The sequence below is a fragment of the Pseudomonas sp. AU12215 genome, from assembly GCF_001675465.2.
Classification (GTDB): domain Bacteria; phylum Pseudomonadota; class Gammaproteobacteria; order Pseudomonadales; family Pseudomonadaceae; genus Pseudomonas; species Pseudomonas nitroreducens.
Genome location: NZ_MACM02000184.1, coordinates 1 through 56980 on the forward strand (window position 1 = coordinate 1; position 56980 = coordinate 56980).

Here is a 56980-nt window from a genome sequence, read left to right on the forward strand (position 1 = left end):
CGATCTGGATCGTGACGCGCTCTGTGGCGCTGAGTTCGTGATAGGACATGGGGCAACACCTTACCGAAATGGTCGGGTGTTGCACTCAGTTTTTGCGGCCGCCTTCTATAAGCCAAAAAAGTTTTTCCGGGAATATATTGCTTGGAAGGCGCCAACCCCAGCGCACATGCAGCAAAAAAAACCAGACTAACAACCCCCATTACAGCTTGCCGCTTTTGCCCGGTTTGCAGCCCCTCAAGAAACATCCATGCAGCGCCAACAATCAAGACAGGCAGGAATGCGAGAACTGCAAGCCCCGCCATCTTGCCCTTGGTTGCCAGCAACATCTTCCACATGGGGATAGTTTTTATCATTCACAAACCTTTTATTGTTGATATCGAAGCGCGTAATGAAGGGATTACTTTAAAACCACTCGCTGCTCGATGCTACTTGATGTTATGAATTGGCGCCGCTTGATAATCCCTCCCTCCGCCACCACCTAGCTCCCCACAGCCTCTGGAGCCCCACCATGTCCGATTCCCTGATCATCCCCTGCCCGAACTGCAACGGCCTCAATCGCGTGCCTGCCGCGCGCCTGGCTGACTCGCCCAGCTGCGGGCGCTGCCAGTCGCCGATCGTGCTGGATACGCCGTTCGACCTTGATGAAGCCGGTTTCACCGCCCAGGCCAAGGGCGATCTGCCGTTGCTGGTGGACGTGTGGGCCGACTGGTGCGGGCCGTGCAAGGGCTTTGCGCCGGTGTTCGAACAAGCGGCGGCGCGCTTGTCGGGCAAGGTGCGTCTGGCCAAGCTGGACAGCGACGCCAACCCGAACCTCTCCACGCACCTGGGGATTCGCTCGATTCCCAGCCTGATCCTGCTGCGCAATGGCCAGGAAGTGGCGCGCCAGAGCGGTGCGATGCCGTTGCCGCAGTTGCTCGACTGGCTGTCGCGCCAGGGCATCTGACGGCGAGCGTTTCGGTCAATCGGTGCGGTCATTGCCAGACCGCACACGCGGGCTAGGCTTGGGCAAAAAACGGAGCACGCCCATGCCTTCCTACCCCGAAGACTTCATCCGCCAGCTCACCGAAGAGCACATCGCCTTCGTCAAGCGCACCGGCCTCAAGGCCGAAGTGCTGGAGCCTGGCCACGTGCGCCTGCGCATGCCGCTCAAGGGCAATGAGAACCACATCCAGAACATGTACGCCGGCGCGCTGTTCACCGTGGCCGAATTGCCCGGTGGCGTACTGATGCTCACCAGCTTCGATGCGCGGCGCTTCTACCCCATCGTCAAGGAAGCCGGGCTGCGCTTCCTGCGCCCCGCCGCCAGTGACGTGACCGTCGATGCGCAGCTCACTGAAGCCGAAATCCAGCGTATCGGCGAAGAGGCGACGCACCAAGGCAAGGCGGAGTTCGTCCTCGACCTGCAGTTGAAGGACGAAGAAGGCAATGTCGTCGCCGAAAGCCATGCCATCTATCAGTTGCGCAGTCGCTGAATCGAGCCATTGCCCTGCATCAAGGTGAAATTTCCTATGTGGCGCGACAGTGGAAGCGCCATAGAGGGAACCCACCATGTACAGGAACCTGCTCGTCGCCCATGACCTCAGTGTCGAGGCGGACATCGCGGTGCGGCGCGCTGCAAAACTGGCGCGCCAGCACGGGGCCAGCGTCACGCTGCTGCACGTCATCGAGGAATTCTTCCCCGACCGCATGATGGATACCGTCCGCGAAGCGGCTGAAGTGGCATTGCGCGATGCAGCCCGCGCCAGTGACATCGCCGACTACCAACTGGTGATACGCCAGGGGCGCGCCGCCAATACCGTCACCCAGGCGGTGCAGGAGCTGGGCGCCGACCTGCTGGTGATCGGTGCGCACCATCAGCAACTGCTCGAGCGTTTCGACGGCACCACACTGGAGCGCATCGCCCGGCATTGCCGCGCGCCGATCCTGCTCGCCGTGGAAGAGTCCGCCGCGCCTTACACCAAGGCCTTGGCTGGGCTGGACCTGTCGCACTGCTCCTGCCAGGCCTGGCGCGCCGGCTACCGCCTGCTGGAACCCGCCGCCGAGCTGCTGGCGCTCAACGCCTACCAGCCGGGCAAGAAGGCCGGCCGCGCCGACAGCCACCTGGAGACGCAGCGCGAACTGCTGCGCCAGGCGCTGCAGGATGAGCGCAAGCACGTACCGAGCACGGGGCCGCAGCTACTCTGCGCGGTGCAACAGGGCACAGCCCAGCAGGCGCTGGAAACGGCGCTGCGGGAGTGGTCGCCCGACCTGCTGATACTCGGCAGCCGCAGCCGCGGCGCCATCGAGCAAGCCATGCTGGGCAGCTCGACGCGTTACTTCCTGCGCCGGCCACCCTGCGATGTGCTGATCAGCCAATAACCGCTCAGGCTTCCAGCAGGTTGTGCAGTTCGACGAACTGCTGGGTCAGCTTGTGCCGGGGCTCGAGGAAGATCAGCGGGGTGCACGCCTGGTGCGACTCGCGCATTTTCACCGAACTCATCAGGTAGACCGGCAGCACCGGCAGCTCCTCTTCCACCAGCTCATCCAGCAGTTGCTGCGGCAGCGTGGCGCGCGGCTGGAACTGGTTGACCACGATGCCTTCGACTTCCAGGTCTTCGTTGTGGTCCTCCTTCAGCTCTTCGATCTCCTGCAGCAGGCCATACAGCGCCTGGCGGGAGAAGCTATCGCAATCGAAGGGAATCAGGCAGCGATCGGCGGCGATCAGTGCAGAAACCGTGTAGAAGTTCAGCGCCGGCGGAGTATCCAGGTAGATCCTGTCGTAGTCTTCGCCGAGCTCGTCCAGCAGTTTGCGCAGCTTGTTGATCTTGTGCTTCTGCTCGAGCTTGGGCTGCAGGTCGGCCAGCTCGGGACTGGCGGTGACGATATGCAGGTTATCGAACGGCGTCTCATAGATGTCGACCTTGCCTTTGCGGCTGAAAGGTCCGGACGAAAGCGTCTGCTTGAAGAAATCGGCAATGCCCACCGGGAGATCTTCGCCGGTCAGACCGGTGAGGTAGTGGGTGGAGTTGGCCTGGGCATCGAGGTCCACCAGCAAGGTGCGGTGGCCCTCCGCTGCGCTCACTGCCGCCAGGTTGCAGGCGATGCTGGACTTGCCGACCCCGCCCTTCTGATTGAACACCACACGCCGCATGAGCCGTCCCTCCAGGAACCAATCGAGTGCCGGTGGATTCTATGCAAAGCCCATGACAAGGGCGAGCGCAGCAGCCCGGTATATTTGCCCCTGCTCAGCGCGCGCCGTGCTGAGCCTTCACTTCCTCGGTCACCAGGTCGAAGAACGACTGCGCCAGGCGTGACGTCTCGTTGCGCCGCCGCACCAGCCATACCGAGCTGGTAGCGCCCGGATCGCTCAGGGTGCGATAGACCACGCCGTCCACCCGCGTACGGCGGAACGACGCCGGCAACATCGACACCCCCAGCCCCGCCGCCACCAGACCGATAATGGTCATCGCCTCTCCCGCTTCCTGGGCGATGCGCGGGCTGAAGCCGGCCTGTCGTGAGAGCGCCATCAGTTGGCTGTAGAGCCCCGTGCCATAGCTGCGCGGGAAGAATACGAAAGGCTCGTCTGCCAGTTCGGCGAACTCCAGGCCCTCCTGGCTGGCCTGCGCCAGCGGATGATCGGCGCGCAGCACAGCCACCAGCGGTTCGCTGAACAGCTCCACGGCCTCCAGGGTTTCCGGCAGCGGGATCGGACGAATCAGTCCCACCTGTACGCGCTCCTCCAGCAATGCCTGCACCGCCTGCCCGCTGCTCAGCTCCTGCAGGTCCAGATGCACGTCCGGATAGGCCTGGCGGAACGCCAGAATCGCGCGCGGGATGCTGGAGGTGAACGGCGCCGACGCGGTGAAGCCGACCTTCAGTTCACCGATCTCGCCCTGATGCGCGCGCCGGGCCAGTAGCACGGCGCGGTCCACCTGCTGCAGTACCTGCCGCGCCTCATCGAGAAACAGCTTGCCGGCCTCGGTGAGCGCCACACGGCGGTTGGTGCGCTCCAGCAGGCGCGCGCCGATCTCTTCCTCCAGCGCCTGGATCTGCTGACTCAGCGGCGGCTGGGAAATCCCCAGTTGCTCGGCCGCGCGGCCGAAGTGCAGCTCTTCCGCCACGGCGATGAAATAACGCAGGTGTCGCAGTTCCATTCCGCCTCCGCATAAGTGATTCGTAAAACGAATCAAACGTGTCGATTAATATATTGGAAATAATAAAGCCCGCTCCTTATCCTTTCCACACAAGCCCAATAACGACTACCAACCTGCTCCCTGCCTGGCCGCGCGGAACCCTGCCGTCATTCCAGGCCCTCTGCTGTCATCTACTTGAGGTGTGTCGTGAGTCAACCTGCCCTGCGGGCTTTGCGGGAAGAACATCCCATGGCGGCCGAACCGACCGTCGTACAAGAACCGGTAGCCGCCAACGATCCGGCGGAGGTGCTGGCGAATCTGCGCGAGAGCGCGCGTGAAGCCAACGGCGACGTGGTACGCGTCGTCGAGGAAATCGAAACCTACATAGAGAAAGGCACCCCGGCCTTCATGCGCACTTCGCTGGCGCTGTTCTCCGGTGGCTTCGCCACCTTCGCCCTGCTCTACTGCGTGCAGCCGATGATGCCGGTGCTGTCCAAGGCCTTTGGCCTGACCGCCGCGCAGAGCAGCCTGGTACTGTCGATCTCCACCGTCACCATGGCCTTCGGCCTGCTCGTCACCGGGCCGATCTCCGACGCCATCGGACGCAAGCCGATCATGGTTGCTTCGCTGGTCCTCGCCGCCCTGTTTACCATTGGCAGCTCGCTGATGCCGACCTGGCACGGCGTGCTGGCCATGCGCGCGCTGCTCGGCCTGTCCCTCAGCGGCCTGGCGGCGGTGGGCATGACCTACCTTTCCGAGGAAATCCACCCGCAACACATCGGGCTGTCCATGGGGCTGTACATCGGCGGCAACGCCATCGGCGGCATGAGCGGCCGCTTGATCAGCGGCGTGCTGGTGGACTACGTGAACTGGCACGTGGCGCTAGCCACCCTGGGTGTGCTCGCCCTGGCCGCGGCGCTGCTGTTCTGGCGCATCCTTCCCGAATCGAAGAACTTCCGTCCGGCACCGCTCAAGCCACGCCGGCTCATCGAGGGATTCACCGGACATTTCCGCGATGCCGGCCTGCCCTGGCTGTTTCTCGAAGCCTTCCTGCTGATGGGTGCCTTCGTCACCCTGTTCAACTACATCGGCTATCGCCTGCTGGCTGAGCCTTATCACCTGAGCCAGGCCATCGTCGGCGTGCTCTCGCTGGTCTACCTCTCGGGCATCTACAGCTCGGCGTGGGTCGGGTCGCTGGCCGACAAGCTGGGCCGGCGCAAAGTGCTCTGGGCGATGATCGCGCTGATGCTCGGCGGCGTGCTGATCACCCTGCTGCAACCGCTGGCCGTGGTCCTGGTCGGTCTGCTGATCTTCACCTTCGGCTTCTTCGGCGCGCATTCGGTGGCCAGCAGCTGGATCGGCCGCCGCGCTCTGAAGGCCAAAGGCCAGGCCTCCTCTCTGTACCTGTTCAGCTACTACGTCGGCTCCAGCGTCGCCGGCACCGCTGGCGGGCTGTTCTGGCACCAGTACGGTTGGAACGGCGTGGGCCTGTTCATCGCCAGCCTGCTGGGCATCGGCCTGCTGGTGGCCCTGCACCTGGCACGCCTGCCAGTGTTACCGCGCGACCTTCCTGCACTCAACAAAGCTGGGTAGTTTCTACACACACGACATCGTGCATTCCTGAAAACGACATGGAACTGTCGTGCAAAGACATTAATCTCATATCCGATAACGCCTGCCAGGCGGGCGTTGTAGGATAAATTCCCAACCTACGACTTAAGTCGTAACAAAGTGTGGCGCGATCCTTGCGTTCACAATGTCGAACGACTTGTTGGAATCCTGAAACGGACCTCGACTCCCGCAGTACGCAATTCCCTCCGTAGTTGTAGGTAAAGCATGAGCAGCACCCCAACCTCCGGGCTCTCCCAGGGCCTGCAAAATCGTCACGTCACGATGCTTTCGATCGCCGGCGCCATCGGCGCAGGCCTGTTCGTAGGCTCCGGCCACGCCATCGCCGAAGCCGGCCCGGCCGTCATGATTTCCTATCTGGTCGCCGGCCTGCTGGTGGTCCTGGTGATGCGCATGCTGGCCGAAATGGCCGTCGCGCAGCCGGACAGCGGCTCCTTCTCCACCTACGCCGACCGTGCCATCGGGCACTGGGCCGGTTTCACCATCGGCTGGTTGTACTGGTGGTTCTGGGTCCTGGTGATCCCGCTGGAGGCCAACGCCGCCGCGGCCATCATCCACGCGTGGTTCCCCGGCGCGCCGATCTGGGTGCTGGCCTTCCTGATCACCTCCGCGCTGACCGTGACCAACCTGTTCAGCGTGAAGAACTACGGTGAGTTCGAGTTCTGGCTGGCGCTGATCAAGGTCGTCTCGATCATCGCCTTCCTGGTGCTGGGCTGCGCGGCCATCTTCGGCTTCTCGCCCAACAGCGAAGTCTCCGGCATCGGCCACCTGACCAGCGAAGGCTTCCTGCCCAAGGGCTGGGGCGCCGTGCTCGCTGCGCTGCTGACCACCATGTTCTCCTTCATGGGCTCGGAAATCGTCACCATCGCCGCCACCGAGTCCAAGGACCCGGAGCAGCAGATCACCCGTGCCACCAACTCGGTAATCTGGCGTATCGCGCTGTTCTACCTGCTGTCGATCCTGATCGTGGTCTGCCTGGTGCCGTGGAACGACCCGCGCCTGGTGAGCATGGGTTCCTACCAGACCGTGCTGGAACACCTGCACATCCCGTACGCCAAGCTGATCGTCGACATCATCGTCCTCGTCTCGGTAACCAGCTGCCTGAACTCGGCGCTCTACACCGCTTCGCGCATGATGTACTCGCTGAGCAAGCGCGGCGATGCACCGAAGATCGCCCAGGTAACCAGCGTCAGCCGTACTCCGGTGTATGCCGTGCTGCTGTCCACCGCCATGGCCTTCCTCTGCACCTTCGCCAACTACCTCGCCCCGGCCGAAGTGTTCAACTTCCTGCTGGCCAGCTCCGGCGCCATCGCCCTGCTGGTGTACCTGGTGATCGCCCTGTCGCAGCTGCGCATGCGCAAGAAGCTGCTCGCCCAGGGCCACCAGCTGAAGCTGAAGATGTGGCTGTTCCCCTGGCTGACCTGGGCGGTGATTCTGTTCATCGTCGGCGCCCTGGTGATCATGCTGATCCGTCCGGATCACCGCATGGAAGTGGTCGCCACTACCCTGCTGACCGTCGTAGTGGTCTGCTCCGGCCTGCTGGTGTCCAACCGTCGCAAGGCCCAGCGCGCCGCCGGCCTGGTGGGCGATGCCGCGTGACGCGCTCTGATGGGGCCTGATGCTCCATGAGGGAACGAAAAGCCCCGCTGTGAAGCGGGGCTTTTTTGTTGTCGGGGAAAGCCTCTGCTGTTCGGGCCGATCACGGACGGAGTACGCTCCCACACGCGGATTGGCTTTTGCCGGTGCGAGGTTGGTTCGCGATACGCCGGAAGGCCCGGTGCCGGGTCGCGAACCCCGGAGCCAGAAACGAAAAAGCCCCGCATCCGCGGGGCTTTTCAGTTCGGCATCAGGCTCAGTGGTACTGTGCCGACAGCTCGTGCACGGCCTCGAAGAAGGCACCGGCATGGGCCGGGTCGACTTCCGGGGTGATGCCGTGGCCGAGGTTGAACACGTGGCCGGTGCCATTGCCGAAAGCGCCGAGGATGCGCGCCACTTCGGCACGGATGGCTTCGGGCTTGGCATAGAGCACCGCCGGGTCCATGTTGCCCTGCAGGGCGACCTTGTCACCGACGCGGGCGCGGGCGCTGCCGATGTCGCAGGTCCAGTCCAGACCCAGGGCTTCGGCGCCGGTATTGGCCATGGACTCCAGCCACAGGCCGCCGCCCTTGGTGAAGAGGATCACCGGCACGCGGCGCCCTTCGTGTTCGCGGATCAGGCCGTCGACGATCTTCTGCATGTAGGCCAGGGAGAACTCCTGGTAGGCCGCCGCCGACAGCGCGCCGCCCCAGGAATCGAAGATCTGCACCGCCTGTGCACCGGCGAGGATCTGGCCATTGAGGTAACTGGTGACCGACTGGGCCAGCTTGTCCAGCAGCGCGTGCAGGGCCTGCGGGTTGTCGTAGAGCATCGCCTTGGTCTTGCGGAAGTCACGACTGGAGCCGCCTTCGACCATGTAGGTGGCCAGGGTCCAGGGGCTGCCGGAGAAGCCGATCAGCGGGACGCGGCCATTCAGCTCGCGGCGGATGGTGCGCACGGCGTCCATCACGTAGCCCAGGTCCTTCTCCGGATCGGGGATCGGCAGGGCGTCGATGTCGGCCTGGGTGCTGACGACCTTCTTGAAGCGCGGGCCTTCGCCGGTCTCGAAGTACAAACCCTGGCCCATGGCGTCGGGAATGGTGAGGATGTCGGAGAAGAGGATCGCGGCGTCCAGCTGCGGGTAGCGGTCCAGCGGCTGCAGGGTCACTTCGCAGGCCATCTGCGGGTTCATGCACAGGCTCATGAAGTCACCGGCCTTGGCGCGCGTGGCGCGGTACTCCGGCAGGTAGCGGCCGGCCTGGCGCATCATCCAGACAGGGGTGACATCGACGGGCTGCTTGAGCAGGGCGCGGAGGAAGCGATCGTTCTTCAAGGCAGTCATAACGGCATCCGGCAAAAAAGTGCGGGTATTTTCGCAAAGCGCAAACGAAAAGGCACGGCGGGTGCCGTGCCTTTCGTCCATCGCGACAGTTTGTCGCTGCGCCATTCTCGTAGGGCGGATAAGGCATTCTGCCTCGCCCTACAGGGAACGCACTCAGACGCCCAGGTAGTCGAGGATACCTTCGGCTGCCGTGCGGCCTTCGAATATCGCCGTCACGACCAGGTCGGAACCACGGACCATGTCGCCGCCAGCGAAGATCTTCGGGTTGCTGGTCTGGTGCTTGAACTGCGCGGCGGCCGGGGCGATGACACGGCCCTGGCTGTCGATTTCCACCTGGTGCTGGTCGAACCACGGCGCCGGGCTCGGGCGGAAGCCGAAGGCGATCAGCACGGCTTCGGCCGGGATGATTTCCTCGGAGCCCGGGATCGGCTCGGGGCTGCGACGGCCACGGGCGTCCGGTTCACCGAGACGGGTCTCGACCACCTTCACGCCTTCCACCTTGTCCTCGCCGACGATGGCGATGGGCTGGCGGTTGAAGAGGAACTTCACGCCTTCTTCCTTGGCGTTCTTCACCTCTTTGCGCGAGCCGGGCATGTTCTCTTCGTCACGACGGTAGGCGCAGGTCACGCTCTTGGCGCCCTGGCGAATCGAGGTGCGGTTGCAGTCCATCGCGGTGTCGCCACCGCCCAGTACCACGACGCGCTTGCCCTTCATGTCGACGAAGTCTTCCGGCGACTTCTCGAAGCCCAGGTTGCGGTTCACGTTGGCGATCAGGAAGTCCAGCGCGTCGTGCACGCCGGGCAGGTCCTCGCCGGGGAAGCCGCCTTTCATGTAGGTGTAGGTGCCCATGCCCATGAACACGGCATCGTACTCATCGAGCAGTTGCGACAGGGTCACGTCCTTGCCGATCTCGGTGTTCAGGCGGAACTCGATGCCCATGCCGGTGAAGACTTCGCGACGGCGCGACAGCACCTGCTTCTCCAGCTTGAACTCGGGGATGCCGAAGGTCAGCAGGCCGCCGATTTCCGGGTTCTTGTCGAACACCACCGGAGTCACGCCGTTACGCACCAGCACGTCGGCGCAGCCCAGGCCCGCCGGGCCCGCACCGATCACGGCGACGCGCTTTCCGGTGGGCTTGACCTTGGACATGTCCGGGCGCCAGCCCATGGCGAAGGCGGTATCGGTGATGTACTTCTCCACCGAGCCGATAGTGACCGCGCCGAAGCCGTCGTTCAGGGTGCAGGCGCCTTCGCACAGGCGATCCTGCGGGCACACCCGGCCGCAGACTTCCGGCAGGGTGTTGGTCTGATGGGACAGTTCGGCGGCGGCGAGGATGTTGCCTTCGGAGACCAGCTTCAACCAGTTGGGGATGAAGTTGTGCACCGGGCACTTCCACTCGCAGTAGGGGTTGCCGCAGCCCAGGCAACGGTGGGCCTGGTCAGCCGCCTGTTGCGGCTTGAACAGGTCGTAGATTTCCACGAACTCGCGCTTGCGCTGGCGAAGAAGCTTCTTCTTCGGATCCTTGCGCCCGACTTCGATGAACTGGAAGTCGTTATTCAGGCGATCAGAACTCAGACGTTCAGACATTTAGAGACCTCATCAAACTTCAGGCGCTTATTGCGGGTTGGCACGGGTGCTGGTCAGCAGGGAACCGAGGCTGGCGGCCTTCGGTTTCACCAGCCAGAACCGACGCAGGTAGTCGTCGAGGTTCTCCAGCAGATGCGCGCCCCACTCGCTCGCGGTTTCCGCCACATACTCGACCAGCACCTTGCGCAGGTGGCTGCGCTGGGCTTCCATCGCCTCGCCGCTGATCCGCTGGATCTCCACCAGCTCATGGTTCACGCGGTCAACGAAGGTGTTGTCCAGGTCGAGGACATAAGCAAAGCCACCGGTCATACCGGAGCCGAAGTTGTAGCCGGTCTTGCCCAGAACACAGATGAAACCGCCGGTCATGTACTCGCAGCAGTGGTCACCGGTGCCTTCCACGACGGCATGGGCGCCGGAGTTACGCACGCCGAAACGCTCGCCCGCGGTACCGGCGGCGAACAGCTTGCCGCCAGTGGCGCCGTACAGGCAGGTGTTGCCGACGATGGCCGACTCCTGCGACTTGAACGGGCTGCCCTTGGGCGGGGTGACGACCAGCTTGCCGCCGGTCATGCCCTTGCCCACGTAGTCGTTGGCGTCACCTTCCAGATACAGGTGCAGGCCGCCGGCGTTCCATACGCCGAAGCTCTGGCCCGCAGTGCCCTTGAAGCGGAAGGTGATCGGCGCCTTGACCATGCCCTGGTTGCCATGGACCTTGGCGATCTCGCCGGAAATCCGCGCGCCGATGGAACGGTCGCAGTTGCAGATATCCAGTTCGTACTCGCCGCCCTTGGCACCTTCGATGGCGCCACGGGCCAGGTCGACCATCTTCTCGGCCAGCAGGCCCTGGTCGAACGGCGGGTTCTTCTCGACTTCGCAGAACTGCGGCTTCTCGGCCGGGATCAGGTCGCTGCCCAGCAGCGGCGTGAGGTCGAGGTTGCCCTGCTTGGGCGTCTCGCCCGGGAGGATTTCCAGCAGGTCGGTGCGGCCGATCAGCTCTTCCAGGCTGCGCACGCCGAGCTTGGCCAGCCACTCGCGGGTCTCGCTGGCGATGAAGGTGAAGAAGTTCACCACCATGTCCACGGTGCCAATGAAGTGGTCCTTGCGCAGCTTGTCATTCTGGGTGGCAACGCCGGTGGCGCAGTTGTTCAGGTGGCAGATGCGCAGGTACTTGCAGCCCAGGGCGATCATCGGCGCGGTACCGAAGCCGAAGCTCTCGGCGCCGAGGATGGCCGCCTTGATGACGTCCAGGCCGGTCTTCAGGCCGCCGTCGGTCTGCACGCGGACCTTACCGCGCAGGTCGTTGCCGCGCAGGGTCTGGTGCGCCTCGGCGAGGCCCAGCTCCCACGGCGAACCCGCGTACTTGATGGAGGTGATCGGCGAAGCGCCGGTACCGCCGTCGTAGCCGGAGATGGTGATCAGGTCGGCGTAGGCCTTGGCCACGCCGGCGGCAATGGTGCCCACGCCCGGTTCGGACACCAGCTTCACCGAGACCAGCGCCTGCGGGTTGACCTGTTTGAGGTCGAAGATCAGTTGGGCGAGGTCTTCGATGGAGTAGATGTCGTGGTGCGGCGGCGGCGAGATCAGGGTCACGCCGGGAACTGCGTAGCGCAGGCGGGCGATCAGACCGTTGACCTTGCCGCCCGGCAGTTGGCCGCCTTCGCCGGGCTTGGCGCCCTGGGCCACCTTGATCTGCAGGACTTCAGCGTTGACCAGGTACTCCGGGGTCACGCCAAAGCGGCCGGTGGCCACCTGCTTGATCTTCGAGCTCTTCAGCGTGCCGTAGCGCGCCGGGTCCTCACCGCCTTCACCGGAGTTGGAGCGGCCGCCGAGGCGGTTCATCGCTTCGGCCAGCGCCTCGTGGGCCTCCGGCGACAGCGCGCCGAGGGAAATGCCGGCGGCGTCGAAGCGCTTGAAGATGGCTTCCAGCGGCTCGATCTCGTCCAGGCTCAGCGGCTGCTCGGCAGGTTTCACCTTGAGCAGGTCGCGCAGCATGGACACCGGGCGGCTGTCCACCAGCGCGGTGTATTCCTTGAATTTGGCGTAGTCGCCCTGCTGCACGGCGGCCTGCAGGGTGTTCACCACGTCCGGGTTGTAGGCGTGGTACTCGCCGCCGTAGACGAACTTCAGCAGGCCGCCCTGCTGGATCGCCTTGCGGTTGTTCCAGGCTTCATTGGCCAGCAGCTTCTGCTCGTTCTCGATGTCGAGGAAGCGCGCGCCCTGGATACGGCTCGGGGTACCCGGGAAGCACAGGCCGGTGACTTCGTCGGCCAGGCCGATGGCTTCGAACAGCTGGGCGCCACGGTAGGAGGCGATGGTGGAGATGCCCATCTTCGAGAGGATCTTCAGCATCCCCTTGGAGATGCCCTTGCGGTAGTACTTGAAGACCTCGTAGAGGTCGCCCAGCACTTCGCCGGTGCGGATCAGGTCGGCCAGCACTTCGTAGGCGAGGTACGGGTAGACCGCGGACGCACCGAAGCCCACCAGCACCGCGAAGTGGTGCGGGTCACGGGCGGTGGCGGTTTCCACCAGGATGTTGGAGTCGCAGCGCAGGCCGGTCTGCACCAGACGGTGGTGCACGGCGCCGACGGCCAGGGCCGCGTGCACCGGCAGCTTGCCGGGGGCGATCTGACGGTCGGATAGCACCAGCAGCACCTTGCCGGCGCGTACGGCTTCCTCGGCCTGGTCGGCGATGTTGCGCACGGCCGCTTCGAGGCCGACGGATTCGTCGTAGTTCAGGTCGATGTGGTGCAGGTCGAAGCCCGGGCGCTCCAGATTCATCAGGGTCCGCCACTTGGCCGGGGAAATCACCGGGGTGGTCAGGATCGCCTGGTTGGCGTGGTGCGGGGACTCTTCGAAGATGTTCTGCTCAATGCCCAGACAGGTTTCCAGGGACATCACGATCGCTTCGCGCAGCGGGTCGATCGGCGGGTTGGTGACCTGCGCGAAGACCTGGCGGAAGTAGTCGTACGGCGAGCGGATGCGCTTGGACAGCACCGCCATCGGCGTGTCATCGCCCATCGAGCCGACCGCTTCCTGACCCTGCTCGGCGAGCGGGCGCAGCACCTGGTCACGCTCCTCGAAGGTGACCTGGAACATCTTCATGTACTGCTTGAGCTGGTCGCCGTCGTAGCTGGCCACGCCCTGGTCATCGTCCAGAGTCGCCTGGATACGCAGCGCGCTCTGGCGCAGCCACTGCTTGTACGGGTGGCGCGACTTCAGGCGGTTGTCGATGTCCTCGGTCTGCAGCAGCTGGCCAGTCTCGGTGTCCACCGCGAGGATCTGCCCCGGGCCGACACGGCCCTTGGCGATGACATCCTCGGGCTTGTAGTCCCACACGCCGATTTCCGAGGCGAGGGTGATGTAGCCGTTCTTGGTGGTGACCCAGCGCGACGGGCGCAGGCCGTTGCGGTCGAGCAGGCAGACGGCGTAGCGGCCGTCGGTCAGCACGACGCCGGCGGGACCGTCCCACGGCTCCATGTGCAGCGAGTTGAATTCGTAGAACGCGCGCAGATCGGCGTCCATGGTCTCGACGTTCTGCCAGGCCGGCGGAATGATCATGCGCAGGCCACGGAACATGTCCATGCCGCCGGTGACCATCAGCTCGAGCATGTTGTCCATGCTGGAGGAGTCCGAACCCACGCGGTTGACCAGCGGGCCGAGCTCGTCCAGGTCCGGCATCCACTCGTTGGCGAACTTGGCACGACGGGCCTGGGCCCAGTTGCGGTTGCCGGTGATGGTGTTGATCTCGCCGTTGTGCGCCAGCAGGCGGAACGGCTGGGCCAGCGGCCATTTCGGCAGGGTGTTGGTGGAGAAGCGCTGGTGGAAGACGCAGATGGCGGTCTTCAGGCGCTCGTCGGAGAGGTCCGGATAGAAGGCGGCGAGGTCCGCCGGCATCATCAGGCCCTTATAGATGATGGTCTTGTGCGAGAAGCTGCAGACGTAGTGGTCGGCGTCCTCCGCGTTGGCCACGGAGGAACGGCGACGGGAGCTGAACAGCTTGACCGCGAATTCCTGGTCGGACAGGCCTTCGCCGCCGATGAACACCTGCTCGATCTGCGGCAGGCGCTCCAGCGCCAGGCGACCCAGCACGCTGGTGTCGATCGGCACCTTGCGCCAGCCGACCAGCGTAAGGCCCGCACGCTCGATCTCGCGGTTCATGTTCGCGCGGGCGGCTTCGGCTTTCACCGGGTCCTGGTTGAAGAAGACCATGCCCACGGCGTACTGGGCGGGCAGCTCGGCGTTGAAGGATTCCTTGGCCACGGCGCGCAGGAACTGGTCGGGCTTCTGGATCAGCAGCCCACAACCGTCCCCGGTTTTTCCGTCCGCGTTGATCCCACCTCGGTGGGTCATGCAGGTCAGTGCTTCGATGGCGGTTTGCAGAAGTTCGTGGCTTGCCTCGCCCGTCATATGGGCGATCAGACCGAATCCGCAGTTATCCTTGAACGTCTCAGGATGGTACAGACCTGCTTTCATAGGGAACTCTCACCGGCAAAACTTTTATAAATTCCAGGGTCTGCTGACGTTTCGCCATCGCCCTGTTTCGCCGTGCAGGCTCGTTTCCCGCGCACCCTAAAGGCTCGGGCCGCCTCTATCGTGCAGCGCCGTTGTAGCCCCTGGTTCACCTGGAATGACCGTTCCGCGCGAGTTGCCACGTCTTACCCAACGCGGCGGCGGTTCCGGCCCTGGCCATGACGAAACGTCAGCAGACCCTCTTCAAGCACTTCGCCTGTCTACCCGCTCAAGCGGCGAGTTTCCGATAGGCAAAGGGAGGTCATTGTACACACGGGGAAAGCGACGTCACTTAATTTTTTTGACGCACTACTGACACCCGATGTCGCATTTTTATAAGAATGCGACAAAAGAAACAAGCCAATAAAAAAGCCGAGACCCAGGGTATGGGGCTCGGCTTTTTCAGTATTGCGACAGTGCAACCTTTCAGCGCGCCCCGGCGATGTCCTGCTGGATGCTGGAGAAGGGTCGGGCCCAGGGCTTGGAGGCCTGGATCTTCGCCGGCAGCTTCTTGATCGCAGCCTGGGCGGCATTACGGTCAGCGAAGTTGCCGTAGGTCACCACATAGAACGGCTTGCCCTGCAGGTTCTTGCGGAAGTAGCGGTACTCGCCGCCGCCCTGCTGGCTGATGAAGGCCTTGGCACTGGCTTCGGAACCGGTGCCCAGCACCTGCACGGAGTAGCGCGACCCGGCCTGGGACTGATACCAGCTGCTGCCGCCGGCACTGCCGACGGCTGCGACGGGCTTGCTGGCGGCGGTCGCCGGCTTGGCGCTGGCAACGGTGGTGGCAGGTTTGGACGCTGCCGGCTTGGCAGTCTGGACAGGCTTGGCCGGTGCGGTAGCGGCCGGCTTGACCGGCTCCGGGCGCGGCGTAGCCGCCGGAGTCGGCGTGGGCTGGATAGCGGCCTGCTGTTGGGCGGGGGCCGGCGGAACCGGGTTCAGCGGTTTAGGGCCGTTATTGGCCAGCGGAGTCACCGGCGGCGCGGTCGTGGTCACGGTCGGCGGAATGGCCGCGGACGGCATGGCGCCTTCGTCGGCATCCTCCTGGCCGCCGGCCTGGGCCATCGGCTCGCGGATCACCGGCTGGCTTTCGCCTACCAGCGGCAGCGGCAGCGGCTGGTTGGAACCGGCGAACTCCACCGACGGGCCATTACCCTGGGCATCAGGCTGCGGCTGAGCGTTCGGCTGCGGTGCAGCGCCATTCAGCGGCAGTTGCGACGAAGTCTGCGCAGCGGTGCTGCTCGCTGTCTCCGGCTTGGTGGTCTTGCCCTGCATGAACCAGGCAGCGATGACGCCAATCGCGACCACGCCCAGGATGGCCAGATGTTTCTTCGGCAGCTTGAAGCCGGCACCGGCCGCTTTGCGCTCGCCGCTACGATCCGCCAGCATCGCCTCGATCATCGCGTCGCGGGCGGTCTGGTTGATAGTGCCCGGCCAACCACCGGATTGTTCGTGAATGTCGGCCAGCAGGTCGGCGGAGATCAGCTCGATGCCCTGCCCCGCGCCTTCCAGGCGCTGCGCTAGGTACTCGCGGGTCTCTTCCTCGCTGTAGGGTTGCAGTTCGATGGCATGGAAGCGCTCCTCGCCTTCGGACAGCACTTCCAGGCGCGACAGCAACTCGGGCTCGCCGAACAGGAAGACGTGCAGGCGCGCTTCGGAGTTGCCGGCAGCCAGCAGCAGCAGGACTTCGAGGGCGTCGTCGCGCAGTTGCTCGGCGTCGTCCACCAGCAGATAAACGTCCTGCCCGGTGATCGCCAACTGGGCGACCTTGGCGAGGATCGCCTCGATGCTGGTCTGGGTGATACCCAGGCCTTGCGCGAGCTGTCGCAGCAGAGTGGCTTCGTCGGTCACTGAGCGACCGGAAATCACCACACTGGAGACGGCGTCCTTGTTGGTGCTGGCCACCAGCGCCTGGCGCAGCAGCGTCTTGCCGCTGCCCAGCGGGCCGGTGACGGCCAGCAGCAGGTGGCTGTAACGCGCCAGGTGGTGCAGCTGGCCCAGTACGGGCTTGCGCTGCGCCGGGAAGAACTTGAAGCCCGGGACCCGCGGTGCGAACGGATCGTGACTGAACTGGTAGTGGGCCAGGAAGGCCTCATCGGCATGCAAGCTGGACATGGGACCTCAGTGTTCTCCTGCCTGACCGACCAGTGCCTGGTAGTCAGCGCGCAGTGTTTCTTCCAGAATCTCACGGGGGAATTCGGCGGTCACGACCGCGCCCCCCAGCCCTTGGAGCAATACCAGACGCAAACGGCCATCGAGCACTTTCTTGTCGACAGCCATGTGCTCGAGAAAATGCTCGGCGTTCATTTCCTGCGGCGGGACCACCGGCAGTTTCGCCGCAGCAAGCAGGCGGATACCGCGGTCGAGTTCGGCCTTTGTCAGCCATCCCAGCCGATGCGACATCTCAAGTGCCATCACGGTTCCCGCCCCCACCGCCTCACCGTGCAACCAGACGCCATAACCCATGTGGGTCTCGATGGCGTGGCCGAAGGTGTGGCCCAGGTTGAGCGTGGCGCGGACGCCGGTTTCCTTCTCGTCGGCGCCGACCACTCGCGCCTTGGCGGCGCAGGAGCGCTCGATGGCCTCGGTCAGCGCGGTGGGCTCCAACGCCAGGAGGTCATCCATGTGCGCTTCCAGCCAAGTGAGGAAGGGCTCGTCGCAGATGAAGCCGTACTTGACCACTTCCGCCAAGCCCGCCGACAGCTCGCGCGGCGGCAGGGTCTTCAGGGTCGCGGTATCGATGACCACGGCCTGGGGCTGGTAGAAGGCCCCGACCATGTTCTTGCCCAGCGGGTGGTTGATGCCGGTCTTGCCGCCGACCGAGGAGTCCACCTGGGACAGCAGGGTGGTCGGCACCTGGATAAAGTCGACACCACGCTGGTAACAGGCCGCCGCGAAACCGGTCATGTCGCCGATGACGCCACCGCCCAGTGCGATCAGGGTGGTCTTGCGGTCATGGCGCGCGGTCAGCAGGCCATCGAAGATCAGTTGCAGGGTTTCCCACTGCTTGTAGGCCTCGCCGTCGGGGAGCACGACCGTGGTGACCTTGTAGCCGGCCAGGGTCTTCTGCAGTCGATCCAGGTACAGCGGCGCGATGGTTTCGTTGGTGACGATGGCTACCTGGCGGCCGCGAATATGCGGCTCGAAGTAGCGCGGATCGTCCAGCAGCCCTTCACCGATGTAGATCGGGTAGCTGCGATCGGCCAGATCGACGTTGAGTGTGCGCATGAAACCCCCAGGCAAGAAAGGGGACTAGGATACCGCAGATTGCAGCGCCGTTAATGGCGCTCAAGCTCACGCAACCGCTCCAGAATCTCCAGAACGACCAGGCGTGGAGGCCGCTCGTCGGTTTCGATGATCACGTCGGCGATTTCGCGATAGAGCGGGTCGCGCATCTGCATGAGATCACGAAGGATCTGGTCCGGATTGGGCTTCTGCAGCAGCGGGCGATTCTTGTCGCGCGCCGTGCGGGAAATCTGCTGCTCGACCGAGGCGTGCAGGTAGATCACCTTGCCGCCGGCCTTGAGGATGAGCCTATTGGCGTCGCGCATCACCGCGCCGCCACCGGTGGCAATGACCATGCCCCCTTCATCGCACAACTCGGCCAGCATCGCCTGCTCACGCTCACGGAAGCCCGCCTCGCCCTCGACATCGAATATCCAGGGGATGTTGGCTCCGCAGCGCTGCTCGATCTCTTTATCCGAATCTTTGAAGACGAGGTGAAGCTCTTTGGCGAGAAGACGCCCGATGGTGCTTTTACCAGCCCCCATCGGGCCTACCAGAATCAAATTGGACACGACATTGATCAACGGCCGACTGCAATGGCCTGATTATTCATGATCCGCGGGGTAAGGAAAACCAGTAGCTCGTTCTTGCTGTCGGTTACCGAATCCCGACGGAACAGTCGGCCCAGCACCGGAACGTCACCCAGGAACGGAACCTTGTCGGTCGCCTTAGTCTGCGTATTGGAGAATACACCACCGATCACGATGGTCTCGCCATCATTGACCAGCACCTTGGCATTCACTTCGTTCTTCTTGATCGGAGGAACACCATTGAGCGCATTGGCGTAGTCCGGCTCATCCTTGTTGACCTTCACTTCCATGATGATGCGGTTGTCCGGCGTGATCTGTGGGGTCACCTCCAAGGACAGTGCCGCCTCCTTGAAGGACACCGAGGTCGCGCCACTGGAGCTGGCTTCCTGGTACGGAATCTCCGAGCCCTTGAGGATCTTTGCGGTTTCCTTGTCGGAAGTAACGACTTTCGGCTGGGAAACGACCTCGCCGTTGCCGCCCTTCTCCATCGCAGAGAGTTGCAAGTCGAGAATTGCGTTGTTGGAAACGAAGCCGATACCGATACCAGAGGTGGCATTGGTTGCCCCGAGATCAACCGATGGAGTCGGGGAATTGCTTCCAGATGTCGGCAGAGTACATCCGTTGACAAATGGGCCACAGCCAGCACCGGCGGTACCACCAGTACCAATATTGCCATCCTTACCCCAACTGGCCCAGTTACCAAAGGTGAAAGCGCCACCCCAACGAACACCCAGGCTTTTGCTGTAATCCACCGAGGCCTCAACAATGCGCGCTTCGATCATGACTTGGCGCACCGGAATATCCAGCTGAGCAACAATCCGACGCAGCTCGTCCAGACGATCCTGAGTCTGGTACGCGATGATAGCATTGGTGCGATCATCGACAGTGATAGACCCGCGAGTATCGGGCTGAGCACCAGCGCCCGCGCCCCCCGTTACAGAGTTGAACAGTTTGGCAATGTCGGCAGCCTTGGCATAGTTCACCTGAATCAGCTCACGACGCAGCGGCGCCAGCTCGGAAATCTGCTTTTGCGCCTCCAACTCCTGACGCTCACGAGCCGCGATCTCATCGGCCGGCGCGACCAGCAGCACGTTGCCAACCTTACGCTTGTCCAGGCCCTTGGTCTTGAGCACCAGATCCAGAGCCTGATCCCACGGTACGTTCTGCAGACGCAGGGTGATATTGCCCTGCACTGTATCGGAAGCCACCAGGTTGAGGTCGGTGAAGTCAGCAATAAGCTGCAGCACCGACCGCACATCAATGTCTTGGAAGTTCAGCGACAGCTTCTCGCCGGAGTAGGCGAAGCTGTCCTTCTTGCGCTTCTCCGCATCGTCCTGGGTCAGAGGCTTGATGCTGACCGTCATGCGGTTATCGGTCTGATAGACCAAATAGTCGTATAGCCCGGTCGGCTCAATGGTGATGCTGGCCTTATCACCTACTGCCGATGCGTTGACGAACTGCACCGGAGTGGCGAAGTCCTTCACATCCAGGCGTACACGTAGGTTGTCCGGCAATTGGGTACGCGGGAAGTCCAGACGAATCTTGCCGCCCTGCTCCTGGATATCCGGGCTGACGGTCGGATCGGACAGATCGATCACGACATTGCCTTCGCCCTGCTCGCCCCGCTGGAAATCAACATTACGAATAGCCTTGCCCACCGGAATGTACGGCCTAGGTGCGGCCGGCCGCGTGATCGGGACAGATGTCGACGCCGCCGCAACGCTGGCCGTCGAGTTTTTGGCCGAACCACCTACTACGACATAAAGGTTGGAGCCGTCAGCACGGGTGCTGTAAGGGACCAGAGTGGTCAGGTTCACGATCAGACGCGTGCGATCTTTGGCCTCGACCACAGTCAGACTACGGGCATTACCGACACCCAACTCGCGATTCTTGCTACCCAGCTTGTTCTGCACGCCCGGCAGGTCCAATGCAATGCGCGCAGGCTGTTCGATGGTATAGCCACGCGGCGCGGCTACCGGCTCGTCGAAGCCCAGCTTGAGCTCCACACGGTCGCCCGGCAGGGCCGCCACGTCGACGCTCTGCAGGTTTGCAGCCAGCAGAGTCGGTGCAAATACGGCCAGGAGCACGGAAATGCCCAGGCGGGAAAGCGTTCTATTCATCGTCTGAATCCGTCGTGCAGACTGCTGTTTGTTATCCATGTTCATCCCCGCCCTTAGGAGCGTTCCTTGAGAGTCAGGCTGCGCGGACGCTCCAGCCAGCCACCCTCACCATCAGGAACGATTTCAATCACGTCGATCTTGGCTTCGCTGATCGCAACGATCTTGCCGTCGTTGCGCCCAAGGTAGTCACCCACTCGTACCCGGTGCACCCCTCCTGCACCTTTCACAAGGGCAAATACCTGACTGTCCTTGGCCAGAGTACCGACCATTTCGAAAGTCTCGATGTTGAAGCCTTCGAGGAACTGCCTGACCCGGGTTTCATCGGGCTTGATGACCCTATTACCCTTCTGCTTGACCGCAAGATCGATCTTCACCGGAGGCTGGAACGGACTGCGCAGGGACGAGGCGCTGTAGGTGAACGCCTCATACGCCTGGAACTTGGGCAGCGGCTCGATGGCGCCCTTCGGACGAGCGCGGACCTCATCCATGTAGGCTTGCAAATCGGCGAAATCGCTTCCCGAGCCACAGCCGTTCAAGGTCAGAAGCAGGAAACTGCAAATGATCAGGCGCACCCTCATTTATTCGCTCCTGCAGCCGGGACAGTAGCTTTCACGCCCTTGTCGTTGTACCGATAGGTCTTCGCCAGAATGCTCATGCGCAGCTTCGAGGTGCTGTCCGGGCTGGCCGGCTTGATGTCGAAATCATGCAGCGTCACGATCCGTGGCAGGCTGGCCACACCGCTGACGAAGGTAGCCAGGTCGTGATACCCCCCTACAACGCTGATCTGGATCGGCAGCTCGATGTAGAATTGCTGGGTAACTTCCGGCAGCAGCTTGATCTCTTCGAACTCCAGGCCACTGCCCAGACCGGTGCGGGTGATGTCTTCCAGCAGCCCAGGCACCTCGGTATCGCTCGGCAGTTGACGCAGCAAGGCACCGAAGGACTCTTCCATTTCCTTCATCTGTACCTTGTAGGCGTCCAGGTTTGCCGCCTGGAAGGCCTTGGTCGAGAACTGCTGCTTGAGGGTCTGCTCCTCGTCGCGATTGCGGTCCAGCTGATCCTGCAGATCCTTCAGGTGGAAGTTGTACCCGAGCACCAGTACCACAGCCATCACCAGTACGCAGGCGATGAACTTGACCGCTGCCGGCCAGGAGCCGAGGTTGTTCAGGTCAAGATCGTTGATATCGATCTTGCGCAAGCTCTCCAGAGAACTGGCCAGACTCATTTCTTGGCTCCTTGCGCGGCGCTGGTCTTGTTCTGATCCTCGCCGCCGGGCTGGGTCTGCTGCACGGTCAACTGGAAGACGTTCGCCTGATCCAGTGCGCCCTGAGTGACGGCCTTCACTTCGGTGAGGTTCGGCGACATCAGCCACTCCGATGCATCCAGGTTACGCATCAGGTTGGAGACGCGATTGTTGGATTCGGCCGCCCCCGCAATGGAAATCGACTTCCCGGACATCTTCAGCTCGGTGAAGAACACGCCATCGGGCAAGGTGCGGACCAGCTGATCGAACACCCGGCCAATGATCGGGCGGTTGCCCTGCAGGTCCTGGATGATCTTCATCCTTTCCAGCAACTGCTGGCGACGGGTCTTCAGCTCGCTGATCTCCTTGATCCGGGCATCCAGCACGGCGATTTCCTTGCGCAGGAAGTCATTGCGCGCACTCTGGTTCTCGATGGCCGAATTGAAGTACTGGTCCCCCAGGAAAATCAGGGCCCCGGAGGCCAGCAGCACAACACCGAGGATCACCAGGAAGCGTTGCTTGCGTTCCTCGCGCAGTTGCTCTCGCCAGGGCAATAAGTTGATGCGAGCCATCAGTCGAAACTCCTCATCGCCAGACCGCAGGCAATCATCAGCGCCGGCGCATCGCTGGCCAGCGCACCGGCGTTGACCTTGCCGCTCAGCACCATGTCGGCGAACGGGTTGGCCACCAGGGTCGGAGTACCGATCTTCTGCTGGATCAGGCGATCCAGGTCAGGGATGGACGCAGTGCCACCCGCCAGCAGGATGTAATCCACATCGTTGAACTGACCGGCGGCGAAAAAGAACTGCAAGGAACGGGACACCTGCTGGACCACGGCATCCTTGAACGGTTGCAGCACTTCGCTGTCGTAGTCATCCGGAAGACCGCCCTGCTTCTTGGCAAGGCCAGCTTCTTCGACCGACAGGCCATAGCGACGCTGGATTTCCTCGGTCAACTGACGCCCACCGAAGAGCTGTTCGCGCGTATAGATGGTGCGTCCGTGGTGCAGGACGCTCAGCGTGGTCATGGTGGCGCCGATATCGACCACCGCAACTGTGAGCTCGTCGGCATTGCCGCCCAGCTGGTCTCCCAGCAGACTGAATGCTCGCTCCAGCGCATAGGCTTCGACGTCGACGACCTTGGCTGTCAGACCCGCGAGCGCCAGCGCAGCTTCGCGCACCTCGACGTTTTCCTTGCGGCAAGCGGCAAGAAGAACATCGACGCGCTCTGCGTTGCGCGCGGACGTGCCTTGCACCTCGAAGTCGATGGCAACCTCTTCGAGGGGATAGGGGATGTACTGGTCGGCCTCGATCTTGAGCTGGTTTTCCAGCTCGTCGTCCGAGAGTCCGCCGTCCATCTCGATGGTTTTGGTGATGACCGCCGAGCCGGCAACCGCGACCGCAGACGTTTTCACAGCGGTCCGCGCCTTGGCGACCACACGTGACAACGCCTGGCCGACACCCTCCAGCTCAGCGATGTTCTTTTCTACCACTGCATTGGGCGGGAGCGGCTCGACAGCGTAGGCCTCTACCTTGTAGCGGCCTCCAGAGCGGCTCAATTCGAGAAGTTTGACCGAAGTCGAACTGATGTCTATCCCCAGCAGCGTGTTCGCTTTCTTATTGAAGAGCCCTAGCACGACTGATTTCCTATCAGCATCCGAGACTTACGGACGATTTATGTTTTTCCACATTAGATACCAGACTTGACAGCTTCGCAAATGGCTCGCCAGCAAAAAAACTGCTTATAATGTGATCAGCTTTTCCCTTTTTACCGCACCATCCGCTTAACTCTTTCTTTTCTCTGGAAATCCAAGACCTTCCGATGCGCCTGCTGAAGTTTCTGTGGTGGACTTGCGTCACCATTATTTGTGGAGTGCTGCTCAGTTTCAGCGGCGCCTATCTGTACCTCAGCCCGAACCTCCCTTCCGTGGAGGCCTTGCGCAACGTGCGATTGCAGATGCCGCTGCGGGTGTACAGTGCTGATAACAAATTGATAGCAGAGTTTGGCGAGATGCGCCGAACGCCGATTCGATTTGCTGAAATCCCCCCGGATTTCACCCACGCACTGTTATCGGCTGAAGATGACAATTTCGCCAACCATTATGGCGTGGACGTCAAAAGCCTGATGCGTGCTGCCGCGCAATTATTGAAGACTGGGCACATCCAGACCGGCGGCAGCACCATCACCATGCAGGTCGCGAAGAACTACTTCCTCACCAACGAGCGCAGTTTCTCCCGCAAGATCAACGAGATATTGCTCGCCCTGCAGATCGAACGTTCGCTCACCAAGGACGAGATCCTCGAGCTCTACGTGAACAAGATCTACCTGGGCAACCGCGCCTACGGCGTCGAGGCCGCGGCCCAGGTCTACTACGGCAAGTCCATCAAGGACTTGAGCCTGGCCCAGATGGCGATGATCGCCGGCCTGCCCAAGGCGCCTTCGCGCTACAACCCACTGGCGAATGCCGCGCGCAGCCTGGAACGTCGCAATTGGATCCTCGAGCGCATGCTCAAGCTCGGCTTCATCGACCAGCAACGCTACCAGGCAGCCATCCAGGAACCGGTCGGCGCTTCCTACCACGTCCAGACTCCGGAACTGGCTGCCCCCTACATCGCCGAGATGGCCCGCGCCGAGCTGGTCGGCCGCTTTGGCGGCGACGCCTATACCGAAGGCTATCGCGTCTACACCACCGTACGCAGCGATCTGCAGGAAGACGCCAATACCGCCCTGCGCGAAGGCCTGCAGGATTACGACCAGCGCCACGGCTACCGCGGCCCCGAAACCCGCCTGCCTGGCAAGACCCGCGACGCCTGGCGCCAGGCTATCGCACAGCAGCGCCCGCTGGGCGGCCTGGAACCGGCCATCGTTGTCCAGGTCGAGAAAAGCGGTGCCATGGTCATGACCCGCGACGGCAAGGAAGAGGCCCTGAGCTGGGACGGCATGAAGTGGGCCCGCCCGTACCTGAGCAACAACAGCATGGGCCGCATGCCCAGCCAGCCCAGCGATGTGGTGCAAGCCGGCGATGTAATTCGCGTGCAACGCAAGGACGACGGCTCGCTGCGCCTGACCCAGGTACCTGCCGCTCAGAGCGCCCTGGTGTCGCTGAACCCGCAGGACGGCGCGATCATGGCGCTGGTCGGTGGCTTCTCCTTCGAACAGAGCAACTACAACCGCGCCACCCAGGCCCGTCGCCAGCCCGGCTCTAGCTTCAAGCCGTTCATCTACAGCTGCGCACTGGACAACGGCTTCACTGCCGCCTCGCTGATCAACGATGCACCGGTGGTGTTCTACGACGAGTACCTGGACAAGGTCTGGCGCCCGAAGAACGACACCAATACTTTCCTCGGCCCGATTCCCATGCGTGAAGCGCTCTACAAGTCGCGCAACATGGTCTCGATCCGCATTCTCCAAGCCCTGGGCGTCAATCGCGCGCGCGACTGCATCAGCAAGTTCGGCCTGAACAAGGAGGACCTGCCGCCCAACCTGTCCATGGCCCTGGGAACCGCGACCCTGACCCCGATGGAGATCGCCAGCGCCTGGACCGTCTTCGCCAATGGCGGGTTCAAGGTTTCACCCTATATCGTCCAGCGCATCGAAAGCCGCGACGGCCAGGTGCTTTACCAGGCCAACCCACCCAGCATTCCCCACGACGGGGAGCAGGTACAGGCACAGCCGCAACCGGCCGCTACCGACGCCTTCGGCAATGACGACCCGAGCCAAGCCAGGACCACGATCGAACCGGCGGCAGCCGAACGCGTCCTCGACGCCCGTACCGCGTACATCATGACCAGCATGCTGCAGGACGTGATCAAGCGCGGCACCGGCCGCCGCGCGCTGGCGCTCAAGCGCGACGATCTGGCAGGCAAGACCGGCACCACCAACGAGTCGAAGGATGCCTGGTTCTCCGGCTTCAACGCCGATTTCATGACCACCGTGTGGGTGGGCTTCGATCAGCCGGAAAGCCTTGGCCGCGCCGAGTACGGCGGTAACGTGGCCCTGCCGATCTGGATGCGCTACATGGGCGCGGCGCTCAAGGACAAGCCTTCGCATCTGCTGCCCGAGCCGCCCGGCATGGTCAGCCTGCGCATCGACCCTTACACCGGACGCGCGGCACCACCGGGCACACCAGGAGCGTACTTCGAGCTATTCAAGAACGAGGATACCCCGCCATCAACGAGAGAGCTGGCTCCGGGAGGGAGCGCCCCCCAAAGCGGTATGCCGGCGGATGAAGAAGCACCGATAGACCTGTTCTGACAGAAAGGCCCCTCCCAGGAGGGGCCTTCTCATTTTCGGGAATCATTCCCGACAAAATCATGGCATTTAGCCAAAGCATTGATTAATCTGGGCTTTGCGGCGGTGAACAACCCCAGGCGACCGACCCCATCCGGCACGTCAGGGGCTTCCCGCAGCAACTTCATCAGGAGATTCGAATGCCGCGCCCTCTGACTGGCTGGCTGTTCTGCCTGATCGTCCTTCTGCTCGGCGCGCCCCTGTTGCGCCTGCTCGCACAGCCACGCTCACTCGAGCCGGCGCCTGACCTCGTCTACCTCGACCAGGCGTTCACCGTGCTGATTGCCAGCGCCGGCCTGGCCGGGCTGTTCATCGCCTTCCTGCTGCGCCTCGCAGGGCGAGTTCTGGTGGCACTGCTACTGCTCGTGCCGGCCATCATCCTTTGCGCGTGGCACCTGACCCACACCCATCTCGGCCCGGTTTCGCCCACAACGGAGCAATATGAGTGGCTGCTGGCGGGTCTGGCGGTCTATGCACTGATATTGGCGGGCATCCATTGGCTGAACCAGGGCGAGCGCGGCCCGCGCAAAGCGCTGCGTTACCTGGGCCTCGCCTTGCTGCTGCCGTGGTGCCTGGGGCTGTTCTACCTCGGGCGCCTCTACTACTGAGGCAAGTCGCGCCAGGTCAGGTAGACGCGCAGGTCGAACTCCAGCTGGTGATAACCGGGCAGCATGTGCTCGCAGAGCTGGTAGAAGGACTTGCTGTGATCGCGCTCCTTCAGGTGCGCCAACTCGTGGACGACGATCATCTGCAGGAACTCGGGAGCTGCCTCCTTGAACAACGAGGCAACACGGATCTCCTTCTTCGCCTTGAGCTTGCCGCCCTGCACTCGCGAGATCGCCGTATTCAGGCCAAGCGCCCGCTGCACCACGTCCAGCTTGTTGTCGTAGAGCACCTTGTCCACCGCGGGCGCAGTGCGCATGTACTGCTGCTTGAGGTCCATGGCATAGCTGTACAGCGCCTTGTCGCTCTGCACGTCGTGGCGACCGGGGTAGCGGCGCTCCAGATACTCGCCGAGGCGGTCCTGCTCGATGAGCTGGCGCACCTGGTCCTGGAGCTGTGGCGGATAGGCCTGGAGATAGCGAAGCGGCTGCATGGGAAACGACTGGCGGAGAAAACGTCCGCCAGTCTACCGCATTCGCCGTTCAGGCCAACGCGCGGGTGCTGTAGGCCTCGGTGCGGTATGGGAAGGCAATTTCGCTGCGCCCTTTCAGCGCCGGGTGCGTGGCGATCAGCTCGTGCAGCTGATCGGCGACACGCTGCTTCTGCTCGTCAGGCAGCGCCGCGATGAAGCTCACCGAGAGGGTGCGTGCGACTATGACCTGCTCCGGCGGGCCGAGGTGCTGGTAGCTGAACTCGCGCAACCGCAGTTCCTCGAAGCGCGACCCGGCAAAGGCGCGGCGCCATTGCCCGGTGTGGAAGCGCGGCGTGCTGCCTTCGTAGCGCTCGAGAATCCGCGTCACCTGGGCCACCCAATCGACCCGCTCGTCGCGCACGTTCCAGACCAGGCCAAGATGGCCGCCCGGCCGCAGGACGCGATGGATTTCCTCCAGCGCCCGCGCGTCGGCGAACCAGTGGAAGGCCTGTGCGCAAGTCAGTGCATCGATGCTCTCTGCCGCCAGAGGTATCGCCTGTGCCGTGCCATTCAGCGCCTTCACGGCAGGCAGCGCCGCACTGAGCTGCTCCCGCATCGCTGCCACCGGCTCGATGGCAGTGACCTGCGCCCCCGTGCGCAGCAGTAGCGTGGTGAACTTCCCGGTGCCTGCGCCAAGATCGACAACGCTCCTGCCCGCGCCGATCTCCAGCTCTTCGCCGAGCCAGCCGAGCAGCTCGTCGGGATAATCCGGACGCCCGTGGGCGTAGGTCTTAGCTTCGCGGGAGAACCCCTCCCGCGCACTGCCGTGTACATCCGTCATCGTGCCTCCAGAGCCCGTCCGGCCGGAGCACCAGCGCTCAGCGGAACCGGCAGGCTTTTCCGTCCAGATAACTACGGTAGCAGCTGAGCAGGCGCGATTCCTTGATAAGGCAGCGCTTCTGCCGGCATTCGCTGGAGAACTCGAAGCGACCGCCATCCGGATCGGCCAACTGGATGCGGATCGCCGGCCAGCCCTTCTTCGGCGCCTTTTCCGGGGTACTGAGCACGCGGTTTTCATTTTCCACCAGCGCGGCGCCCGCTTCGGCATAGTCGAAGACGAACAGCAGGGTGCGCGAGGTCTTCAGCGTGCACTCCTGGTGCGTCAGGCAGTTCTGCGCATCCACGGGCAGATCCACGGGCGGCTTGGGCGCTGGCGCGGGGGGCTGTGCCGGGGACAGCGAACAACCCGCGAGAAGCGCCAGCAGCAAGACGGAAAACAAGGCGCGCAACATCGGCGATTTCCTTCTGGCGGATACGAAAGAGCCCCGCAGGGCGGGGCTCTTCAACTCTTCAACTCTTCAGAAACAGAGCGAGAGCGGGAACCGGGCTCGAGATCAGTTGACCTTCGACACCAGCTCACCCTTGGCGTAACGCTGGAACATGCCTTCCAGGGAGATCGGCTTGATCTTCGAGGCATGGCCGGCGGTGCCGAAGGCTTCGTAGCGGGCGATGCAGATATCACGCATGGCGACGATGGTCTTGGCGAAGAACTTGCGCGGGTCGAACTCGCTCGGCTGCTCGGCCATCATGCGGCGGATGGCGCCGGTGGAAGCCAGGCGCAGGTCGGTGTCGATGTTGACCTTGCGCACACCGTGCTTGATACCTTCGACGATTTCCTCGACCGGCACCCCGTAGGTTTCCTTGATGTCGCCGCCGAACTCGTTGATCACCTTCAGCCACTCTTGCGGCACCGAGGAGGAGCCGTGCATCACCAGGTGGGTGTTGGGGATGCGCTTGTGGATTTCCTTGATGCGCTCGATGGAAAGCACGTCGCCGGTCGGCGGCTTGGTGAACTTGTAGGCGCCGTGGCTGGTGCCGATGGCGATGGCCAGGGCGTCGACCTGGGTCTTCTTGACGAAGTCCGCAGCCTCTTCCGGGTCGGTCAGCAACTGGCTGTGATCCAGCACGCCTTCGGCGCCAACGCCGTCTTCTTCGCCGGCCATGCCGGTTTCCAGGGAGCCCAGGCAGCCCAGCTCACCTTCCACGGACACGCCGCAGGCATGGGCGAAGGCAACGGTCTGCTGGGTCACGCGGACGTTGTACTCGTAGTCGGCCGGGGTCTTGCCGTCTTCCTTCAGCGAGCCGTCCATCATCACCGAGCTGAAGCCCAGCTGGATGGAACGCTGGCAGACGTCGGGGCTGGTGCCGTGGTCCTGGTGCATGCACACCGGGATGTGCGGGAATTCTTCAATGGCCGCGAGAATCAGGTGGCGCAGGAAAGGCGCACCGGCGTATTTGCGGGCACCGGCGGAGGCCTGCACGATCACCGGAGAATCGGTCTTGTCGGCCGCTTCCATGATGGCGCGCATCTGCTCCAGGTTATTGACGTTGAAAGCCGGAACGCCGTAGCCGAACTCGGCGGCGTGGTCCAGCATTTGGCGCATGCTGATGAGTGCCATGGTCTTCGCTTCTCCCAGAAGTCAGGCTCGGTTACACGAGCCCCTTAACTACATGTTTGGAAGCCTGCCGCAGGGACAGGCCGTGTTCAAGCCTTCCGGCGCACGCCGGACAATCGGCGCTCAGGGCGCCTTGCAACCACGGCCGATCAGGTCGTTGCTCTCGACCCAGTAGACCAGACCCTGGTCGCCTTTGATGCTCAAGCCGATCAGCCCGTCGCTATAGAAAGCGCCGGAACCGCCGGGTTCCTCTTCCAGGTGATGGACCACGTCGTCCTCACCCAGCTTCAGGTCGACCACCGACTTGCTGGGATCGACGTAGCGCCACTGCACCTCGGCCTTGCTGTCGCAGACCCAGTGGTTCCAGCCACTACCCGAAGCCGCCTTGCCGCCGGACGAATGGCTCGAGCAGCCCGCCACCAGCAATAGGGCCAGGGCCGGGACGATATAACGCAGCATCGGGCGACTCTCCTTCGGACGGACGCGCCGCCGGATATCCAATGCGCCAGATTGCCCGTCCCGCCGCAGGAACGCCAGTGCCGCCTACGCCAGGGCGCGGGCGGCACTGCCAGTTCGTGAACCCGACCGCCGGACGAGGCCTCAGGGGCAGTTCACCGGCTTCTGGTCAGGGGTCGGATCGCCGCTGCTCTGGCTTTCCACCCGCTCGCGGTTCTGGTCCGAAGGCACCATGACCGGGGGCGGGCTCATCACTTCACAGGTACTGGGCGTCCCGCCGCCTCCGGCGCAACCCACCAGCACGAGGCAAAACGACAACAAAGGGGTGACAGCTCGCATGACCGTTCTCCTTGGCATCCATACTAGGCTTGTGACCCGAGGATGCCGCGGAGGTTTGCTTTACTGTCGCCCGGCAACGCCCCAGGTCAGGCCTTGGCGCGCTGTTCCAGCACTTCGACGGCCGGCAGGACCTTGCCCTCGACGAACTCAAGGAAGGCGCCACCACCGGTGGAAATGTAGGAAATCTGCTCGCCGATGCCGTACTTGTCGATGGCAGCCAGGGTGTCGCCACCGCCGGCGATGCTGAAGGCGGAACCTTCGGCGATGGCCTTGGCCAGGGTCTTGGTGCCTTCGCCGAACTGGTCGAACTCGAACACGCCGACCGGACCGTTCCAGAGGATGGTCCTGGAAGTCTTCAGCAACTCGGCGAACTGGGCCGCCGTCTTCGGACCGATATCCAGGATCATGTCATCGTCGGCCACGTCAGCAATGTCCTTGACGGTAGCAACGGCAGTCTCGGCGAATTCCTTGGCAACCACCACGTCCACCGGCAGCGGTACGCTGACCTTGGCGGCAATGGCCTTGGCGGTATCGACCAGGTCGGCCTCGTACAGGGACTTGCCGACCTTGTGGCCTGCCGCGGCAAGGAAGGTGTTGGCGATACCGCCACCGACGATCAACTGGTCACAGATCTGCGCCAGGCTGTTCAGTACGTCGAGCTTGGTCGACACCTTGGAGCCGGCGACGATGGCCGCCATCGGGCGCGCTGGATTACCCAGCGCCTTGCCCAGGGCTTCCAGTTCGGCGGCCAGCAGCGGGCCAGCGGCAGCGACCTTGGCGAACTTGGCTACACCGTGGGTGGAACCCTCGGCGCGGTGGGCGGTGCCGAAGGCGTCCATGACGAACACGTCGCACAGGGCGGCGTATTGCTGGGCCAGCTCGTCAGCGTTCTTCTTCTCGCCCTTGTTGAAGCGCACGTTCTCGAACAGCACGACTTCACCCGGCTTCACCTCGACGCCGCCCAGGTAATCCCTGACCAGCGGCACAGTGCGGCCCAGGGCCTTGGACAGGTAGTCGGCGACCGGCTGCAGGCTGTTCTCTTCGGAGAATTCACCTTCGGTCGGGCGGCCCAGGTGCGAGCAGACCATTACCGCCGCGCCCTTCTCCAGGGCCAGCTTGATGGTCGGCAGCGAGGCCAGGATACGCGCGTCGCTCTTGACCACACCGTCCTTCACCGGAACGTTGAGGTCTTCGCGGATCAGTACGCGCTTACCTTTGAGGTCGAGGTCGGTCATCTTCAACACGGTCATGACAGTCAGTCCTGTAGGGGCTGTTTGATTAACGTTCAGTAGCGGCGACGTGCAGGAAGTGCCCTGCGGTGTCGAGCATGCGGTTGGCGAACCCCCACTCGTTGTCGAACCAGGCCAGCACGTTCACCAGGCGAGGGCCGGAAACGCGAGTCTGGCTGCCATCGACGATGGCCGAGTGCGGGTCATGATTGAAATCGCAGCTGGCGTGGGGCAGCTCGGTGTACGCCAGCAGGCCTTTCAGCGGGCCTTCGGCGGCAGCCTGGCGCAGCACGCGGTTGATCTCCTCGGCGGACGTATCGCGGGAGACCTGCAGGGTGATGTCCAGGGCTGAGACGTTCACCGTCGGCACCCGAATGGCTTTGGCCTGGATTCGCCCGGCGAGTTCCGGCAGCAGGCGCTCAATGCCGCGCGCCAGCCCCGTGGACACCGGGATCACCGACTGGAAGGCCGAACGCGTGCGGCGCAGATCTTCGTGGTGGTAGGCGTCGATCACCGGCTGGTCGTTCATCGCCGAGTGGATGGTGGTGATCGAGACGTACTCGATGCCCACGGCCTCGTTCAGCAGCTTGAGCAGCGGCACGCTGCAGTTGGTGGTGCAGGAGGCGTTGGACACCAGCGTCTCGGCGCCGGAGAGCTCTTGCTGGTTGATACCGAAGACCACGGTGGCGTCGATATCCGCCTCGCTGGCCATCGGCTGCGAGAACAGCACCCGCGACGCACCCGCGGTGAGGAAGCGCTCACCATCGGCGCGGGTGTTGTAGACGCCGGAGCATTCCAGCACCAGGTCGATGTCCAGGGCACGCCAGTCGATCGCCTCGGGTTCGGCTTCGCGGAACACCTTCACGCAGTCGCCGCCTACATGCAGGCAGCCGTCGGCCACGCTCACCTCGCCGGGGAAGCGGCCGTGGGTGGAGTCGAAGCGGGTCAGGTATTCCAGGCTGGCCAGGTCCGCCAGGTCGTTCAGCGCGACGATGGAGAAACCGGCCTTGGCGCCGCGTTCGTGCAGGGCACGGAACACGCAGCGGCCAATACGGCCGTAGCCGTTGAGGGCAACTCGGTAAGGGCGCTTGGACATTGTTATCCCTTGGTGATCGCTGCCGGGGCGTAACGCACCCCGGCAGGCTCAGGCGCTCGTCAGGCTTCGAGCAGCTCGGCGGCGACTTCCAGCACGTTCTCGACGGTGAAGCCGAAGTGTTCGAACAGCGCCGGGGCCGGGGCCGACTCACCGAAGGTGGTCATGCCGATCACGCGGCCTTCCAGGCCCACATACTTGTACCAATAGTCGGCGTGGGCCGCTTCGATGGCAATGCGCGCACCGACCTGTACCGGCAGCACGGCCTGCTTGTAGCCGGCGTCCTGCTGGTCGAAGACGCTGGTGGACGGCATGGAGACCACGCGCACCTTGCGGCCTTCGGCGCTGAGCTTGTCGAACGCCTGCACGGCCAGGCCGACTTCGGAGCCGGTGGCGATCAGGATCAGTTCCGGCTCGCCGTCGCAGTCTTTCAGCACGTAGGCGCCACGGGCCACATCGGCCAGTTGGGCGGCGTCGCGCGGCTGGTGCGGCAGGTTCTGGCGGCTGAAGATCAGTGCGGACGGGCCGTCGGCGCGCTCGATGGCGTACTTCCAGGCCACCGCGGATTCCACGGCATCGGCCGGGCGCCAGGTGTCCAGGTTCGGGGTCAGGCGCAGGCTGGCCAGTTGCTCGATCGGCTGGTGGGTCGGGCCGTCTTCGCCCAGACCGATGGAGTCGTGGGTGAACACGTACAGCACGCGCTGCTTCATCAGGGCGGACATGCGCACCGCGTTGCGGGCGTATTCCATGAAGATCAGGAAGGTTGCGCCGTAGGGGATGAAGCCGCCGTGCAGGGCCACGCCGTTCATGATGGCGCTCATGCCGAACTCGCGCACGCCGTAGAACAGGTAGTTGCCGTTGGCATCGTCGGCGCTCACACCCTTGCAGCCCTTCCACAGGGTCAGGTTGGAACCGGCGAGGTCGGCGGAGCCGCCCAGCAGTTCCGGCAGCAGCGGGCCGAAGGCGTTCAGGGCGTTCTGGCTGGCCTTGCGGCTGGCGATGGTCTCACCCTTCAGGGCGACGTCGGCGACGTAGGCAGCAGCCTTCTCGGCGAAGTCGGCGGGCAGCTCACCGGCCACACGGCGCTCGAACTCGGCGGCCAGTTTCGGGTGCGCGGCCTGGTAGGCAGCGAAGCGCTTGTTCCACTCGGCTTCGCGGGTGGCGCCGCTGTCCTTGGCGCTCCACTCGGCGTAGATGTCCGCCGGGATTTCGAACGGGCCGTGGTTCCAGCCCAGCGCAGCGCGGGTGGCGGCCACTTCGTCGACGCCCAGGGCGGCGCCGTGGCTTTCTTCCTTGCCCTGCTTGTTCGGCGAACCGAAGCCGATGATGGTCTTGCAGCAGATCAGGGTCGGCGCGTCGCTCTTGCGGGCGGTGTCGATGGCGGTCTTGATCTCGTCGGCGTCATGCCCGTCGACGTTGCGGATCACCTGCCAGCCGTAGGCTTCGAAGCGCTTGGGGGTGTCGTCGGTGAACCAGCCGTGGACTTCGCCATCGATGGAGATGCCGTTGTCGTCGTAGAAGGCGATCAGCTTGTTCAGGCGCAGGGTGCCGGCCAGCGAGGCGACTTCATGGGAGATGCCCTCCATCATGCAGCCGTCGCCCAGGAAGGCGTAGGTGTAGTGGTCGACGATGCTGTGGCCGTCGCGGTTGAACTGCGCAGCCAGTACTTTTTCGGCCAGCGCCATGCCCACGGCATTGGCGATGCCCTGGCCCAGCGGGCCGGTGGTGGTCTCGACGCCAGCGGTATAGCCGTACTCCGGGTGGCCCGGGGTACGCGAGTGCATCTGGCGGAAGTTCTTCAGGTCATCGACGGTGACGTCGTAGCCGGTGAGGTGCAGCAGCGAGTAGATCAGCATCGAGCCGTGGCCGTTGGACAGCACGAAGCGGTCGCGGTCGGCCCACTGCGGGTTGCTCGGGTTGTGCTTGAGATAGTCGCGCCAGAGGACTTCGGCGATATCCGCCATGCCCATGGGGGCGCCAGGATGGCCGCTGTTGGCTTTCTGCACGGCATCCATGCTGAGTGCGCGGATGGCGTTGGCTCGCTCACGACGGCTGGGCATCGCTGAATCTCCTGCGGGGGCTGCTTCGAAAGATCGAAGGGAATGAAAAAAGGCCGGTATTTTCGCCCAGCCGGCCCCTGTGGGGCAATGACAGATCGGCAGATGCCTGACACAGGGCACCGGTTTATCGCCGTGGGCTGATCAAAAACCACTCATCCGGCAATATCAAAACTTTTTGATACAGCCCTTGCCGACCCCGAAGGCCATGACTAGACTGCGCAACCCATGAGTCTGCGCCTGCCCGAAATCCGCCACGACGATTGCGACCAGTTGGCTGCCCTGTGCAAGGCCGGCGGCGACCCGCTGCGGCTGAACGTGCTGCGGGTGCTGGCCAACGATTCGTTCGGCGTACTGGAACTGGCACATATCTTCGGCGTACGTCAGTCGGGCATGAGCCATCACCTGAAGGTGCTGGCCCAGGCCGGCCTGGTCGCTACCCGTCGCGAAGGCAACGCGATCTTCTATCGCCGCGCCCTGCCCCAGGGTGAAAGCCTGGGCGGCACGCTGCACGGGGCGCTGCTCGAAGAAGTGGACGAACTGGCGCTGGCCGATGACGTCAGCGCCCGGGTCGACGGCGTACACGCCCAACGTGCCGCCGTGAGCCGCGACTATTTCGCCCGTAGTGCGGAGAAGTTCCAGGCGACCCAGGACCTGATCGCAGGACTGCCGCAATACCGCGAAAGCGTACTGGCGCTGCTCGATGCACTGAGCTTCGCCGCCGGCGCCACGGCGCTGGAAGTCGGCCCCGGCGACGGCGGGTTTCTCCCCGAGCTGGCCCGGCGTTTCGATCAGGTCACGGCGCTGGACAACAGCGAGACCATGCTTGCAATGGCGCGGCAACGTTGCGCCAGCGATGGATTGAACAACGTCCGGCTGCGGCTGGGCGACGCCCTGCAGGACGTCGACGACGCGGCGGACTGTGTGGTGCTGAACATGGTGCTGCATCACTTCGCCGCACCGGCGGAGGCCATGAAGCAGCTGGCACACCTGGTGAAACCCGGTGGCAGCCTGCTGGTGACCGAACTCTGCAGCCACGACCAGAGCTGGGCCCGCGAGGCCTGTGGCGATCTCTGGCTGGGGTTCGAACAGGAAGACCTGGCCCGCTGGGCCGACGCCGCCGGGCTCGCGTCCGGCGAAAGTGTGTACATCGGTTTACGCAATGGCTTTCAGATCCAGGTGCGGCACTTCGCCAAACCGGATTCGCGAAGCGTCCTCACCCACCGGTAAATGATAGGAACCGTTAGATGAGCGAATACTCAGTTTTCACCTCCGAATCCGTCTCCGAAGGCCATCCGGACAAGATCGCGGACCAGATTTCCGATGCGGTGCTCGACGCCATCATCGCCAAGGACAAATACGCCCGCGTGGCCTGCGAAACCCTGGTGAAGACCGGTGTCGCGATCATCGCCGGTGAAGTCACCACTTCCGCCTGGGTCGACCTGGAAGAGCTGGTGCGCAAGGTCATCATCGACATCGGTTACAACAGCTCCGAAGTCGGCTTCGACGGCGCCACCTGCGGCGTGCTGAACATCATCGGCAAGCAGTCGGTGGACATCAACCAAGGCGTCGACCGCGCCAAGCCGGAAGACCAGGGCGCTGGCGACCAGGGCCTGATGTTCGGCTATGCCAGCAACGAAACCGACGTGCTGATGCCCGCACCGATCTGCTTCTCCCACCGCCTGGTGGAGCGCCAGGCCGAGGCCCGCAAATCCGGCCTGCTGCCGTGGCTGCGCCCGGATGCCAAGTCCCAGGTCACCTGCCGCTACGAAGGCGGCAAGGTCGTCGGTATCGACGCCATCGTGCTGTCCACCCAGCACAACCCGGAAGTCAGCTACAAGGACCTGCGCGAAGGCGTGATGGAGCTGATCATCAAGCAGGTGCTGCCGGCCGAACTGCTGCACAAGGACACCCAGTTCCACATCAACCCGACCGGTAACTTCGTCATCGGTGGCCCGGTGGGCGACTGCGGCCTGACCGGCCGCAAGATCATCGTCGACTCCTACGGCGGCATGGCCCGTCACGGCGGCGGCGCGTTCTCCGGCAAGGACCCGTCCAAGGTCGACCGTTCCGCCGCCTACGCCGGCCGCTACGTGGCCAAGAACATCGTCGCCGCCGGCCTGGCCGAGCGTTGCGAGATCCAGGTGTCCTACGCCATCGGCGTGGCCCAGCCGACCTCCATCTCGATCAACACCTTCGGCACCGGCAAGATCAGCGATGACAAGATCATCCAACTGGTCCGCGAGCACTTCGACCTGCGTCCGTACGCGATCACCAAGATGCTCGACCTGCTGCACCCGATGTACCAGCCGACCGCAGCCTACGGCCACTTCGGTCGCAACCCGTTCGAAATGACCTACGACGGTGACACCTTCACCGCCTTCACCTGGGAGCGCACCGACAAGGCTGCCGCCCTGCGTGATGCCGCCGGCCTGTAAGGCCCGGTAGCAGGAAAAAGCCCCGCCTCGGCGGGGCTTTTTCGTTTCTGATCGCCCACAAGCCTTGGCGAAAAATCCACGCTCATTCCGGCATCAATCGCCGCTTTCGGCTCCTAGCCTTGCGGGTTTCCACTGCACGGTCTCTCGCCATGCTCCGCCTCGTCATCACCTTGCTGCTTTGCCTTCCTCTTACCGTTCGTGCCTGCCCCGACTGGCCGGCCGAGCAGGTGCCTCGACAGATCGAGGCACTCCGCGGGCAGCTGACGCAGTGGGATGACGCCTACCACCGGGACGGAAGGTCCCCCGTGGCCGATGAGCTTTACGACCAGGCACGCGAACGACTGGCGCAGTGGCGGGACTGCTTCCCTCAAGTCCGTGTTGCCCCCGAGTCACCGCTGGCCAGCAGCGCGGGGACGATTCGCCACCCCTTCCCCCACACCGGCCTCGACAAGCTTCCCGATGCCTCGGCCGTGCGCAGTTGGCTGGCCAACCGCTCCGATCTCTGGGCGCAACCCAAGGTCGACGGCGTAGCGGTCACGCTGATCTACCGCGACGGTCGCTTCATCCAGGCAATCAGCCGCGGCGACGGCAGCGCCGGGCAGGACTGGACCGCCAACGCGCAACGAATCGATGCTATCCCCAGGCAGTTACCCGGCGAACCAGGCGATCTGGTGCTGCAAGGCGAGCTGTACTGGCGACTGCCACAGCATGTGCAAGCGTTGCAGGGCGGTTCGGGTGCCCGCGGCAAGGTCGCCGGCCTGATGGCCCGCAAGGATTTGGGCGACCAAGGCACACAGATCGGTCTGTTCGTCTGGGAGCTGCCGGAGGGTCCGGTGAAAATGCCGGATCGCTTGGCACGACTGCGCCAGCTGGGATTCGATGACAGCGCCGACCTGACCGTACCGGTGGCTGGGCAATCTGAAATCGAGTCCTGGCGCGAACGCTGGTATCGCCAGCCGCTGCCCTTCGCCAGCGATGGCATTGTCATCCGCCAGGGCCGCCGGCCACCGGGCAAGGCCTGGAGTGCACAGGCGCCGGGCTGGGCGGTGGCGTGGAAGTATCCACATCAACAGGCACTGGCGGAGGTTCGTCGCGTGGCGTTCAAGGTCGGCCGCAGTGGCAGGGTGACACCTGTGCTGCATCTGGCCCCGGTAGAGCTGGACGGACGAACCATCCAGCGCGTCGGCGTCGGCTCGCTCAAACGCTGGCGCAGCCTGGACATCCGCCCTGGCGACCAGGTCGCCATCGCCCTCGCCGGACTGACCATTCCTCGCCTGGACGGCGTGGTCTGGCGCTCGCCGAATCGCCCCCAAATAGCCGCGCCAGAAGACGGCCAGTTCAACGCCCTCTCCTGCTGGCAGCCCATCGAGGGCTGCGAGGAACAGTTCCTCGCCCGCCTGGAGTGGCTCAGCGGAAAGAGCGGGCTGGGGCTAGCCGGTGTCGGACCGGGCACCTGGAGCAAGCTGCACGAAGCCGGGCTGCTGACGGGGATACTCGCCTGGATGACGCTGACGCCAGAGCAACTGAGCCAGGTTCCCGGACTCGGAGAGCGAAGTGCAGCGAGTCTGCACCAGCAGTTCCAGCTCGCTCGCCGGCGATCGTTCGCTACCTGGCTGCGTGCACTGGGTGCACCGTCCCCCAACGCCCATCCCGCGGGAGACGACTGGCCCGCGCTGGCCGCCCGCGACGCAGTGCAGTGGCAGATGCAACCAGGCATAGGCAAGGTGCGCGCGGCACAACTGGAAGCCTTCTTCAAAGCGCCGGCAGTCGTGCAATTGCGCGAGCAGTTGCACGACCTCGGCGTTGCCGGCTTCTGAGCGCCTCAGCGCATCTGGAAGGCTTCCTGGTGGAAGCGGTTGCCCGGCATGCCCTGGCGGCGCAGGTCACGGCGCAGCAGTTCGGCCAGCGCCTGCGGGCCGCAGAACCACACGCTCGGCCACCGCCCTCCTACACCGGGCTGCAGACCCAGATCGGCTGCCTGCAGGTAACCTTCGCTCTCGCTGTAATGCACACGCAGATCGATACGCGGCAATTTCGCACACAACTCACGCAGGCGGCCGGCATAGATGGCATCGGACGGCGAGCGCACGCAGTACAGCAGCGTCACCTCCGGGCTGTCATCCGGCCGCGCCTGCAGTGAGTCGAGCCACGCCAGGAAGGGTGTAATGCCGATACCACCGGCGATCCAGACCTGCCGCTCGCCCTTGTCGCGGCGGAAGTCGAAGCGGCCGTACGGCCCTTCCACCTTCACCGGGTCTCCCACCTTCAGTCCATCCTGAAGGCGCTGTGTGTAGTCCCCCAATGCCTTGATGCTGAAACGCACTTCGCCGTTGCCCAGGTCGCCGCTGGAAATGGTGAAGGGATGCTGGCCTTCCAGGCGATTGCAGGTGAGGAAGGCAAATTGCCCGGCACGGTGCTGCCAACGCCCCTGCAGCTTGCAGGTCACTTCCAGCATTCGCTCGCCCGGGCGGTCGACCGCCACCACGACACCCTCATGGGTGCGCCGGCGGCCGATCTGCCCGGTCAGCGACCAGAGCGCACACAGGCTGCCCACCGCGGCGCAGAGTGCCACCAGCCAGCCGACCGGTTGCGCCCAGTAGCCCGCCGGCGCCAGCACCACGCCATGGAAGGCGAGCACCAGATAGACCACGGCGAGGGTTTTGTGGACATAGCGCCACAAGTGATAGGGGAAGCGCTGCCAGAGCGTGATGACCAGCATCGCCGCCAGCAACCAGGCCGACCACTCGCCCAGGTCCTTGGCCGAGCCGCGGAATACGTCGAGGAAGGTTTCCACCCTCGGCCCCTTGGCCGGCTTGGCGATGAACTCGGCGAGCAGCGGCCCACCCAGCTCCATCAGGTAGTGCAGCAGGCCCAGCACGATGGCCAGGATGCCCGCCCACTTGTGCGCGCGGTACATGCGGTCGAGGCCGTCGAGGGGCTTCTCCAGCCACACCGGGCGCACCGCCAGCAGCATGATCAGCGACATCAGCGCGAATGACGCGACGCCAGTGAAGAGAATGGCCTGCTTGCGCACGACCCAGATATCCAGCGTCGCCGGCGGGTCGACGAACAGGGCGAGGCCAAAGGTGGCCGCCACGGCCAACAGTACGATCCAGATGAGTTTCATGACTTCTCCTTGGAGCACTGACTTAGTGCACCCACACGGAAGCTGAAGGGTTCCTCTGAATTATCCCTTATTTTCGAAGGGCCTTTAGGGTCGTACCGGTGATGCCATGATCCATGTCAAACGCATCATCCTTCGTTATGCTCGGCACTTTCCTACGGCAAATATAAAAACAACCATGCGCCTTCGCGTTCTTTCCGACCTCCATCACGAGCACTTTCCCAACGGTTATCGCCAATTGCCGCAGACTGTGTCGGACATAGTCGTACTTGCCGGAGATATCCACGAACACTTGCAAGGGCTGCACTGGGCGCGCGAGGAATTTCCTGATAGCGAGATCATCTACGTCGCCGGCAACCACGAGTTCTATCACTCAGACTTGCCCGAACTGACCCAGGCCATGCGCAATCTGGCGCAGGCATTGAATATCCACTTTCTGGAAAAGGACGCCGTGGTCCTGGGCGGCGTACGCTTCCTTGGCGCCACGCTGTGGACCGACTTTCAGCTCTATGGCGCGCATGCGTCGGAACTGGCCTACGAGCAGGCCCAGTTACTCATGCCGGACTTCCGTACGATCGACTACTTCGCCCAACCCTTCACCCCGGGCATGAGCGCCGATATCTGCGCGTCGACCTGTCGGTGGCTGGAGGCGGAACTGGCACAGCCCTTTGCCGGGCCCACGGTGGTGGTCACCCACCACGCACCCAGCGCGCGCTCGATTCCTCCGCATTATGTGGGCGATGCGCTGTCGCCGGCCTTCGCTTCCAACCTGGAATCACTGGTCGAGCGCTGTGACCTGTGGATCCACGGTCACGTTCACGAATGCCTGGACTACCACGTCGGCCGGGGTCGCATCGTCGCCAACCCCGGCGCCTACCCCGGCGAGGACAGCGGTTTCGATCCCTGTCGGGTGATCGAACTCTAGAACGGCTGCCCGCTATGTGGCTGCTCGCCAGGTGATAGCTCGCTGAAGAACCGCCAGATTTCAGCCGGCCCATCCAGTTGCGGGTCGACCTGGCCAAGCATGCGCGGCGGCCGGTAAAGCGGCTGCGAAATCAGGTGCCCTCCACCAAACACCGTCACCAGCTCCACGGGCGGCCCGTCGCCGGCAGCCCAGCGCTGGCGCTGCGTCCACACCGGCCCCGGCTGGGTCAGCTTATCCACCTGCGGCTCGCCTCCCTGGCCGTTGCGCCGCGCCAGCGCAAGAGCAGAGTCCTCGGCAGAGAGCACGTTGCCGCGATCACCGAAGCCAAACAGCGTGACCCGGCCACCCGCATAGGGATTGATGGGGTCCCGCGTGCCATTCATCAACAGCGCCGCCCTGGGCTGCTCGGCGGGACGGCAGGCGTCGTTGTCGGTGCTCGGCAGGCTGGCAGCCACGGCGGCGACGCCAGCGACCTTGTCCGGCGCTTCCGCCGCCATCCGCAAGGCCATCTGCCCGCCATTGGAATAGCCCGTGACGAACACCCTCGCGGGATCGACGCCGCGCTCGCGCTGCAGGCGCACGATCATGTCCGAGAGAAAGCCGACATCATCGATGTTCAGTTGCCGGGCGCTGTAGGAGGCGACCCGCCGGCAGTCGTTCCAATGGCCCTCGAAACCATCGGGGTAGAGCACCAGGAAACCGTCGCGATCTGCCAACGCGTCGAAACGGTAGCCGCTGTCGCGGCGCATGCGCTCGCCGTTGCTCTGCGAGCTGTGCAGCACCACCAGCAGCGCCGGGCGCTCGGCCAACTTCTGCGGCACGTAGAGCACGTAGCTGCGGCGTCGCTGACCCTGGCGCAGCGAGGCATCCTCACTGCTGCCGGTCAGCGTTGGTCGCTGCATCAGCTCGCCGGGCACGTACCACCAACCGCCCACCAGCAGCGCCAGTACCAGCAGCGCGATGAGCCCCTGCACGATCCGCATCGCCACCCGCATACCGCTTCTCCTTGCCCGCCCGGCGGGCCTTGCGAGTCCGGGCCAGATTCGGAGGCATTGCCCTGGGGCAGCCCCCGGCGCTCCCGTCCATGGCAAACTCTAGCCGTTGACTCCAACGTCATAGTGTTTGGTAACCAAGGACTCCGAAAATGTTCCGAAGCTCTGCCCTGATGGCCGCCGTTCTCGCCCTCGGCTGCGCCGGCCCGCTACTCGCCGCCGAGGCGTCCGGGCAACCGCTGACCGGCTGCGCCGCCAAGCGCGCCGCTCTCGAAACCCAGCTCGAACAGGCCAAGGCCCAAGGCAACGGCAACCGCATCGCCGGCCTGCAGACCGCCCTGGAGAAGGTGAAGACCTATTGCACCGACGCCAGCCTCACGCAGGAGCGCAAGCAGAATGTGCTGGACGCGGAGAAGGAAGTCGCCCAGCGCGAGAAGGACCTGCGCAAGGCGATGAACAAGGGTGACGCCGAGAAGATCGAGAAGCGCAAGGACAAGCTGGCCGAAGCCCGCGCCGAACTGGAGCAGGCCAAGCGCGAACTGGAGGAGTGAACCTGTAGGATCGAACTGGCTCGTTCGCGAGTCAGCGCGACCCTACAAGAACGCGCCCGTCAGAGCGCGCGGAATTTCTTGTGGCAGGCTTCGCAGGCGTCTTCCACCGCGGCGAAGTCCTTGCGCACGCCTTCAGGCGTCGGCGCGGCATTGCGGGTGTTTTCGCCCAGGGCGCGGACGGCCTGTTCGAAGGTCTTGGCGTCGGCCTGGAACTCCAGTTGGCGCTGCCAGATTTCCGCCTTGGCGCGGGTGTCGTCGCTTTCCACCTTGTCAGCTGGCGGCTGGGTCGTGGGGAAGTACTGCCAGGGCTTGTCGGCCAGTTCGCCCAGCTTGGTCGAATTGCTCCGGAACTTGTCCGCGTCGAAGGGAATTCGCCCGCGCAACATGCCGCCCATGTCCTCGCTGGTCTTGAGCATCTCCTTGAACACCGCCTGGCGCTTGTACTCCGGCGAGTTGGGGTCCAGGCGATGGCAGCCGGCAAGCGCGGTACCGGCCAGCAGCAGAACGAGCAGGGTCTTCAACTTCATGGGGGACTCTTGTAGGACGGCCAGACACGGAAGCGCCGGATTATCCGCCCCGTTCCCCGAATGATCCAGACCGCGCGCCGGTCGCTGCGGCCATCCGCCGCAGCGCCGTGCCATTCGTTCAGCTGCCGTTCAGGCAGCCTCGGGTCAGGCGGAAACGACGAAGATTGCGATGATCAACGCCATGCCGAGGAACCATGCCAGCGAGCGCAGCATCGCCAGGTCGGCGATGTAGAAGATCAGGTAGAGCAGGCGGCTGGTGACCCAGGCGATGGCCAGGCGGTCGATGGTGGCGGGTTCGGCATTGTTCACCACGTAAGCGATGATTACTGCCGCGGCGAAGGCCGGGGTCACCTCGAAGCTGTTCATCTGGAAGGCGTTGGCGCGCTTGCGATAGCCCTCCAGGCTGGCGAGGAAGGTGCGCGGGTCGTGGTTCTGCCGGGGGCCGAAGCCGCCGCCAGTGAACTTGGCGATGCTGGTGCCGACGTAAGGCAGGAAGATCGCGATCAGGACGCACCAGAAGGCAATGGACATAGCGGAACTCTCGTCGAGGGGAAAGGCCGCAGCTTAGGCCATCGCCGCACGCCGCGTCCTTGACCGGCTTGGCGGGTTGCTCCGTAGCGCGAGCCAATCCTCAGAGTTTCATCACCAGCATGCCCGCCAGCACCAGGCTGCACGCCGCCAGACGCGGCAGGCCGAAGGGTTCCTTGAGGAAGCGCATGCCGAACAGCACCACCAGCAGCACACTGGTCTCGCGCAGCGCGGCGGCCTCGGCGATGGAGCCCAGCTGCATGGCCCAGAGCACCAGCCCGTAGCTGAGCAGCACGCAGAAACCGACGCTCAGGCCGAGCTTCCAGTCGTTGATCCAGAACTTGGCGAAGGCTCGGGTGCGCCCGCACAGCGCCACCAGCGGAAATGGCAGGCCCGACAGCAGCGACAGCCAAACCAGGTAGTCCAGCGGCTTGGGCCAGAGCTTGAGCGCGTTGCCGTCGGTCCAGGTGTAACTGCCGATGCACAGGCCCATCAGCAGCACGGTGGGATAGGCGATCCACGGCAGCTTCGAGCCGCCGCCGCCCTTGAGCAGGAACAGCATGCCGACCGGGATCAGCAGGATACCGAGGATCTGCTTGCCGGTCAGGTTCTCGCCGCCGAAGTAGAGGGTCAGCGCCAGCACCACCAGCGGCGACAGCCCGCGCATCAGCGGGTAGACCAAACCCAGGTCGCCGACCTTGTAGGCCTGGATCAGCAGCACGCGATAGACCAGCTGCAACGACACGGCGGCCAGCAGCCAGGGCCAGACTTCGGCAGGAGGAATCTCGATCCAGGGCAGCAGGAGCAGCGCGGCGGCGAGGCCGACCATGTCCATGCAGGCAACCACCAGCAGGCGGTCGTTGCTGAACTTGACGAGGGTGTTCCAGGTAGCGTGCAGCAGGGCGGCCAGCAGCACCAGGGTAGTGGCAAGCACGAAAACGAACTCCTGGTATAGACCAGATCAATTCTACCCTGAGCCACCCCATGCCGGGCAAGCGCTGGCTGTTTCGGACATTTCCACCTGCCTCCTCAGCCATAACTGGCCTAGACTGGGCCTTTTCGCCAGCACGAGCCTCTGCCATGCCACGCCTGATCAAGTTCCTGACCGCTTACATCCTCGTCACCCTGCTCTCCGGCTGCGGCTACAACGCCATGCAATCCGGCGACGAAGGCGTGAAGGCCGCCTGGTCGGAAGTGCTCAACCAGTACCAGCGCCGCGCCGACCTGATCCCCAACCTGGTCAGCACCGTGAAGGGCTACGCCGCCCATGAAGCCAGCGTGCTGACCCAGGTGACCGAGGCCCGCGCCAAGGTCGGCAGCACCACCCTGAATGCCGACCAGCTCGACGACCCGGAAGCGGTCAAGCGCTTCCAGCAGGCCCAGGGGCAGCTCAGCTCGGCGCTGTCACGCTTGCTGGTGGTCTCGGAAAACTACCCGCAGCTCAAGGCTGACGGCCTGTTCAAGGACCTGCTGACCCAGCTCGAGGGCACCGAGAACCGCATCACTGTCGCCCGTGGCCGCTATGTGAAGGCCGTGCAGGAATACAACGTGATGATTCGCCAGTTCCCGCAGGTGATCACCGCGAAGATCTTCGGCTACAAGCCCAAGGCCAACTTCAGCGTCGAGAACGAAGCCGCCATTTCCACCGCGCCTAAAGTGGACTTCGGCAACGCGCCGGCGCAGCCCGCACAATGACCTTGCCGCGCTGGCTGCTGGCCGCCCTGCTGCTGTGCTGGGCGGTCGTGCTGCAGGCGGCGCCGGTCGCCATTCCGCCGCTCAGCGCCCGCGTCACCGACCTCACCCAGACCCTCGATGCCGGGCAGCGCGCGCAGCTGGAAAGCCAACTCGCCGGCCTGGAGCAACGCAAGGGCGCGCAAATCGCCGTACTGCTGGTTCCCACCACTGGCGAGGACAGCATCGAGGACTACGCGGTGCGTGCTTTCGAGCAATGGAAGCTGGGCCGCAAGGGTGTCGATGACGGCGTGCTGCTGGTGGTTGCGAAGAATGACCGTACGCTGCGCATCGAAGTCGGCTACGGGCTGGAAGGCACCATCACCGACGTGCAGGCCGGCCGGATCATCCGCGAACAGATCGTCCCCTTCTTTCAGAAAGGCGACTTCGCTGGCGGCATCCAGGCCGGCGTCGACAGTCTGATCGCGCTGATCGAGCCGCCCTCCGCCGCAACCACGCCGGACGGCAGCGAAGACGAATTGCCGCATACCGGCCCGGCAGAAAACTACAGCGACGCTTACTCGAACCGCAACGCGACGGCCGCCGAGGAAATCCCGCCCACCCGCCTGGCAGCGCTACTCGGCCTGCTGGTCGGCGTGCCGCTGCTGGGCATGCTGCTGCCGGTGTCCTGGATGCGCCAGCGCAGCATGGGCCGCTACCTGCTGTGCAGCGTGCTGGTGGGCGGCATCGCCGCTGGCGTGCTGCTGGTCAGCGACGTCAATCCCGCCGCGCTGCAACAGCAGTTGATCGGCGCCTTCACGATCCCGCTGGTGCTGTACATCTTCTTCCTGCCGCCGATGTGGCTGACCATGGGCGTGCTGCAACTGCTCATGACGATCATCAGCTCGATCGGCCGCGGCGGGCGTGGAGGTGGCGGCGGCGGTGGAGGCTTCCGTGGCGGCGGTGGTTCCAGCGGCGGCGGCGGGGCCTCCGGCCGCTGGTAAACCAGGGCCCTCAGAGGGCGGAGACGCCCTGCTCTTCCTCGCGGATCGAGCGCAGCACCTGGCGCTGCAGGTCGATGAACTCGGCGCTGGCAGCCATGTCCTCATGGCGCGGGCGGCCGAGCTTGACGTCGAAGGTGGTCTTGATCCGCCCCGGCCCGAGCCCCATCACCACGATGCGATCGGACAGGTAGACCGCCTCTTCCACGTCGTGGGTGACGAACATCACCGTCAGTCGATGGGTTTCCCAGATGCGCGTGAGCAGTTCCTGCATCTGGTGGCGAGTCATCGCATCCAGCGCGCCGAAGGGCTCGTCCATCAGCAGAATCTTTGGCCGGTAGGACAACGCGCGAGCGATCGCCACGCGCTGCTTCATCCCGCCGGACAACTCGTTCGGGTAGGCCTCGGCAAACTTCGTCAGCTTCACCAGCTCCAGGTGCTCGTCGGCGATTTCGCGGCACTGTGCACGGGACAGGCCGGCCGCCTTGAGAGCGAACTCGACGTTCTGCCGCGCGGTGAGCCAGGGCAGCAGGGTGTAGGACTGGAACACCACGCCACGATCCAGGCCGGGGCCGGTGATCGGCACGCCGTCGACCTTCACATTGCCGCTGTCGAAGTCTTCCAGGCCGGCGGCGATGGACAGCAGGGTGCTCTTGCCGCAACCCGACGTGCCGACGATGGAAACGAATTCGTTGTCCGCCAGCGTCAGGTCGATGTTGCGCAGCACCTCGCGGCGCGACTGGCCGACCGCGAAACTCTTGTTCAGGCCGGAGATTTCCAAAGTCGCCATCAGTTGCGCCTCCGGTTGTAGCGGAACAGGACCTTCTCGCCGGCGCGCATGGCCTGATCGGTGATCAGGCCGAGGAAGCCGAGCAGCAGGATGTAGCCGATAATGGTGTCGGTCTGGAAGAAGCGCTGGGACACGGTGATGCGGTAGCCCAGGCCCGAAGTCGCCGCCACCAGCTCAGCCAGCACCAGCCAGGTCCAGGCCCAGCCGAGGCTGATCCGCAGGGCGTCCCAGATACCCGGCAATGCGCTGGGCAGGACGATCTTCAGGAGGATGCGGCGATCCGGCATCCCCAGCGTGCGACCAAGGCCGACGAAGTCAGCCGGCACGCGCTTGATCGCGTCCATCACCATCAGCACCTGCTGGAAGAAGGTACCGATCCAGATGATGAGGAATTTCTGGAAGTCGCTGGTGCCGGCCCAGAGGATGGTCAGCGGGACGAAGGCGACCACCGGCATGTAGCGCACGAAGTCCACCAGCGGCTCGGTGGCGGCTTTCCAGAAGCCGTAGCAGCCGGCGAAGACGCCGATGACGATGGACATCGCCGAGGACACCAGGAAGGCCACGGCGATGCGGTACACGCTGACCTTCAGGTCCGACCACAGCGTGCCATCAGCGGCCAGCTTGAGCATGCGTGCCCAGACATCGCCGGGCGCCGGCAGGAAGATCTTCGGCACCGCGCCGCTGGCGCCGGCCAGCCACCAGAGCAGCGCCAGCAGGACGAACACGGCGCCGCCGATGAGCAGGAAATGGCGCTGCGCGATCGGCTTGCCGATGGTGAACAGCGGGTTGGATTTGCGGGCTTTCATGTCGGGCTCGTCGAACGGAGAAAGACGCGCGCCGGCTCGGGGCCGGCGCGCGTGGTGTTTCAGAGAGTCAGAGGGCCTCAACGAAGCGCGCGTCGATGGCCTGTGCCGGGGTGACCGGCTGCTGCAGGATGCCGGCTTCGCTGGCGGCCTTCTGGATGTGCTCGAACGAGCCTTTCTGGAAGGAGCCCTTCAGCTCGGCCTGGTTCTCCTTCACCGAGTAGAAGTGCACGCCGTCAAAGGCGCTACTCAGCTCGGACTCGTCGGCGCCCACGCCCTTGGCGATGGCGGCGCGGCCTTCGGCGCTCTTCTCGTTGTAGTGCTTGAGGCCCGCTTCCCAACTCTTGATCAGCGCCAGCACCTGGCCGGGACGCTCCTTCAGCACTTCGTCGCGCACCACGAACACGTCGCTGATGATGCCCGGGTCATCCGAGCCCTTGTACAGCAGGTTGACCTTGGGGTTCTGCTGCTTGGCGGCGGACAGGTACGGCTCATAGGTGACGGCGGCCGGGACCTGGCCGGCGATCAGCGCGCTACCGGCATTGGCGGCGGGCATCGGCACCGGCTGCACATCGGCGAGGGTCAGGCCGGCCTTGCGCAGGGCGCTGTGCAGGAGGATGTCGCTGGTGGTGCCTTCTTCATAGGCGACCTGCTTGCCCTTGAGGTCAGTCAGGGTCTTGATCGACGGGTCGACGATCAGCGCGTCGGCGCTGGTGCTCTGGTCCAGCAACAGGACGATCTTCACCGGCAGGCCGGCGGCGACCATGGCCATGGCGGTGTGGGTGGCGAGGTTGCCGCCGTCGATCTGGCCGCTGGCCAAGGCGGCGTTCATGTCCTTGTCTTCGGTGAAGTTGACCAGCTCGACCTGCTCCAGGCCGTTGGCCTTGAAGGCGCCAGCCTGCTCGGCGACGTACCACTGGCCGTAGCCCAGCCAGGGCTGCATGCCCATCTTGAAGGTGCCGGCCTCGGGCTTAGTGTCGGCCTTGATCGCGGCGGCGTGCGCGACGCTGGCCAGCAGCAGGCTGGCGCAGGTGGCCACGGCCAGTTGGCGCAGCGCGGATGCGAAAGTGGTGTGCATGGTCTCTCCCCGGTCATTGTTCTGCAGGAACATTCTGCTGAGTGCAGTACTGCTGGATCGGCGGGGAGCAGCGTCGGCCCATGCCCGCCGTGGGCGGGCACAGGCTCACATTCAATCGACGCAAATGCAAAGGTTTTCGCCGCGGTTCGGCTTGGCTCCGGGCACGCAGGCAATCACCTTGGCGAGCCAGCCATCAGGGCTGGGGAATGGCATCGTCCTTGAACTGGTCCTTGATGTACTTGATCTCGGTGCGGCCGTGCGGCGCCGGCTGGCCATCGGGGCCGATGTTGACGAAGACCATCTTGTCCACCGTGAGGATGCTCTTGCGGGTGATCTTGTTGCGCACTTCGCAGGTCAGGGTGATCGAGGTGCGGCCGAACTCGGTGGCGGTGATGCCCAGCTCGATGATGTCGCCCTGGCGCGCGGAACTGACGAAGTTGATCTCCGAGATGAACTTGGTGACCACGCGCTGGTTGCCCAGCTGGACGATGGCGTAGATCGCCGCTTCTTCGTCGATCCATTTCAGAAGGCTGCCGCCGAACAGGGTACCGTTCGGGTTGAGGTCTTCAGGCTTGACCCATTTGCGGGTGTGGAAATTCATGGAAGCTCCTTCTTGGGAGGTTGCGCCTCGTGAGCGCGATGACGGGGAAAGCCCCGCCGGCTATGCAAGTCTGGACCCGGCCGGTGCCAGGCACCTTGCCATGGCTCAGCCGAGCCCGGCTTCGGCGCGGTACTGCGCCGCCTCGTCGACCAGCCAATCGCGAAAAGCGCCCAGGGTCGCCGATTCCACCTTGCGCTCGGGAATCATCAGGTAATAGGCATTTTCGCTCAAATAGGCATGTTGCATCGGCACGATAAGCCGTCCGTCGGCCAACTCGTGCTGGATCAGCATCGGCGGGATCAGCGCCACGCCCATGCCGTGCATCGCCGCCTGGGCGAGCATGGAGAACAACTCGTAGCGCGTGCCACTCATGTCGTGCGCCACGCTCATGCCCAGCGAACCGAACCACTGGCGCCAGGCGTAGGGCCGGGTGGTCTGCTGCATCAAGGGCAATTCGGCGATCTGCGCGGCGGACAGTTCACGGCACCCACCCAGCAGCTCGGGACTGCACACCGGCACCGGGTTCTCGTGCATGAGGAAGTTGGCCACCGTGCCGGACCACACGCCGTCGCCGAAATACAGCGCCGCGTCGAACTCGGTGTCGGCGAAGAGGAAGGGCCGGGTGCGGTTGGTCATGTTCACCGTGACTTCCGGGTGCAGGCGCTTGAAGTCCTTCAGCCGTGGCAGCAGCCATTGCGTCGCAAAGGTCGGCACCACCGCCAGCTCCAGCGTACCGCCGCCCTGCTGCCCCATCACTGCCAGCGTGTCGCGCTCCACGGCATCCAGGCGCTGGGCAACACGGCGGCTGTAGTTGAGCCCCGCTTCGGTCAGCTTCACCCCGCGCCGCGAGCGACGAAACAGCTCGACGCCGAGAAACTCCTCCAGCGTGGCGATCTGTCGGCAGATGGCGCTCTGGGTCAGCGACAGCTCGTCGGCGGCCTTGGTAAAGCTCTCGTGGCGGGCGGCGGACTCGAAGGCGACCAGCGCCGCGGTGGTCGGGATCTTGCGTCGCATCGAATGCCTCTTCGGAATATCGTGATGCACAGGAATCGCCATGAACGCCTGAAATAGAGGCGAGCAGGCAAAATCCAGCAGCAGCCCAGCAATTACGGAGTGACAAAATAGCACAACAGCGTGCGAATTAATCGGTTGCCCCGCTTCCCGACGGCTGACTAGGATGGCCCACACCGAGCCCGCCTAGACTTGTGCGGGTCTTTCACTGTCTGCGTTCGAGGTTCTCCATGGCGACCAAAGCAAGCTTCAACTGGGAAGATCCGCTGCTGCTGGATCAGCAACTCACCGAAGAAGAGCGCATGGTGCGCGACAGCGCCCAGCAGTTCGCCCAGGACAAGCTGGCCCCGCGCGTACTGGAAGCCTTCCGCCACGAGCAGACCGACCCGGCGATCTTCCGCGAGATGGGCGAAACCGGCCTGCTCGGTGCGACCATCCCCGAGCAATACGGCGGCAGCGGCCTGAACTACGTGTGCTACGGCCTGATCGCCCGCGAAGTCGAGCGCATCGACTCCGGCTACCGCTCGATGATGAGCGTGCAGTCCTCCCTGGTGATGGTGCCGATCAACGAATTCGGCAACGAAGCCACCAAGCAGAAATACCTGCCGAAACTGGCCAGCGGCGAATACATCGGCTGCTTCGGCCTGACCGAGCCGGACCACGGCTCCGACCCGGGCTCGATGATCACCCGTGCCAAGAAAGTCGACGGCGGCTACCGTCTCACCGGCGCCAAGATGTGGATCACCAACAGCCCGATCGCCGACGTCTTCGTGGTCTGGGCCAAGGATGACGAAGGCCAGATCCGCGGCTTCGTCCTGGAAAAAGGCTGGGAAGGCCTGTCCGCCCCGGCGATCCACGGCAAGGTCGGCCTGCGCGCCTCGATCACCGGCGAGATCGTGATGAACAACGTGTTCTGCCCGGAAGAAAACGCCTTCCCGGACGTGCGCGGCCTGCGTGGTCCGTTCACCTGCCTGAACTCCGCCCGCTACGGTATCTCCTGGGGCGCCCTGGGTGCCGCCGAAGCCTGCTGGCACACCGCTCGCCAGTACACCCTGGACCGCAAGCAGTTTGGCCGCCCGCTGGCCGCCAACCAGCTGATCCAGAAGAAACTGGCCGACATGCAGACCGACATCACCCTCGCCCTGCAAGGCTGCCTGCGCCTGGGCCGGATGAAGGACGAAGGCACCGCCGCCGTCGAAATCACCTCGATCATGAAGCGCAACAGCTGCGGCAAGGCCCTGGACATCGCCCGCCTGGCCCGCGACATGCTTGGCGGCAACGGCATCTCCGACGAGTTCGGCGTCGCCCGCCACCTGGTCAACCTGGAAGTGGTGAACACCTACGAAGGTACCCACGACGTCCACGCGCTGATACTCGGCCGCGCCCAGACTGGCATCCAGGCGTTCTTCTAAGCAATGCCCCGCGCTGGCCCGCCTGGGCCAGCGCACGCTTTACCTCTCGCCCGAGAGGCCCCGGGGAGGACCGTGGAGTCCCCGCACCGCGTCCTCCCCGCCCCTATCCAAGCTGCAGGTGATTGCATGTCCGGCGCCCTTTCGCACATTCGTGTCCTCGACCTCTCCCGCGTTCTCGCCGGCCCCTGGGCCGGGCAGATCCTCGCCGACCTCGGCGCGGAAGTGATCAAGATCGAGCGTCCCGGCAGCGGCGACGACACTCGCGCCTGGGGCCCGCCGTTCCTCAAGGACGCCGACGGCCGCGACACCAGCGAAGCGGCGTATTACCTCTCGGCGAACCGCAACAAGAAATCCCTGACCATCGACTTCACCCAGCCCGAAGGCCAGCGCCTGGTGCGCGAACTCGCCGCCAAGGCCGACATCGTGCTGGAGAACTTCAAGGTCGGCGGGCTGAAGGCCTACGGCCTGGACTACGAGTCGCTGAAAGCGCTCAACCCGAAGCTGATCTACTGCTCGATCACCGGCTTCGGCCAGTTCGGCCCCTACGCCAAGCGCGCCGGCTACGACTTCATGATCCAGGGCCTGGGCGGCCTGATGAGCCTGACCGGGCGCTCCGACGCCGAGGAAGGCGCCGGCCCGGTGAAAGTGGGTGTAGCACTGACTGACATCCTCACTGGCCTCTACTCGTCCACCGCGATCCTCGCCGCGCTCGCCCACCGCGATGTCAGCGGCATCGGCCAGCACATCGACATGGCGCTGCTGGACGTGCAGGTCGCCTGCCTGGCCAACCAAACCCTGAACTACCTGACCACCGGCAACCCGCCGCGTCGCCTGGGCAACGCGCACCCGAACATCGTGCCGTACCAGGACTTCCCCACCGCCGACGGCGACCTGATCCTCACCGTCGGCAACGACGGCCAGTTCCGCAAGTTCGCCGAGCTGGCGGGCCACCCGGAGTGGGCCACCGACGAGCGCTTCGCCACCAACCAGGCGCGCGTGGCGCACCGCGAGGTGCTGATCCCGCTGATCCGCCAGGCCACCGTGATGCGCACCACCGCCGAGTGGATCGCCGTGCTGGAACACGCCAGCGTGCCGTGCGGGCCGATCAACGATCTGGCCCAGGTGTTCGCCGATCCGCAGGTCATCGCTCGCGGGCTGCGCGTGGACCTGCCGCACCCGCTGGCCGGCACGGTGCCGCAGGTCGCCAGCCCGATCCGCCTGTCCGAGACCCCGGTCGAATACCGCAACGCCCCGCCGACCCTCGGCCAGCACACACAGGAAATCCTCGAAGGCGTGCTCGGCCTGGACCAGGCAGCCATCGGCAAGCTGCGCGAGGACGGCGTGATCTGACGTCCCCGTAGGGCGAATAACGCCTCGAGCGTTATCCGCCGTCCGTCGGCTCTGAAGCCAGAAGCGGCAGATAAAGCGCACCGCTTTATACGCCCTACAACTGACCATCGGCGCCCGCTCCAGCGGACGCCACCGATCCCCGCAACGACGCCCGCGCCAGGGTTTTCACGGCCCCTGGCGCGGGCGCGACGGGGATCCCGGTCGCGATCCACTGCGCGAACACGACCAAAAGCCTTTGGCTTGTCATGCGCCATGGCTATAATCCGCGAGCTTCAATAACGGCCGGCGCTGTCCGGTCGTTCCCGCCACCTGTCCGAGGGGCGCTGCAGCAGGTCGATTCGCTTCGGCTTGTCAGGCTCGAACAGGGCGCGTCACGGTCGGCTGCCGCCGATCGCCAAACGCATCAACGGCGCCCATTCGCAGACAACGAATGGAGTTACACATGAGCGCTGCTTTTACTGACTACAAAGTCGCCGACATTTCCCTGGCCGCCTGGGGCCGCCGCGAGCTGATCATCGCCGAGTCCGAAATGCCGGCTCTGATGGGCCTGCGCCGCAAGTACGCCGCCAGCCAGCCGCTCAAGGGCGCGAAAATCCTCGGCTGCATCCACATGACCATCCAGACCGGCGTGCTGATCGAGACCCTGACTGCGCTGGGCGCCGAAGTGCGCTGGTCCTCCTGCAACATCTTCTCCACCCAGGATCAGGCCGCTGCCGCCATCGCTGCCGCCGGCATCCCGGTGTTCGCCTGGAAAGGCGAGACCGAGCAGGAGTACGAGTGGTGCATTGAGCAGACCATCCTCAAGGATGGCCAGCCGTGGGACGCCAACATGGTGCTGGACGACGGCGGTGACCTGACCGAGATCCTGCACAAGAAATACCCGCAGATGCTCGAGCGCATCCACGGTGTCACCGAAGAAACCACCACCGGTGTTCACCGCCTGCTCGACATGCTCAAGGCCGGCACCCTGAAAGTCCCGGCGATCAACGTCAACGACGCTGTGACCAAGAGCAAGAACGACAACAAGTACGGCTGCCGTCACAGCCTGAACGATGCCATCAAGCGCGGCACCGACCACCTGCTGTCGGGCAAGCAGGCCCTGGTGATCGGCTACGGCGACGTGGGCAAGGGCTCCGCCCAGTCGCTGCGTCAGGAAGGCATGATCGTGAAGGTTTCCGAAATCGACCCGATCTGCGCCATGCAGGCCTGCATGGACGGCTTCGAGCTGGTCTCCCCGTACAAGAACGGCCTGAACGACGGCACCGAAGCCAGCGTTGACGCCGCCCTGCTGGGCAAGATCGACCTGATCGTCACCACCACCGGCAACGTCAACGTCTGTGACGCGGGCATGCTGAAAGCGCTGAAGAAGCGCGCCGTGGTGTGCAACATCGGCCACTTCGACAACGAGATCGACACCGCCTTCATGCGCAAGACCTGGGCCTGGGAAGAGGTCAAGCCGCAGGTGCACAAGATCCACCGCACCGGCGCTGGCGATTTCGATCCGGCCAACGACGACTACCTGATCCTGCTGGCCGAAGGCCGTCTGGTGAACCTGGGCAACGCCACCGGCCACCCGAGCCGCATCATGGACGGCTCCTTCGCCAACCAGGTACTGGCGCAGATCTTCCTGTTCGAGCAGAAGTACGCCGACCTCTCCGCCGAGAAGAAGGCCCAGCGCCTGACCGTCGAAGTACTGCCGAAGAAGCTGGACGAAGAAGTGGCCCTGGAGATGGTGAAAGGCTTCGGTGGCGTCGTCACCCAGCTGACCCCGAAACAGGCCGAGTACATCGGCGTGACCGTGGAAGGCCCGTTCAAGCCGGACACCTACCGCTACTGATGTACCAGAGGGCAGACGAGCAATCGTCTGCCCTCTTTGCCATTGGAAACCTTGCATGGACCTGCAGGACAGCTACAACCAGGCCTGGATCTTCGCCGCCGGCGCGCACGCCGGGCAGACGCTGACCGCCTCGACGCTGCCCTACGCGGTCCACCTGGCGATGGTGGCCAACGAAGTGATGGCGGCCGACCGCGAAGCGCCCATCGAGCGCCTGGCGGAGACCGTCCAGATTGCACTGCTGCACGACGTACTCGAGGACACCCCGGTGCCCTTCGAGGAACTGCAGACGGATTTCGGCGAGTTCGTCGCCGAGGGCGCCCAACGCCTGAGCAAGGTGGTGAATGGCGAAAAGCTGTCATTCGATACCTACCTCGAAAGGCTGGCAACCGGCGCGCAGCAATATGCGATCGTCAAGCTGTGTGACCGGATCACCAACCTGCAGCCGCCACCCTCGACCTGGGCGCGGAGCAAGATCGCCGAATACCATGGGGAGTCGCAGCGTATCCTGGCCGTCCTCGGCCATGTGCACGAGCCCAGCGCCGAGCGACTGCGCACGAAGATAGACCATTATCGCCGTTACTTCTGAAGTCGACGGCACATGCCGGCAGCCGCGCAATGATGTGGCGCCGAAGGAACGACCATGAGTCAGAAAGATCGCCGTTTCAGCTTCGAGTTCTTCCCCGCCAAGACCGAAGCCGGCCATGAAAAACTGCTGGCCACCGCGCGCCAGCTGGCAGCGAAGAAGCCCGACTTCTTCTCCTGCACCTACGGTGCCGGCGGCTCCACCCGCGACCGCACCCTGACCACCGTGCTGCAGCTGGACGGCGACGTGCAGGTGCCGACGGCCCCGCACCTGTCGTGCGTCGGCGACACCAAGGCCGAGCTCTCCGCCCTGCTGGCCCATTACAAGGACGCCGGCATCCGTCGCATCGTCGCCCTGCGTGGCGACCTGCCCTCGGGCATGGGCATGGCCAGCGGCGAACTGCGTTTCGCCAACGAACTGGTGGAATTCATCCGCGCCGAAACCGGCGACCACTTCCACATCGAAGTTGCCGCCTATCCGGAAGTTCACCCGCAAGCGCGCAATTTCGAGGATGATCTGGCGAATTTCGTGCGCAAGGTCAAAGCCGGCGCCGACTCTGCCATCACACAATACTTCTTCAACGCCGACAGCTACTTCCATTTTGTCGAGCGTGCGGAGAAACTCGGTGTCAGCATTCCGGTCGTACCGGGTATCATGCCGATCACCAACTACACCAAACTGGCCCGCTTCTCCGACGCCTGTGGCGCGGAAATCCCCCGCTGGATTCGCAAGCAACTGGAAGCCTACGGCGACGACATCGCCAGCATCCAGGCCTTTGGTGAGCAGGTCATCACCGACATGTGCGAACGTCTCCTGGAAGGCGGCGCACCG

The 56980-nt window shown here is 64.2% G+C and carries 50 protein-coding genes, 1 pseudogene and 1 riboswitch (1 of these 52 cut by a window edge); of the genes and pseudogenes, 19 read left to right on the top strand and 32 right to left on the bottom strand.

Annotation, left to right across the window (positions count from 1 at the left end; translation table 11 throughout):
- Nucleotides 1–335, bottom strand: a pseudogene (locus A9513_RS35920) (hypothetical protein); the annotation flags it as partial.
- Between the two features lie 173 nt (nucleotides 336–508).
- Between A9513_RS35920 and trxC the strand changes: the two are divergent.
- The 3 genes from trxC to A9513_RS31815 all read left to right on the top strand — a co-directional run bounded on the left by trxC (nucleotide 509) and on the right by A9513_RS31815 (nucleotide 2358).
- Complete coding sequence (gene trxC / locus A9513_RS31805) at nucleotides 509–943, top strand: thioredoxin TrxC (protein WP_065327916.1); 435 nt, start codon at nucleotides 509–511, stop codon at nucleotides 941–943.
- Nucleotides 944–1025: 82 nt separating this feature from the next.
- A complete protein-coding gene (locus A9513_RS31810; RefSeq protein WP_024764134.1) occupies nucleotides 1026–1472 on the top strand; it encodes a YiiD C-terminal domain-containing protein in 447 nt (148 codons plus the stop codon).
- Nucleotides 1473–1548: 76 nt separating this feature from the next.
- Nucleotides 1549–2358 (top strand): universal stress protein, encoded by an 810-nt coding sequence (locus tag A9513_RS31815; protein ID WP_024764135.1) that lies wholly within the window; start codon nucleotides 1549–1551, stop codon nucleotides 2356–2358.
- A gap of 4 nt (nucleotides 2359–2362) precedes the next feature.
- Here A9513_RS31815 and A9513_RS31820 read toward each other — a convergent pair whose 3' ends face one another.
- Together A9513_RS31820 and A9513_RS31825 are read right to left on the bottom strand one after the other, a co-directional pair.
- Complete coding sequence (locus tag A9513_RS31820; RefSeq protein ID WP_024764136.1) at nucleotides 2363–3130, bottom strand: ParA family protein; 768 nt, start codon at nucleotides 3128–3130, stop codon at nucleotides 2363–2365.
- A 94-nt stretch (nucleotides 3131–3224) separates the two neighbouring features.
- Complete coding sequence (locus A9513_RS31825; protein WP_024764137.1) at nucleotides 3225–4133, bottom strand: LysR family transcriptional regulator; 909 nt, start codon at nucleotides 4131–4133, stop codon at nucleotides 3225–3227.
- A gap of 228 nt (nucleotides 4134–4361) precedes the next feature.
- Here A9513_RS31825 and A9513_RS31830 point away from each other — a divergent pair, with 228 nt between their 5' ends.
- Complete coding sequence (locus tag A9513_RS31830; RefSeq protein WP_226045617.1) at nucleotides 4362–5705, top strand: MFS transporter; 1344 nt, start codon at nucleotides 4362–4364, stop codon at nucleotides 5703–5705.
- A gap of 243 nt (nucleotides 5706–5948) precedes the next feature.
- Nucleotides 5949–7340: a GABA permease gene (gene gabP, locus A9513_RS31835; protein ID WP_038803337.1), complete on the top strand. Its 1392-nt coding sequence runs from the start codon at nucleotides 5949–5951 to the stop codon at nucleotides 7338–7340.
- A gap of 253 nt (nucleotides 7341–7593) precedes the next feature.
- Here gabP and hemE read toward each other — a convergent pair whose 3' ends face one another.
- The 11 genes from hemE to A9513_RS31890 all read right to left on the bottom strand — a co-directional run bounded on the left by hemE (nucleotide 7594) and on the right by A9513_RS31890 (nucleotide 23568).
- Nucleotides 7594–8658 carry a uroporphyrinogen decarboxylase gene (hemE, locus tag A9513_RS31840; RefSeq protein WP_065327917.1) on the bottom strand — a complete coding sequence of 355 codons (1065 nt, stop codon included), beginning with the start codon at nucleotides 8656–8658 and terminating at the stop codon, nucleotides 7594–7596.
- Between the two features lie 153 nt (nucleotides 8659–8811).
- Nucleotides 8812–10245: an FAD-dependent oxidoreductase gene (locus A9513_RS31845; protein WP_065327918.1), complete on the bottom strand. Its 1434-nt coding sequence runs from the start codon at nucleotides 10243–10245 to the stop codon at nucleotides 8812–8814.
- A gap of 27 nt (nucleotides 10246–10272) precedes the next feature.
- On the bottom strand, nucleotides 10273–14718 hold the full coding sequence (gene gltB, locus A9513_RS31850) for a glutamate synthase large subunit (RefSeq protein ID WP_065327919.1): 4446 nt from the start codon (nucleotides 14716–14718) through the stop codon (nucleotides 10273–10275).
- Nucleotides 14719–15180: 462 nt separating this feature from the next.
- A complete protein-coding gene (locus tag A9513_RS31855; protein ID WP_065327920.1) occupies nucleotides 15181–16869 on the bottom strand; it encodes an AAA family ATPase in 1689 nt (562 codons plus the stop codon).
- 6 nt (nucleotides 16870–16875) lie between these two features.
- On the bottom strand, nucleotides 16876–17982 hold the full coding sequence (gene aroB, locus A9513_RS31860) for a 3-dehydroquinate synthase (protein ID WP_024764143.1): 1107 nt from the start codon (nucleotides 17980–17982) through the stop codon (nucleotides 16876–16878).
- A 50-nt stretch (nucleotides 17983–18032) separates the two neighbouring features.
- Entirely contained in the window at nucleotides 18033–18551 is a 519-nt protein-coding gene (gene aroK, locus A9513_RS31865; protein WP_024764144.1) for a shikimate kinase AroK, read from the bottom strand.
- Nucleotides 18552–18559: 8 nt separating this feature from the next.
- On the bottom strand, nucleotides 18560–20689 hold the full coding sequence (pilQ, locus tag A9513_RS31870) for a type IV pilus secretin PilQ (RefSeq protein WP_065327921.1): 2130 nt from the start codon (nucleotides 20687–20689) through the stop codon (nucleotides 18560–18562).
- Between the two features lie 53 nt (nucleotides 20690–20742).
- Nucleotides 20743–21267 (bottom strand): type 4a pilus biogenesis lipoprotein PilP, encoded by a 525-nt coding sequence (pilP, locus tag A9513_RS31875; protein WP_065327922.1) that lies wholly within the window; start codon nucleotides 21265–21267, stop codon nucleotides 20743–20745.
- Nucleotides 21264–21914, bottom strand: a complete 651-nt coding sequence (gene pilO, locus A9513_RS31880; protein ID WP_065327923.1) for a type 4a pilus biogenesis protein PilO — start codon at nucleotides 21912–21914, stop codon at nucleotides 21264–21266. Before pilO ends, pilP begins: the two co-directional genes overlap by 4 nt.
- Entirely contained in the window at nucleotides 21911–22504 is a 594-nt protein-coding gene (gene pilN / locus A9513_RS31885; RefSeq protein WP_065327924.1) for a type 4a pilus biogenesis protein PilN, read from the bottom strand. The genes pilO and pilN overlap by 4 nt, the downstream gene beginning before the upstream one ends.
- A complete protein-coding gene (locus A9513_RS31890; RefSeq protein WP_024764148.1) occupies nucleotides 22504–23568 on the bottom strand; it encodes a pilus assembly protein PilM in 1065 nt (354 codons plus the stop codon). Before A9513_RS31890 ends, pilN begins: the two co-directional genes overlap by 1 nt.
- Nucleotides 23569–23753: 185 nt before the next feature.
- On the opposite strand from A9513_RS31890, the gene A9513_RS31895 reads away from it, so the two are divergent.
- Nucleotides 23754–26186, top strand: coding sequence for a penicillin-binding protein 1A (locus A9513_RS31895; protein ID WP_065327925.1), 2433 nt, complete (start codon nucleotides 23754–23756; stop codon nucleotides 26184–26186).
- A 176-nt stretch (nucleotides 26187–26362) separates the two neighbouring features.
- Nucleotides 26363–26830, top strand: a complete 468-nt coding sequence (locus A9513_RS31900) for a hypothetical protein (RefSeq protein ID WP_065327926.1) — start codon at nucleotides 26363–26365, stop codon at nucleotides 26828–26830.
- Here the strand turns inward: A9513_RS31900 and A9513_RS31905 are convergent.
- The 8 genes from A9513_RS31905 to tkt all read right to left on the bottom strand — a co-directional run bounded on the left by A9513_RS31905 (nucleotide 26824) and on the right by tkt (nucleotide 34930).
- Nucleotides 26824–27318 carry a YgjP-like metallopeptidase domain-containing protein gene (locus A9513_RS31905; RefSeq protein ID WP_054911084.1) on the bottom strand — a complete coding sequence of 165 codons (495 nt, stop codon included), beginning with the start codon at nucleotides 27316–27318 and terminating at the stop codon, nucleotides 26824–26826. The genes A9513_RS31900 and A9513_RS31905 overlap by 7 nt on opposite strands.
- Nucleotides 27319–27367: 49 nt before the next feature.
- Entirely contained in the window at nucleotides 27368–28138 is a 771-nt protein-coding gene (locus tag A9513_RS31910; RefSeq protein ID WP_065327927.1) for a class I SAM-dependent methyltransferase, read from the bottom strand.
- 37 nt (nucleotides 28139–28175) lie between these two features.
- A complete protein-coding gene (locus A9513_RS31915; RefSeq protein ID WP_065327928.1) occupies nucleotides 28176–28589 on the bottom strand; it encodes a hypothetical protein in 414 nt (137 codons plus the stop codon).
- A gap of 102 nt (nucleotides 28590–28691) precedes the next feature.
- Nucleotides 28692–29756 (bottom strand): class II fructose-bisphosphate aldolase, encoded by a 1065-nt coding sequence (gene fba / locus A9513_RS31920; protein WP_024764154.1) that lies wholly within the window; start codon nucleotides 29754–29756, stop codon nucleotides 28692–28694.
- A gap of 120 nt (nucleotides 29757–29876) precedes the next feature.
- Entirely contained in the window at nucleotides 29877–30212 is a 336-nt protein-coding gene (locus A9513_RS31925) for an MliC family protein (RefSeq protein ID WP_065327929.1), read from the bottom strand.
- A gap of 422 nt (nucleotides 30213–30634) precedes the next feature.
- A complete protein-coding gene (locus tag A9513_RS31935) occupies nucleotides 30635–31798 on the bottom strand; it encodes a phosphoglycerate kinase (RefSeq protein WP_024764157.1) in 1164 nt (387 codons plus the stop codon).
- Between the two features lie 28 nt (nucleotides 31799–31826).
- A complete protein-coding gene (epd, locus tag A9513_RS31940) occupies nucleotides 31827–32873 on the bottom strand; it encodes an erythrose-4-phosphate dehydrogenase (RefSeq protein ID WP_024764158.1) in 1047 nt (348 codons plus the stop codon).
- A gap of 59 nt (nucleotides 32874–32932) precedes the next feature.
- Nucleotides 32933–34930 (bottom strand): transketolase, encoded by a 1998-nt coding sequence (tkt, locus tag A9513_RS31945; RefSeq protein ID WP_065327931.1) that lies wholly within the window; start codon nucleotides 34928–34930, stop codon nucleotides 32933–32935.
- A 225-nt stretch (nucleotides 34931–35155) separates the two neighbouring features.
- Here tkt and A9513_RS31950 point away from each other — a divergent pair, with 225 nt between their 5' ends.
- From A9513_RS31950 to ligB, 3 genes are all read left to right on the top strand, one after another.
- Entirely contained in the window at nucleotides 35156–36157 is a 1002-nt protein-coding gene (locus tag A9513_RS31950; RefSeq protein ID WP_065327932.1) for a metalloregulator ArsR/SmtB family transcription factor, read from the top strand.
- 17 nt (nucleotides 36158–36174) lie between these two features.
- Nucleotides 36175–37365 carry a methionine adenosyltransferase gene (gene metK, locus A9513_RS31955; protein WP_024764161.1) on the top strand — a complete coding sequence of 397 codons (1191 nt, stop codon included), beginning with the start codon at nucleotides 36175–36177 and terminating at the stop codon, nucleotides 37363–37365.
- Nucleotides 37366–37514: 149 nt separating this feature from the next.
- Nucleotides 37515–39182: an NAD-dependent DNA ligase LigB gene (gene ligB, locus A9513_RS31960; RefSeq protein WP_065327933.1), complete on the top strand. Its 1668-nt coding sequence runs from the start codon at nucleotides 37515–37517 to the stop codon at nucleotides 39180–39182.
- Nucleotides 39183–39187: 5 nt separating this feature from the next.
- Here ligB and A9513_RS31965 read toward each other — a convergent pair whose 3' ends face one another.
- Entirely contained in the window at nucleotides 39188–40492 is a 1305-nt protein-coding gene (locus A9513_RS31965; protein ID WP_024764163.1) for a ferric reductase-like transmembrane domain-containing protein, read from the bottom strand.
- 175 nt (nucleotides 40493–40667) lie between these two features.
- Between A9513_RS31965 and A9513_RS31970 the strand changes: the two genes are divergently transcribed.
- The gene (locus tag A9513_RS31970) at nucleotides 40668–41414 is read left to right on the top strand and encodes a metallophosphoesterase family protein (protein WP_037011387.1); all 747 of its coding nucleotides are present in this window, start codon (nucleotides 40668–40670) and stop codon (nucleotides 41412–41414) included.
- On the opposite strand, the gene A9513_RS31975 is transcribed toward A9513_RS31970, so the two are convergent.
- Nucleotides 41411–42409 carry a PHB depolymerase family esterase gene (locus A9513_RS31975; RefSeq protein WP_065327934.1) on the bottom strand — a complete coding sequence of 333 codons (999 nt, stop codon included), beginning with the start codon at nucleotides 42407–42409 and terminating at the stop codon, nucleotides 41411–41413. The two genes, A9513_RS31970 and A9513_RS31975, sit on opposite strands and share 4 nt — an antisense overlap.
- A 170-nt stretch (nucleotides 42410–42579) precedes the next feature.
- Between A9513_RS31975 and A9513_RS31980 the strand changes: the two genes are divergently transcribed.
- On the top strand, nucleotides 42580–42957 hold the full coding sequence (locus A9513_RS31980; RefSeq protein ID WP_231387539.1) for a DUF1090 domain-containing protein: 378 nt from the start codon (nucleotides 42580–42582) through the stop codon (nucleotides 42955–42957).
- Between the two features lie 59 nt (nucleotides 42958–43016).
- Here the strand turns inward: A9513_RS31980 and A9513_RS31985 are convergent, their stop codons facing one another.
- The 3 genes from A9513_RS31985 to A9513_RS31995 form a co-directional block, all read right to left on the bottom strand.
- The gene (locus tag A9513_RS31985) at nucleotides 43017–43484 is read right to left on the bottom strand and encodes a cytochrome c (RefSeq protein WP_065327936.1); all 468 of its coding nucleotides are present in this window, start codon (nucleotides 43482–43484) and stop codon (nucleotides 43017–43019) included.
- Nucleotides 43485–43628: 144 nt separating this feature from the next.
- Nucleotides 43629–44015, bottom strand: a complete 387-nt coding sequence (locus tag A9513_RS31990; RefSeq protein ID WP_065327937.1) for an MAPEG family protein — start codon at nucleotides 44013–44015, stop codon at nucleotides 43629–43631.
- A gap of 100 nt (nucleotides 44016–44115) precedes the next feature.
- The gene (locus tag A9513_RS31995) at nucleotides 44116–44946 is read right to left on the bottom strand and encodes an EamA family transporter (RefSeq protein WP_065327938.1); all 831 of its coding nucleotides are present in this window, start codon (nucleotides 44944–44946) and stop codon (nucleotides 44116–44118) included.
- 146 nt (nucleotides 44947–45092) lie between these two features.
- On the opposite strand from A9513_RS31995, the gene A9513_RS32000 reads away from it, so the two are divergent.
- A complete protein-coding gene (locus A9513_RS32000) occupies nucleotides 45093–45707 on the top strand; it encodes a LemA family protein (protein WP_037011389.1) in 615 nt (204 codons plus the stop codon).
- The gene (locus tag A9513_RS32005; protein ID WP_065327939.1) at nucleotides 45704–46687 is read left to right on the top strand and encodes a YgcG family protein; all 984 of its coding nucleotides are present in this window, start codon (nucleotides 45704–45706) and stop codon (nucleotides 46685–46687) included. The genes A9513_RS32000 and A9513_RS32005 overlap by 4 nt, the downstream gene beginning before the upstream one ends.
- A 10-nt stretch (nucleotides 46688–46697) precedes the next feature.
- Here the strand turns inward: A9513_RS32005 and A9513_RS32010 are convergent, their stop codons facing one another.
- From A9513_RS32010 to gcvA, 5 genes are all read right to left on the bottom strand, one after another.
- A complete protein-coding gene (locus A9513_RS32010) occupies nucleotides 46698–47474 on the bottom strand; it encodes an ABC transporter ATP-binding protein (RefSeq protein WP_065327940.1) in 777 nt (258 codons plus the stop codon).
- Nucleotides 47474–48280, bottom strand: a complete 807-nt coding sequence (locus tag A9513_RS32015; protein ID WP_045215900.1) for an ABC transporter permease — start codon at nucleotides 48278–48280, stop codon at nucleotides 47474–47476. Before A9513_RS32015 ends, A9513_RS32010 begins: the two co-directional genes overlap by 1 nt.
- Nucleotides 48281–48347: 67 nt before the next feature.
- On the bottom strand, nucleotides 48348–49355 hold the full coding sequence (locus A9513_RS32020) for an ABC transporter substrate-binding protein (protein WP_065327941.1): 1008 nt from the start codon (nucleotides 49353–49355) through the stop codon (nucleotides 48348–48350).
- Between the two features lie 193 nt (nucleotides 49356–49548).
- Nucleotides 49549–49956 (bottom strand): acyl-CoA thioesterase, encoded by a 408-nt coding sequence (locus tag A9513_RS32025; RefSeq protein ID WP_015479269.1) that lies wholly within the window; start codon nucleotides 49954–49956, stop codon nucleotides 49549–49551.
- Between the two features lie 105 nt (nucleotides 49957–50061).
- Nucleotides 50062–50970 (bottom strand): LysR family transcriptional regulator, encoded by a 909-nt coding sequence (gcvA, locus tag A9513_RS32030; protein ID WP_037011404.1) that lies wholly within the window; start codon nucleotides 50968–50970, stop codon nucleotides 50062–50064.
- Between the two features lie 227 nt (nucleotides 50971–51197).
- On the opposite strand from gcvA, the gene A9513_RS32035 reads away from it, so the two are divergent.
- The 5 genes from A9513_RS32035 to metF form a co-directional block, all read left to right on the top strand.
- Entirely contained in the window at nucleotides 51198–52379 is a 1182-nt protein-coding gene (locus A9513_RS32035; RefSeq protein WP_038803335.1) for an acyl-CoA dehydrogenase, read from the top strand.
- A gap of 126 nt (nucleotides 52380–52505) precedes the next feature.
- Nucleotides 52506–53729 carry a CaiB/BaiF CoA-transferase family protein gene (locus tag A9513_RS32040; RefSeq protein WP_065327942.1) on the top strand — a complete coding sequence of 408 codons (1224 nt, stop codon included), beginning with the start codon at nucleotides 52506–52508 and terminating at the stop codon, nucleotides 53727–53729.
- 309 nt (nucleotides 53730–54038) lie between these two features.
- Nucleotides 54039–54151, top strand: a riboswitch (S-adenosyl-L-homocysteine riboswitch).
- Between the two features lie 8 nt (nucleotides 54152–54159).
- Nucleotides 54160–55566 carry an adenosylhomocysteinase gene (gene ahcY, locus A9513_RS32045; protein WP_024764176.1) on the top strand — a complete coding sequence of 469 codons (1407 nt, stop codon included), beginning with the start codon at nucleotides 54160–54162 and terminating at the stop codon, nucleotides 55564–55566.
- Nucleotides 55567–55621: 55 nt separating this feature from the next.
- Nucleotides 55622–56152 (top strand): HD domain-containing protein, encoded by a 531-nt coding sequence (locus A9513_RS32050; protein ID WP_024764177.1) that lies wholly within the window; start codon nucleotides 55622–55624, stop codon nucleotides 56150–56152.
- Nucleotides 56153–56206: 54 nt separating this feature from the next.
- Nucleotides 56207–56980 carry the 5' portion of a methylenetetrahydrofolate reductase [NAD(P)H] gene (metF, locus tag A9513_RS32055; RefSeq protein WP_024764178.1) on the top strand. The gene runs 75 nt beyond the window's last position, so the window shows 774 of its 849 coding nt (coding positions 1–774); the start codon lies at nucleotides 56207–56209; the stop codon falls past the right edge of the window.

Excerpts from the sequence above, each read along its gene's own strand:
- A9513_RS31895 (WP_065327925.1), top strand. The coding sequence starts at position 23,754 with ATGCGCCTGCTGAAGTTTCTGTGGTGGACTTGCGTCACCATTATTTGT.
- A9513_RS32025 (WP_015479269.1), bottom strand. The coding sequence starts at position 49,956 with ATGAATTTCCACACCCGCAAATGGGTCAAGCCTGAAGACCTCAACCCG.
- A9513_RS32010 (WP_065327940.1), bottom strand. The coding sequence starts at position 47,474 with ATGGCGACTTTGGAAATCTCCGGCCTGAACAAGAGTTTCGCGGTCGGC.
- A9513_RS31815 (WP_024764135.1), top strand. The coding sequence starts at position 1,549 with ATGTACAGGAACCTGCTCGTCGCCCATGACCTCAGTGTCGAGGCGGAC.
- A9513_RS31980 (WP_231387539.1), top strand. The coding sequence starts at position 42,580 with ATGGCCGCCGTTCTCGCCCTCGGCTGCGCCGGCCCGCTACTCGCCGCC.
- gabP (WP_038803337.1), top strand. The coding sequence starts at position 5,949 with ATGAGCAGCACCCCAACCTCCGGGCTCTCCCAGGGCCTGCAAAATCGT.
- pilN (WP_065327924.1), bottom strand. The coding sequence starts at position 22,504 with ATGGCTCGCATCAACTTATTGCCCTGGCGAGAGCAACTGCGCGAGGAA.
- A9513_RS31915 (WP_065327928.1), bottom strand. The coding sequence starts at position 28,589 with ATGTTGCGCGCCTTGTTTTCCGTCTTGCTGCTGGCGCTTCTCGCGGGT.
- A9513_RS32050 (WP_024764177.1), top strand. The coding sequence starts at position 55,622 with ATGGACCTGCAGGACAGCTACAACCAGGCCTGGATCTTCGCCGCCGGC.
- A9513_RS31965 (WP_024764163.1), bottom strand. The coding sequence starts at position 40,492 with ATGAAACTCATCTGGATCGTACTGTTGGCCGTGGCGGCCACCTTTGGC.
- trxC (WP_065327916.1), top strand. The coding sequence starts at position 509 with ATGTCCGATTCCCTGATCATCCCCTGCCCGAACTGCAACGGCCTCAAT.
- A9513_RS31855 (WP_065327920.1), bottom strand. The coding sequence starts at position 16,869 with ATGTCCAGCTTGCATGCCGATGAGGCCTTCCTGGCCCACTACCAGTTC.
- A9513_RS31990 (WP_065327937.1), bottom strand. The coding sequence starts at position 44,015 with ATGTCCATTGCCTTCTGGTGCGTCCTGATCGCGATCTTCCTGCCTTAC.
- A9513_RS32040 (WP_065327942.1), top strand. The coding sequence starts at position 52,506 with ATGTCCGGCGCCCTTTCGCACATTCGTGTCCTCGACCTCTCCCGCGTT.
- A9513_RS31810 (WP_024764134.1), top strand. The coding sequence starts at position 1,026 with ATGCCTTCCTACCCCGAAGACTTCATCCGCCAGCTCACCGAAGAGCAC.
- gltB (WP_065327919.1), bottom strand. The coding sequence starts at position 14,718 with ATGAAAGCAGGTCTGTACCATCCTGAGACGTTCAAGGATAACTGCGGA.
- pilP (WP_065327922.1), bottom strand. The coding sequence starts at position 21,267 with ATGAGGGTGCGCCTGATCATTTGCAGTTTCCTGCTTCTGACCTTGAAC.
- A9513_RS31845 (WP_065327918.1), bottom strand. The coding sequence starts at position 10,245 with ATGTCTGAACGTCTGAGTTCTGATCGCCTGAATAACGACTTCCAGTTC.
- ahcY (WP_024764176.1), top strand. The coding sequence starts at position 54,160 with ATGGAGTTACACATGAGCGCTGCTTTTACTGACTACAAAGTCGCCGAC.
- A9513_RS31985 (WP_065327936.1), bottom strand. The coding sequence starts at position 43,484 with ATGAAGTTGAAGACCCTGCTCGTTCTGCTGCTGGCCGGTACCGCGCTT.
- A9513_RS31825 (WP_024764137.1), bottom strand. The coding sequence starts at position 4,133 with ATGGAACTGCGACACCTGCGTTATTTCATCGCCGTGGCGGAAGAGCTG.
- tkt (WP_065327931.1), bottom strand. The coding sequence starts at position 34,930 with ATGCCCAGCCGTCGTGAGCGAGCCAACGCCATCCGCGCACTCAGCATG.
- A9513_RS31935 (WP_024764157.1), bottom strand. The coding sequence starts at position 31,798 with ATGACCGTGTTGAAGATGACCGACCTCGACCTCAAAGGTAAGCGCGTA.
- pilO (WP_065327923.1), bottom strand. The coding sequence starts at position 21,914 with ATGAGTCTGGCCAGTTCTCTGGAGAGCTTGCGCAAGATCGATATCAAC.
- ligB (WP_065327933.1), top strand. The coding sequence starts at position 37,515 with ATGCTCCGCCTCGTCATCACCTTGCTGCTTTGCCTTCCTCTTACCGTT.
- A9513_RS32015 (WP_045215900.1), bottom strand. The coding sequence starts at position 48,280 with ATGAAAGCCCGCAAATCCAACCCGCTGTTCACCATCGGCAAGCCGATC.
- gcvA (WP_037011404.1), bottom strand. The coding sequence starts at position 50,970 with ATGCGACGCAAGATCCCGACCACCGCGGCGCTGGTCGCCTTCGAGTCC.
- A9513_RS31820 (WP_024764136.1), bottom strand. The coding sequence starts at position 3,130 with ATGCGGCGTGTGGTGTTCAATCAGAAGGGCGGGGTCGGCAAGTCCAGC.
- A9513_RS32035 (WP_038803335.1), top strand. The coding sequence starts at position 51,198 with ATGGCGACCAAAGCAAGCTTCAACTGGGAAGATCCGCTGCTGCTGGAT.
- aroB (WP_024764143.1), bottom strand. The coding sequence starts at position 17,982 with ATGCGCACACTCAACGTCGATCTGGCCGATCGCAGCTACCCGATCTAC.
- A9513_RS32020 (WP_065327941.1), bottom strand. The coding sequence starts at position 49,355 with ATGCACACCACTTTCGCATCCGCGCTGCGCCAACTGGCCGTGGCCACC.
- A9513_RS31925 (WP_065327929.1), bottom strand. The coding sequence starts at position 30,212 with ATGCTGCGTTATATCGTCCCGGCCCTGGCCCTATTGCTGGTGGCGGGC.
- hemE (WP_065327917.1), bottom strand. The coding sequence starts at position 8,658 with ATGACTGCCTTGAAGAACGATCGCTTCCTCCGCGCCCTGCTCAAGCAG.
- A9513_RS31970 (WP_037011387.1), top strand. The coding sequence starts at position 40,668 with ATGCGCCTTCGCGTTCTTTCCGACCTCCATCACGAGCACTTTCCCAAC.
- epd (WP_024764158.1), bottom strand. The coding sequence starts at position 32,873 with ATGTCCAAGCGCCCTTACCGAGTTGCCCTCAACGGCTACGGCCGTATT.
- A9513_RS32005 (WP_065327939.1), top strand. The coding sequence starts at position 45,704 with ATGACCTTGCCGCGCTGGCTGCTGGCCGCCCTGCTGCTGTGCTGGGCG.
- A9513_RS31830 (WP_226045617.1), top strand. The coding sequence starts at position 4,362 with ATGGCGGCCGAACCGACCGTCGTACAAGAACCGGTAGCCGCCAACGAT.
- A9513_RS31910 (WP_065327927.1), bottom strand. The coding sequence starts at position 28,138 with ATGACGGATGTACACGGCAGTGCGCGGGAGGGGTTCTCCCGCGAAGCT.
- metK (WP_024764161.1), top strand. The coding sequence starts at position 36,175 with ATGAGCGAATACTCAGTTTTCACCTCCGAATCCGTCTCCGAAGGCCAT.
- A9513_RS32000 (WP_037011389.1), top strand. The coding sequence starts at position 45,093 with ATGCCACGCCTGATCAAGTTCCTGACCGCTTACATCCTCGTCACCCTG.
- A9513_RS31905 (WP_054911084.1), bottom strand. The coding sequence starts at position 27,318 with ATGCAGCCGCTTCGCTATCTCCAGGCCTATCCGCCACAGCTCCAGGAC.
- A9513_RS31975 (WP_065327934.1), bottom strand. The coding sequence starts at position 42,409 with ATGCGGGTGGCGATGCGGATCGTGCAGGGGCTCATCGCGCTGCTGGTA.
- pilQ (WP_065327921.1), bottom strand. The coding sequence starts at position 20,689 with ATGAATAGAACGCTTTCCCGCCTGGGCATTTCCGTGCTCCTGGCCGTA.
- A9513_RS31950 (WP_065327932.1), top strand. The coding sequence starts at position 35,156 with ATGAGTCTGCGCCTGCCCGAAATCCGCCACGACGATTGCGACCAGTTG.
- A9513_RS31900 (WP_065327926.1), top strand. The coding sequence starts at position 26,363 with ATGCCGCGCCCTCTGACTGGCTGGCTGTTCTGCCTGATCGTCCTTCTG.
- fba (WP_024764154.1), bottom strand. The coding sequence starts at position 29,756 with ATGGCACTCATCAGCATGCGCCAAATGCTGGACCACGCCGCCGAGTTC.